Source organism: Paenibacillus sp. GL_099_B (assembly GCF_057835695.1).
Genome location: NZ_CM174430.1, coordinates 4,033,469 through 4,091,139, shown reverse-complemented (window position 1 = coordinate 4,091,139; position 57,671 = coordinate 4,033,469). Strand labels below are relative to the sequence as shown.

Here is a 57,671-nt window from a genome sequence, read left to right as displayed (position 1 = left end):
TCAGCCACCGAATTTGCTAAATTATTCAAAGTATCCAAAAGAACGATTCTACGTGATATGGAAACACTCGGATTATCTAACATTCCCATTTATTCTATAAATGGAGTGAACGGTGGATACGGGATTATGGATGAATACAAAATAGACAAACGACTTTTAAGTAGCAAAGACTTAGAAAATATACTAACTGCACTGGGCGGATTAGGGAAAATTCTCTTTAGTGACGAAGTAGAATCAACGCTTAAAAAGATTGAATCGATGATAGGTTCAACGACTTCAGGAGGTACAATTCAACTGTCTTTTTATAATTGGGATGGTCGTCCTGAAATTGTCCAAATCTTAAAGACTTGTCAGGAAGCAATAGAGCAAGGAAGGTTACTTACATTCGATTATATAGATCAAAGTGGAGTCAAGTCGCAAAGACGGGTTGAGCCATACCAGCTTCATTTTAGTGAAATGAGTTGGTATTTGAAGGGGTTTTGTTTAGATCGAATGGAATATCGAACTTTTAAACTGTCCAGAACGGATAATCTGAACATCGATATTAAAACATTTGTTGCTAGAGATTATCTGACTGAACAGAAAACAGAGCAATATTATCAACCGAAACTAATTACAATTAAAGCATTGATCTCACATCGAATAAAAGATCAATTTATTGAAAGATACGGTCAAAAAAGGATTGTAGCCTACAATTCTGAACTCCTTATAGCCGAAATAGATATGCCGCAAAACCACTTTGGATTTCGGTTCTTAGCTAGTTTCGGAACGGATTTGGAAATCGTAGAACCTAAAGCATATGTTGAAGAGTTTCGAGAGTTTCTAAATGCCATGATAAATAAATATGTCTAAGAACCCATTTCTTAAGGAGGTATTTAGTTATGGAAAAAGTGATCTACTTAATTACAGGCGTAATGGCTTCTGGTAAGTCAACAGTGTCGGAGTTGCTGGCTTCCAAGCTGGGAAAAGCCGTGCATCTGCGTGGCGATATATTCCGTCGCATGATTGTATCCGGACGCGAAGACATGTCCGCTGAACCGTCGGAAGAAGCAGTCCATCAATTATATTTGCGTTATCGGTTAGCCGCAAATGCCGCAAAAACCTATTATGAGAATGGTTTTTCTGTTGTTTTGCAGGATAATTACTACGGTGCGGAATTAGTCTATATGATGGAGCAGTTAAAGGATTACCCGGTTCAGTTAGTTGTACTGTGTCCTAAGGTAGAGGTGGTAAAAGAGCGTGAAAAATCAAGAGGGAAAGTTGGGTACACTGGCTTCACGGTAGAGAATTTGTATTCAGACTTCTTGAAGGTAACGCCTCAAATCGGATTTTGGCTCGATAGTTCGGATCAGTCCCCTGAGCAATCAGTAAATGATATTTTACAGCACTATAGATGAAAACCAATGACTAATTTCAAGTCGCAAAAAGTCACAGAATGCTCCGAATATGTAGTTTTTCAAACTTTGTACAATGCGTAATGATCATTAAAATATGCAATAATAAAGTCCCGGAAATTTCTGGCCGAAGAAGATAAATGTCTATCCTTCACCCAAGATAGTCCTACTGGATAGGTGGGATTAATATCCGCGATTCTGACGTAATTCAAATCCAATTTTCTACAGACCGAAATAGGGAGCAACGCGATACCCTGATTGACCTTAATAATTTCCGCCAGTAAATGAGAATCTACCTCGAAAATATTCTTGGGAGTGAATCCTGCTTTTTTGCAAAGCTCGGTTGTAAAAAAGCTATATTCCTCATTATTAGCAAGGGAAATAAAAGATTCATCGGCCACTTTACTTAACGAAATTTCAGATTTTGTCGCAAACTTGTGAGTGGATGGTAAAACTAGCACGATATCTTCATTAATAAGGACACAACTTTCAATCTCATCGTCCGCTATAGGTGGACCTGCGATCCCCAAATCAATATCCCCTTTTTTTAAGCTTGCAAGGATGTCATTTCTAGCTCCGAGTCCCTGTTGTATATTGGTATCCGGCCACTGGGTAATGTACCTGCTGATCAATCCAGATAGGAACCTCGGATTTGAAATCGATATTTTGATGGTATGGTCAATTGCCATATCCTTCGTCTGTATTTCCATTCTTGCATTTTCAATTTCGGTGAAGATCCTGTTGACATGGTTCAAGAGGATTTTTCCGGATGCATTCAATTGTATATTTCTCCCTTTCCGATCAAATAAGGTTGTACCCAACTCATCCTCAAGTCTCTTTATCGTCAGGCTTAAAGAAGGCTGAGCAATATTTAATTGTTCGGCAGCCTTAGAAATATGTTCTGTATAAGCGACTGTCTGAAAGTATTTCAATTGAAGCAGCTCCACTATAGTGCACCCCTTATATTTATTAGAATAAATAAGTTTATATATTATCATGTATTAGATTAAATGTAAATTGAGATGTAAAATGGGTTTTGTAATCATCATTTCGATAGAGAAATCAGACAACAGAATGAAGAAATTAGAGATCGGAAGGTGTCGTTCAGATGAGAAAGGAAGAAGTGGTTAAGCAATTTACAACTCCGCTGGATGCAGGGGCATTTCCTTTGGGACCATATCGTTTTTATAATCGCGAATACTTGAACATTTTATATAGAACTGATCTGGAACGCTTAAGAAAAATCGTTCCGGAGCCATTGGAGGTTACCTCTCCGCTTGTAAAGTTTGAGATTATGAAAATGCCGGATGTAACAGGCCTTGGTTCCTATACAGAATGTGGTCAGGTGATACCTGTGAGCTTTGAAGGGGAGGAAGGAGACTATCTCCACGCAATGTACGTAGACAGTTTTCCTGCAATCGCATCAGGCAGGGAAATAGGTGCCTATCCTAAAAAAATGGGCAAACCCAGTTTGTATGTAGATTCCGACACATTGGTTGGGCTTATGGATTATGGCTCTTTGAGAGTGGCTACCGCGACCATGGGATATAAGCATTTTCCACTTGATCATTCGGAGGCGCTACAAGAGATTGTTAAACCAAATTATATGCTGAAAAAGATGCCTGGTTATGACGGATATCCAAGAATCTGTGAATTGGTCCGGAGCCAAATTACGGATATTAAAATACAAGGTGCCTGGTCAGGCCCTGCAAGACTGGAGCTATTCGCTCATGCTCTTGCGCCGATGGCAGATTTGCCTGTAATTGAGGTTGTTTCGGCTTCCCATATCATCACAGAGCTTTCACTGCCTTCTCCAACAGTTATATATGATTATTTAGCTGATGAAAAATAAACGTCATTAAAAGCAATCAAAAAGAAAAGGTAGGGGAATTCATATGAGAATTGCAATTTTAGGAGCAGGTTCCTTAGGAACCATTGCTGGTGCATATATTGCTGCCGGCGGACAAGATGTAGAGTTGATCGATGTCTATCAAGCACATGTGGACGCATTAAACCAGACAGGGGCCCAAATTACTGGCACTACGGATTTTCAGGCAAAGGTGAAGGCCATTACTCCTGACGACATGTCAGGAACTTATGATCTAGTCTTGCTTCTAACTAAACAGCTATATAACGAGTCCGTTCTAAAAGACCTGTTGCCGTATTTAGATGACCAAAGTGTTGTGCTTTCCTTGCAAAACGGTATCCCTGAAGAAAAGGTGGCTTCCATTGTTGGCCGAGAACGGGTCATTGCCGGATCTGTTGAATTTGGTGCTACGTTTATTGAACCGGGAGTATCGAGACTTACAACAGAGTTCAATCGCTTTAAGCAGTACGCTTTTCAAATTGGCGAATTAAATGGTGAAACAACCGAAAGAATTCAACAGATCAAATCTATACTAGACCTTGTGGGTGGAACACATATTTCCGATAACCTGGTGGGCACGAAGTGGTCTAAATTGCTTATTAACAATGCATTTAGCGGTCTATCTGCAGCACTAAACGTGGAGTATGGCGTTGTGCTTGATCATGATATTAGTATTGTAAGTGCCGTCCGTATTGCCGATGAAACAATCAAAGTTGGACACGCAAATGGTGTGAAATTTGCCACGATGGGTGGCTTTAATATTGAATCTTTGGAAATACAAAGTGATAAGGACATCCCGGAACGAATGGAAACACTTCGGGTTCTCATGGAGTCCTCCAGACTGTTAAAAGCAAGCATGCTACAGGATCTCGAAAAGCAACGGCAGACCGAAATTGATTATATCAATGGAGTAGTTCCACGGTCAGCTTCAGGCAAACAAATCTCAACACCTTATAATGATATGGTTGTAAGATTAGTTAAACAAGCTGAAGAATCTCAAACTGTGCCTGATTTCGAGACTAATATTAAGTGCTTTGAAGAGCTTAACAATAACAGATGATATAAGCGATTTGTAGATCGCCAGAAAACGTGTTGAGGAGATAATTCCTCAATGCGTTTTTTTAATTGCTAAACGTTTCCTTAAAGCTTAGGGAATTGGGGTAATGTCCCATAGTAGATCTCAGTAGAAACAGCAGATAATAAAAAGCACGATTAAGTTCAAAGTCTGGTTTTAACTATCCGCTACTTAAGGGCAATATAAGCTTAATCTCTCTTGTACACCTGCTAAAATTTCTTCTGGCATCTCCTTAACTTTGATATCTCCACCTAAGAAAAGCAACCAATTGGTTATTTCGGTTAATTCTTCTGCATGATGAACGTTAATAAACGTCTTTATCACGGCTGTAGTTTGGTAAGGGTTCGTATAAGAAAGTGAAAGCTTTAAAGGATGGTATTTCTTGAACTGTGCAATCGCCTTTGGAGCAAGTTCAAGGACAAGGTTGATCATTTCTTCCTGCTTACTTAATCTTTCTAAAATCTTTTTCTTACTTACCTTTTTCTTCGTAGGAAAGGGTTCAATATGGGTGAGATTGTCGACAGATAAAATCCGTCTCTTTTCTTCCTCTAAGTCGAAGCCTTCAATGATCCATAAGCTTTTTTCGCGATAAAGGTGTAGAAGATAAATGGGATACGACTTTATTTCCCTTTCTTCTTGGACGGTAACCAACAAAGAGCTTTCTATTAGAAGAAGCTGAATGAGTTTTTCCAACATAGGGTGGGGCAGGTCTGACAGATCAAGCAAGTCGGGATTATGGGGGTTGGTCCCTTCAAAAAGCAATATTTGATTTAAAAGAACAAGGTCATCTTGCTGATTTTCGGAGATGAGGCCCAGTAACTTTTCGGTTAAAGACTGACGGCTCTTTAGATAAGGGAGTTGTTGATTTCGGGTTGCCATAAAGGCGAGAAAAAGAGCTTTAATTTCATTATCCGTAAAGCGGACCGTGGGCAAGACAGAGTTGTTCATGACAAAATAACCCCCATCCCTTCCAACTTCAGCGACAAGTGGCATACCCATAGCTTCAATTTCTCGGATATCTCGAATAGCAGTCGAACGAGAGATGTTAAATTCCCGCATGATTTCAGAAATGGTAAAGTGAGCGCGGTTGTTAATATACCTCATGATGATATTAATCCGTTCAACTTTTTTCATCGGGGCCTCCTAAACAGTATCATAATTTGACATGATTTAAGGTTATTATAAACCCATCAAGTGAAAAGACAAATGCATTGATAAATTTAAAAGAGGATGGTGTTACGAATGAGTAATTATAATTTTGAAGAAAAAGACAGCTTTATCGTTTTGGGTATTGGAACTGAGTTGAAGAGTAACTACACAGACTATGCTGGTATTAACAAAGAAAAGGCTGATTTTTGGTCGGCTGTGAAAGAAGATGGAAGTCTGGACTCTTTAAAAGCAATAGCGACAAATGACTATATTTTTGCCGTGAACGAAGCGGTGAATAACAAGATGATGCATTATGCTGGCGTCATGACAGAAGAAACACTGCCAGAAGCAACCAGAGTGATCCAATTTCCTAAAGGTGAATACCTGATCGTTAAGGGGGAAGGGGCAACATCTGATGAGTTAAGTAATAACCTTACTGGGGTTGCTTTTGGTCAAGTCCTTCCAACGGAAACGGATTATGCTTATGTCGGTGGGCCAAATACTACGGTTGAGATGGGACAACGAAACGGCTTGTTATTTGGTGAAATATGGATCCCTGTTGTTAAGAAATAAACTTGAAGGAGAGATCGGAATGTCGTATATCGTTGATTTTAAAAATGTGTCTACGGTCGGATTAGAGTCTTCACCAGTAGCAGCAGCACTTGCAGGTTTACGTGCAAATGAAGCCCGTTATTTTATGAACAAATATAAGCATGAATTTACGGTTGTTCCTGCTAGCGAAAGTCAGGACACCCTTGACTATGTAACACGAATTTTGAAGGAAGAACGTGATATTGAGTTTGCAGCCAAGCCTTTGGAAACATCCGCTTTTCAAGTAGAAAACATTCGATTTTCCTACGTCTTTTATGAAGATGGTCTTGGACTCAATGTCATGTATACGGTGGATGACCCTAAGAAGCGGGCCGTGGGTTTTAAGCTTTCTGAGGGGATGGAAGTTCCAGCGGAGTTGGAAGGCAAGTTTAAGTTTGCCAGACAGAAATCTAAGTTAGCTGGAACCATCCGGGGCTCATTTTTTGTTATCAAGAGAGAGTATTGAAGTGGACAAAAGCGCATGTTTGGTGCCATTGGGAAGCTGCTGATCTTAACGATCAGCGGCTTTTTAGCATTTGAGAAAAGATGAAAGTTTGTAAAATACTTATTGCAGATTCCATAGGTTGAATTCATCAAGAATCTGTTCGATGTAGATACCAGCTGCCAACACATTTTTATCATCTTCGCTGCAACCTGTTATCTGTAAACCGATTGGCATACCCTCCTTAGACAAACCGATCGGCAGGGATAACGCGGGAAGTCCCCACAGATTGGCTGATGGTGTAAATTCTCCATTGGTTGGCCTGTCAGGACTGGAATAATGAATGGGTCCAGCTGTGACGGGGCATGTAGGCGTGATGATTACATCCACATTTGTAAAAAGCTGTTTTGCTTTAAAAAATGAATCGCGCCAAGCTAAACAACGATTATATTCTTCCTTTGTGATCCCATGTCCGAACATTAAGTTGCTTCGTAAATGTTCACTGTAGCCTTCTGCCCAATCCGATAAGAGATTGTTATGAGTGTTGTATGCCTCATAATGAAGAATCGTCCATGTTTTGTCTTTGATTTCTTGAATGGGCAGATCGTTATGAAGCCAATGTATGGAAGCGCCTTGCATTTCAAGGATGCGAACGGTATCAAGTATTGCATTGCGGACTTCAGGGTCGGTTGGCGATTGCAGGTAGGCGAGGGGGACTCCAAATGTAGGAGGCGCAGTCAAAGATTGCGTGGGTACCTTGTCAGGATTTTGGTCCAACTCGCTGAATAGTAGTGCAGCGTCTTCGCATGTACGGGCGATAATACCTGCATGATCCAGCGAAGGAGCTAGCGGTGTAATTCCTGACAGGCTGAGGCGACCAGCAGTTGGCTTAAATCCTGCAACTCCACAGAAGCTGGCCGGAACCCGCACCGAACCTGCAGAATCGCTTCCAATTGATCCGAGAGCGAATTCGGCAGCAACACCAGCGGCAGAGCCGGAGCTTGAACCGCCTGGCAACCGATCCAAACGATATGGATTTCTCGTCGAACCATACGCGGGGTTGTGTTTGCCGTATGCGAATTCATGCAGATGGGATTTACCGATGATCACCGCGCCTGCTGAGAGAAGCTGGTCTACAATGTGAGCATGTGTAGACGGCAGGAAAGGGGGCGTACGTCCTGAACCATTCGTCATCGGGAAACCCGCATACGCTATCATATCTTTGATCGATATTGGAATACCGTGTAATGCACCGCGATCCAGCCCCCTATCCAGTTCTTGCTCGGCCTGAAGTGCTTGAGCTCGAGCCTCTTCCTCCATGACCACAATAAATGTGTGATAGAGTTCCTCGTCATGCCGAATGCGCTGCAGATGCAACTCCAGCAGTAATAATGGCGATAGACGCCCATCGCGAAACGCGCGCCCCGCACTGGCAATCGTCCATGGAATATAACGGTTCATTAAGAATCACTTCCTTCTGCTTTCAAGCATAATCGATCTGGGAGATAACGTGTTGAGCAAAAATTGAATGATGTTGCGAACATTGTCTTGCATTGTGATTAAATATAACCATATTGCTATGATTGGATATCCAACTTTACTTCTAGGATAACTCATACTATGCTAGTTGAAAAGTTACATCATCCCTTGCTGCTATGCATATTTTATCCCAACTTACAGGCGGGAATATGGATTCAATACAGTGTTTAGCGGCTCGATTTCGATCACAACGGAGTACAATTTTAATCATAGGTTTGTCGTAATTTGGAAGAAATTTAAAATGGTTCAGAAAGAGGGCGAAAGTATGAGAAGTGGCTCCCCCAATGCATTTATCGAAACGTTGTACAAGAGCAAGTTGAAACAGGCACCCGGATTACAGGATGTTCTTAATGATAACGAACAGCAGAGACGAAAAGAGCGGCTCGCCCAAATTCTTGGCGTCCCGTCAGCTTATGTTACTACACGAGACAATAAAGATCACAAGCGTAACGCACCACCTTCTTTCTGGAAAGAGTCCATTGATTGCGGGCACTTTATACGAGAGAAGATTGAGATTGAAACTCGTGATGGACTCCATATGCCTGCCTATGTACTGCTTCCAAAAGCTGCTTCTGCCGATCACCCTGTACCCGCGGTGCTGGCGCTGCACGGCCACGGATATGGAAGCCGTGAACTGGTCGGACTTACGCCGGAAGGGCATGACGAACCTGAAGGGACAGGCATTCACAAACATTTCGCGCTATCACTAGTAAAACGGGGCCTGGCTGTGATCGTGCCGGAACTACTCGGTTTCGGGGAAAGACGATTGGCAGAGGACATCCTGTTGGACAAACCCGCAAGAGATATTAGCAACTCCTCCTGTTTCAAGCTATCCTCTTATTTAATCCATTTGGGAGAAACACTTGCTGGCGTTCGTGCATTGGAAACGTTAATTGCAGCAGATTATGCACTGGCAAGGCCTGAGATCGCGGGAGATCGTTTGGGAGTGATGGGCTTATCGGGAGGTGCTTTCGTAGCTTATTTGGCGGGAGCGCTCGATGAGAGATTAACATCGGTCGTCTTGAGCGGATATCCGAACACGTATGAAGACAGTAACTTCTTCTCCCACCAAAATTGCATGTGTGACTACATCCCTGGCATTGTCGAACTAGGTGATATGTATGACTTAATCGGACTCATTGCTCCTCGCTCACTATTTCTGGAGGTTGGAAAAAAGGATCACCTTTTTCCGTTAGAAGGCGCGCTCAAAGCGGCAGAAGCGTTGAGGCAGTATTACGAAAGATTAGGCGTAGCGGATCGGTTCAAGCTGGATGTGTTTGAAGGTGGACATGAAATCAGCGGAGTGCACTCCTTTGATTGGCTACACAAGGAGCTGACGGGTATACATGAGTCGTCTAATTAATCCGGTTCCTCAGTTGGTCGAGCAAAACTTTCTTTTTTTTCATCGCCTTGAAACTCGAGAGGGTCACTTGGAAATTATTAATGCACACCAGGGCATTGAGGTTGTGTTAGTCCTTGAGGGGCATGGTCAGCTCATTTTGGAACAAAAGGTTCACACAATCGGTCCCGGTACACTTGTTGTCATTCAGCCCTATCAGCTTCACCACTTCAAGATGGATCCGCCTTATGTACGTACGCCAATGTTGTTTGATCCTTATTTATTTGACCGATATGCTGCATTATTTCCGGCATTGTATGCCTTTTTTCAACGAATATGGAAAGGCAGAATGGAGCACCAGTTGTTCTCGTTAACCCCAGAGGAGGCAAGTTCCCTGGACGGGCTGTATGGACAATTCAAACAGAGGTTGACGGAGGTTTCTTCGTATGAGCGACAGGAGGAACTGCTTCTGTTCCTGATGGATTTCATGCGAACTTTGCGCAAGATATACGAAAGATCCACTCAGGACAAACCGTTTGAGATTTCGGAAAAACGTGCAGGACGCCACATTGAACATATGATGAATTGGATTGAGGAGCATTATCATGAGGAGTTTTCGTTGGAAAAGCTGGCAGAAAGTCTGCATGTCTCTCCGTTCTATGCTTCGCATTTGTTCAGTGAAGAAACGGGCTGTACCCTTAGCCAATATATTATGGCTCGCAGGCTCCGTGAGTCCTGCCTGCTGCTCTCGGTAACTGATCTTCCTGTCATGCGGATCGGCAAGCAGACCGGATTCAACAGCAGTGCGTATTTTTGCAAAACATTTAAGAAGAAAATGGGGCTCTCGCCGCAAGCTTTTCGTAAACGTTCACAGCAGGTTTGAAAAGAGGTCACACATTCATACAGTGAAATATACGCCGGTGACTAGAGCCCACGATGCTGGGCACCGGTTAATTCGCTGTGCGCAAATGTAGTTAGAGGGAGGGAATGTTATAAAATATGCATTTAACACAGCATCCGCTCCGCATCTGATGTTGACGGAATTGCTGGCAGTGGCGAGCCATTACGGCTATAGTGGCCTAGAAATTCGCAGCGGTGCAGGTCATGCGCATGGTATTGAAGTGGGGGCTAATAAGGATTTGCGTGCAGCTCTTAAGCGTGAAGTAGCTAAAAGTGGCATTGCACTGACAGTCTTGGGAGTCTCCTCCCGGTTTACAACGGCTGCAGATTCCGAGAATCAAATAGCGGATGCAGTTCAGGCCATTATATTGGCGAAGGAAGTAGGCATTCCATTTGTGCGATTGTTTTGTGGACGAATTGCTACAGAAGATTCACTAGAGGTAGCAATGAATAGAGTTGTCTCTTCAATTGAGCGGCTGGCTTCAATTGCTGAAATTCATGGAGTCAGGCTGCTTCTGGAAACACATGATGATTGGTCGGCTCCGGATACGCTTCTGGATTTACTTCAAAGAGTAAATCATCCTCATGTGGGCGTATTGTGGGATGTATTACACACCCAGCATGAAGCAGGTGCTTCCCCTGCAGCAGTGGTTCATATGCTGGGAAAGTGGATTCAGCACGTACATGTGCATGATGGCATTGAAGGTCCGAAAAGGCAGGACGGGCATCCGCACTATTGTCCCATTGGCAGAGGGGACATTGCTCATACAGAAGTTATACGTGCTTTGTATGAAATTGGCTATTCAGGTTATCTAAGCGGGGAATGGTTTCAGTGGGAGCCCTATGATATTCACTTACCGAGGGAGCTAGAAGCGTTAAAGCATGCAGATAGAATGGCGAAGGAGCGGAAAGAGAATGGCGTTTAAAATTTGTGTGGTCGGATGTGGAGGTATTGCCTGGCGAGGACATGGGCCTGCTTACCGGCGTTATGCGGCAGAGCATCCGAATACAGAGCTTGTCGCTTGTGTCGATGCGGATCCAGTCAAAGCCGCTGCGTTCGCAGCAGAGTTTGGGTTTGCCCGGACATATGACAGTGTAGAGGAAGCGTTGGATCGAGAGTGCCCCGATGCAGTCTGCCTGTTGGTGCCAGCCTCTAACATTGCGACACTGGCGATCATAATTCTGAAGCGCGGATTTCCGCTATTGCTTGAAAAGCCCCCTGGGGTATCAAAGGAAGAGGCGCTGAGCATTGCTGCTGCCACAAAGCGTCCAGACGGGAGCGAGCTTCCCAATCGGGTCGCGTTCAACCGTCGTTACATGCCAATTGTCCAAGAGGCACGAAGCTGGATGGAGGAGTGGCATACTGCCGGCCGTCTTCATCATATTGCGTACAACATAAGCAGAGTTGGTCGAATCGATGATGAAGATGCATCGGTTACGATGATTCACGGTATAGACGTGCTGCGGGAGTTAGCGGGCTCCGATTACCGGGAAATTCGTCTAAAGTACAGGAAGCTGCCGCAGTTGGGAGCCACGGTAACCAATGTGGCGTTAGAAGGAGAATTTTACTCCGGGTTAACGTTCAGTCTGAACTATTATCCGGTATCCGGGGCTGTGTATGAGCGAGTGGTTGTATCAGGAGAAGGAGTCTCCATACAGCTTAAACTTCCTTTCTGGACATCACATGATTCGCCGGGGCAAGCCGAACTATGGGTCGACAACCAACGAAGGACCTGTTGGAGCGGTGTAACCGATGCCGAGAGCCAAGAACCTTATGTGTTTAACGGATTTTATGAGGAGAATGCGGGCTTCTTTAATGGCATTCGAGCTGGTCGGCAACCTACGGGCGGAATAAAAACGGCAATTCAATCCGTTGAAGTGGCAGAAGCGGTCTATCGGAGAGCATCCCGTTATACGGGAGTTACAACAGATAGGAATGGAGGAAAAGATGAAGAGTGAAATCATTTCATATGATGTGGTAGTCATAGGTGGGGGACTGGCTGGTCTTAGCGCTGCGATAGCCTCTGCACGGGAGGGTGCAATAACTGCACTGCTACATGATCGACCTGTGCTTGGAGGCAACAGTTCGTCGGAAATTCGCGTTACACCGCACGGTGCTGGCAGATTTCATGCGTATGCACGTGAAACAGGTATCCTTACCGAGCTTATTTGTGAGGATCGCGCCAACAATCATGAACAGTTTTACAATAATGGTTGGACGAACAGTGTGTGGGATATGACATTGTATGATTTGGCTGTGCAGACAGAGCATTTGACTGTTTATCTAAACACCACAGTACAACGGGTACATATGGGCGAGGAGAGGAAAATCGAGGCGATTACCGGACATATTCTGGGTGCAGAGACGGACTTGCGAATTGAAGGACGGATCTTTATCGACTGTACTGGTGATGGAACGATTGCCGCACTGGCCGGCAACGAATGGCGGATGGGTTCAGAAGGACGTGATGAATTCGGAGAAGAACATGCACCGGAAATGGCAAGCGATGATACGATGGGCAGCTCTATTCATTTTCGTGCACGAGATACAGGCAAACCTGCACCTTATCGGGCACCTTCATGGGCTGTGAACTATGATGACCCGACCTTCTTCTATGAGCATAATCGTAACCCACAAGACATTAGAGCCGGGTACTGGTGGTTTGAGCTGGGTACCCCGTGGGATACGATCCAAGATGCAGAGACGATTCGACATGAGCTTACACGTCATGTCCTGGGTGTATGGGATTGGATTAAAAATAAAGATCCCATGACACGAGACAAAGCGGTGAATTATGCGCTCGACTGGATTGGTCAAATACCGGGGAAAAGGGAAAGTCGGCGCATTATCGGACGTTACCTTATGACCGAACACGATGTTCAGCAAGGGACCAAATTCCCTGATGAAGTCGCCTTTGGAGGGTGGTACCTGGATTTGCACATCCCTGGTGGTCTGCTTGCACCAACGAGCGAGCTACCAGGCGGGAGAGAAATCATTAGTCCATATGGCATTCCACTGCGTATTCTGATTGCTAAGGACATTGACAACCTGATGATGGCAGGCCGTAACGTCAGTGTTACGCATGCCGCTCTGGGTACAGTTCGTGTCATGTCGACGACTGCTGTCATGGGACAAGCTGCCGGAACGGCAGCCGCCATAGCCTTATTACAAAACATTGCTATTCCGGATGTACCAGACTTGGCCATTGCCGAGGTGCAACAGAGGCTGTTACGTAGGGGCTGCTTCCTGCCAAATGTGACGAATACAGATCTGCAGGATCTTGCCCGTATTGCGGAAGTCACAGCCAGCAGTGAAGATGTTTTGGTTACTGTGGAGCCGGGAGATGGGGCGGAATCGCTCGACATTCGCCGCAGTCAATGGATTCCGGTTTTAGGTTCATTAGATTCAATCGGCATGTGGATCTCAAATGTATCAGACCATCCCCAAACGTTCTGCGCGGAATTGCATTGTACAGATCATATCTGGGATTACACTGTGAAGGAGAGTGAGCGCAGGATTGAAACCGGAGGCGAATCTGGGTTTGGCCTCGTTGCAGGGCAACTGGCTACTGCGCAGTTACATGTTCCAGCTGCCTATACGGGCTGGGTGCAGTGGCAGATCCAACTGGATGCACAATGCCAAGAAAGCTTTCCCGAAGACGGATATATTCGTCTTGATCTGTTCGGAAGTAAGGAGCTATCGTGGGTTCATGCTGCAGGTATTCAACAGGGACTACCTTCTGCAAGCGAAGTGGACAAAGGCCGGCTGCGCAGTCATCAGGACGGGCGAACATTGAGTTTTTACGTATCACCGCCACAAGCGGTGTTCGGACCAGCCAGAACGGTTAACGGGGTATCCAGGCCGCACCGCGCGATCAATTTGTGGCGTTCGAAACAAGGGCAGCAGCTTCCACAGTGGCTTGAGCTTCGTTGGAACGAAATGCAGCGGATTGAAACTGTGGAAATCACTTTTCCAGGTCACTTGCTTCAGGACGTTAATCAATATCCTGCCTTTTTCCGCGAACCCGATTGCCCCAGAGATTACAGCATTGAAGTGTGGACTAACCAAGGGTGGAGTTCCGTCGCCAAAATATATGATAACTATCAGAGGCATGTTTCGCATCAGCTTTCTGAACCTGTTCTGACTGAGCGGATTCGAGTTGTTGTTCATGCTACAAACGGTACTATGAGCGCTTCAATCTACGAAATTCGATGTTACTAGGTCTGACTGATTTCAGAGCGTCGCGAACGAAACGTATAACGATATATCCAACAAGGAGCGATTGATATGATAAAAAGTAAAAGCATATTTTGGATTGCAGCATTGATGCTGGTCTTCTTTGTGTCGGCATGCTCAAACAATAAAGCAAGTGAGTCCCAAGCTTCATCTCCTTCCAACCCACCAGCTGCTGAGCAAACTGCATTGGACAAGCTGAAGGAAAAGGGAGAGTTTGTCATCGCCACTACAGGAACTTATCCTCCTTATGCGTTTCACGAAGAAAGCAACGAGCGTCCGTTGACGGGATTTGATATTGAGCTTTTAACAGAGGTATGGAACCGGGTCGAAGGCGTAAAGCCGTCGTTCAAGGAAGCGGAATGGGACGGGATGTTAGCTGGTCTTGACGCGGGTCGCTTTGACTCCATCCACCAAATCGGTGTAACGGATGAACGCAAGCAGAAGTACGATTTTACCGATCCATATCTGATTGCGTATCCTACGTTGATCGTGCTGGACGAGACAAAGGACATTAATAGCTTTGAGGATCTAAATGGCAAAAAGGTGTACGGCTCTAATACAAGTATCTATGGTAAATTGGCTGAATCCTATGGAGCTGTGCTGGTACCGGAGGGCGAGAGCGTCGAGTTGCTCAAAACAAAGCGGGTGGATGCTATTATTTTTAATAATTTATATTTCCTTGAACTTCAGAAGAGTCGCACGGATTTGAAGTTGAGAGCAGCAGCTGAGGGGGATACGCAGGAGTTTGTGGCATTACCATTGGTCAAAGGAGGAGATGGAACTGTTATAGAAGCGTTTAACAAGGCGTTGAAGAGTGTCCAGGAGGACGGTTCATACGAGAAATTGTCGATGAAGTGGTTTGGAGAAAATGTGCTGAAATAGAGGGAAGAAAGAGGGATCGACATGAGTCAGGAGCGTTCGGAAAGATTGTGGGACATTTTTATCCACTCGTTGTGGCCGCTGCTGCAGGGCATGATTAACTACACCATACCGCTCGCGCTTATTTCTTTTGGGTTATCCCTGGTTTTTGCGCTTTTTATTGCGCTAGCGGGGTTATCTGACAAACCGTATCTCTGGATACCTTCGCGGTTTTATGTGTGGATAGTCAGAGGGACGCCGATACTCGTCCAACTGTTTATTATCTTTTATGGACTGCCAAGTTTCGGTATTGTGCTCCCTGCGTTTTCGACGATGATCATCGCACTTACGGTGTCTGAAACGGCCTACTGCTCGGAAATTATGCGCTCAACGATCAAGTCACTGCCTCAGGGACAGTGGAAAGCAGGTTACTCTCTGGGAATGTCCCCCTTTCAGGTTCTAAGACGGATCATATTGCCACAAGCTGCCCGGATCAGTATTCCTCCACTTAGCAGTCAGTTTATCAGTCTGTTTAAAACATCTTCACTTGCTGCACTGGTTACTTTACCGGATTTGTTTGGCGTAGCCAAGCAAATTGCGGCTTCCACTTTTGAACCGATGTTGCTCTATATTGTGGCGGCCGGGTACTACCTGGCCATTTGTTCTGTACTCACCGTTCTGCAGCACAGGTTGGAGAGGAAGTTTGGGCAATATTCCCTTTAAAGGAGGAGAAGGAAAATTCATGTTAACAATCTCGCAATTATGTAAAAGTTTCGGAACAACAGAAGTTCTTCGGGATATCGAGCTGAATGTAGGCAAAGGCGAAACAACGATTATCATCGGCCCTTCCGGATCAGGAAAATCGACCTTGCTTAATTGTCTGAATTTACTGGAAATGCCCGATGGCGGAACAATGGAGCTGGATGGCCTGCGGATGACCTTCGGAGAGGGGAGGGGAAAGCGAACTCGTGAAATAACTCGTTACCGGCAAAAAACGGGGATGGTGTTCCAAAGTCATCAATTGTTTCCCCATCGCACCGCGTTGGAAAATGTCATTGAGGGGCTAATCGTTGTCAAATGGTGGAATCGGATTGATGCAATGCGGCGAGGCAAAATGCTGTTGGATAAGGTTGGTTTGGCTCATTTTGCCGACCGTTACCCGGCACAGCTGTCGGGCGGACAGCAGCAACGCGTCGGTATTGCTCGAGCGCTTGCGATGGAGCCTGCAATTCTGTTATTCGATGAGCCAACGTCTGCACTTGATCCAGAACTGGTTGGAGAAGTACTGCTTGTCATGAAAGAGCTAACCCGTGAAGGGATGACACTTGTGGTAGCGACACATGAAATGAACTTTGCCAGAGAGGTTGGGGATCGTGTCATTTTCATGGAAAAGGGCGTCATTGGTGACGAGGGCACACCAGACCATTTTTTCGGAGAGAGTCGCAATGAGCGGGTAAGACAGTTCCTTAGCCGCTTCGATACAGATTATACTTAACAACAAGAAAGGTTGGTGGTTGATGATGACAACCAATCCCAGACAAATCAAACTGGGCGCAATGATACATGGTGTCGGATCAAGTGTAAGTGCATGGCGGCATCCAGAGGTTCGTTCGGATGCAAGTATTGCGTTCGACTTCTACCGTGAACAGGCATTGATCGCTGAGGCGGGCAAGCTAGATCTTGTATTTATCGCTGATACACTGTATATCAACGAGAAATCCACTCCGCACTATGCAAATCACCTGGAGCCTATGACGCTGCTGTCCGCGCTCAGCAACGCCACCTCACGTATCGGTTTGGTGGGGACATTATCCACGACATACAGCGATCCCTATACAACCGCTCGTCAACTGGCTTCAATCGATCATATTAGTGGTGGAAGAGCGGGCTGGAACGTTGTGACGACCGGCATACAAGCGGCAGCACTTAATTTTGGCAAATCCGAGGAGGATCATCCGGGACATGACACTCGTTATCGAATGGCAAGTGAGTACTTAACTGTTGCGCGTGGACTATGGGATTCATGGGAAGACGATGCATTTGTACGAGACAAGTCGAACGGGATCTTTTTTGATCCAAACAAGTTGCACACGCTAGATCATCGCGGAGAGTTTTTCTCTGTAAAAGGGCCGCTCAACATTGCTCGTTCAAGACAAGGCCATCCGGTCATTTTTCAAGCGGGCTCATCTACAGATGGACAGGATTTCTCTGCGGTTAACTCTGATGCGGTTATGACCGGTATTACCAACCTTGAAGCTGCGAGGCGCTATTACAAGGAGCTAAAGGAAAAGGTTGGCCAGGCTGGGCGGAATCCCGACGAGTTGATCATCATGCCAAGTGCCAATATTGTTGTTGGAAAATCTAGGGAGGAAGCCGAAGAAAAGTATGCCAAAACGGCTTCGTTCATTTCATTTGATCAGGCGCTCAGATACTTTGCCCAGTTCTTCAACTTTCATGATTTTACACAATATCCGTTAGATGAGCCATTCCCGGATGTAGGAAACCTGGGTCACAAAAGTTTTTTGAGCTTTACTGAACGTATTAAGCGGGAAGCACGGGACCGTGGATTAACGCTACGCCAAACGGTGCTGGCATTTGCTGAGCCCAAACCGGCTTTTTTCGGATCGCCGGATGAAGTAGCTGATCGGTTGCAGGAATGGTTTGAAACGGGTGCTGCCGACGGGTTTATTCTGCACAGTGAAGTGCCGGGTATGCTGGCCGATGTGACGCAACTTCTGGTACCGGTACTCCAGAAGCGAGGCTTATTCCGAATGGATTATGAAAGTGATACACTGAGGGGTCATCTTGGCTTGAAGATCCCACACAATAGATATGCGTCGAGTTACAAGGGATGAACTGAAGGTATACTTCCATCAACAACAAATAAAGCAATAGCATTGAGCTACTGCTTTATTTGTTGTTGATGCTTTTCCTATAACAGCTATCTAGCTTTGGAGAATTTCCTTCATGGTTTCATCTAAAAAAGCAGATAGTGCCGGTGTAATGAGGGTGTCTTTTCGTTTAACAAACATGGTCGTTACTGAAGAATACTTCTCCGGTAAGGAGTGGCAGGTTACCTTGTCACGTACTTCATAATCCGCAATGATGGAATAAGGCAGTAATGTAATGCCCATACCTGCGCTAACACAAGCAATTATCGTTTCCAGGGTTCCAAATTCCATTAATTTCACAGGCAATAATCCTTCTTCTTGTAAGAGAGTGTTAAGCTTAGCTCGGTATGAACATCCTTTGGGAAAAACGAGCATCGTATGATTTTGTAAATCATGAATCGATTGTATCCGGGGATGGTTGGGTGAAGTAACAAGAACAAGCCTCTCTTCAATGACTTTGTCCTGCGTGAGATCTGGGTGTTCTATCGGACCGGAAACAAAAGCTCCATGCAGTTCATAATGCAGGACTCCATGAAGCAGCTTTTCTGTTGGCCCTGTAACTAATGAGAAATCTACATTTGGATATTTCAAATGATATTGCGCGAAAACGGAAGGCAGCCGGACTGCTGCAGTTGTTTCCATAGAACCGATAATGAGAGGACCTGAAGGAGTGGAGCTGCTTCCTACGGCGGCTTTAGCTTCGTTAATGGTATTTAGAATCTTTTCGGCGTAACCTACTAAAACTTGTCCAGAAGGAGTAAGCGTAACTCCCTTTTTGTGACGGTAAAATAAGACGGTCTGAAGATCGGCCTCTAACTGTTGAATTTTGTGTGTAACATTGGATTGAGCATAATTTAGGCTTTTAGCTGTTTTGGAAATACTTCCTTCATGAGCGGTTTGGATGAAAATCTCCAGCAAGTGAATATCCAAGTTGACCCTCCTTTAGAAAACAATCTATCTGAAATCATGATATGTAACATCTGATTTACGGATTATACAAGATGGATAAACTCGATGTAAACTATAAAGAATGGAATCCGAATTGATGAGGAGGGAACCTCGATGTCTATTCAATTAAACAGTAAGTTCTGTGAAAGCTTCAATATTCGTTATCCAATCGTTCTTGCAGGGATGGCCGGTATTGCAAACATGGCACCCCTAGTCGCTGCGGTTTCTAATGCAGGTGGGTTAGGGACGTTAGGCGCTGCCTATATGAGTCCTGAGGAACTAAGAGGCGCTATACACGAGATTAAAAAACGGACGCAAGCACCGTTTTCCGTAAATATTTTTGCTCATATTGGACCGGATCATTATACGAATTTTGAGGCGGTAAACGGAGAGTTGACACCGATTCGAGAATCCTTGGGTGTGAAGCAGCGTGTTCAAGATGAAATACGTACACCCAATCATTTTGAAGAACAGTTTGCCATCTTGCTGGACGAAAAAGTTCCGATTATTAGTACAACGTTTGGATTATTTTCCGAGCATCATATGCAGAAGGCAAAATCGTTAGGCATCAAAATTATGAGTAAGGTCACCACGGTAGAGGAAGCTATTCAAGCGGAGATGCGCGGATGTGATGTCATTGTTGCTCAAGGTAGTGAAGCAGGAGGGCATCGAGGAACTTTTGATGTATCATCTCAGCTCAGTGGAGCAAATATCGGAACCATGGCACTTGTCCCACAAATTGTAGATCATGTCCATATTCCAGTCCTTGCGGCAGGCGGAATTATGGATGGTAGAGGGCTGGTGGCTTCACTTGCTTTGGGAGCACAAGGGGTGCAAATGGGGACTCGTTTCTTGACATCAGTTGAGTCTGGTGTACATGAGGTATATAAACGTGCGTTGCTTGATAGCACAGAGGAAAGCACTGTAATTACAAATGCCTTTTCTGGACGGCCAGCGCGTGGCATCAAGAACGACTTTATACAGCATTGGGAAGCATCCAGTATTAAGCCGCTAACCTTTCCTACCCAAAATACATTAACTCGCGAGATCAGGAATGCTTCTGCTAAGCAAAATAATCCCGAGTATATGGCCCTTTGGGCAGGTCAGGGAACGAGAATGTTAACAGATAACCAATCTGCAAGCGATATCATTAATCAAATGGTAGAAGAAGCCAGAGCTATCATTTAGTAGTGATTATAATTTCACATCCAGCGAATAGCGATCGCGAAGTACTGACAAATGGTGGAGCTCATGTCCAGCCATAACAAATGCGATCGATCGAGCTGAAGCAGGATTATCACTGACGATCCCTCTACAGAGCCAAGCTTCCGGCGTGAGGCGACGGAGCATAAGAATGGTTGAGCGGCGTGTGACGGCATATTCTTCGTTCAGATCGGCTGCGGTATACGCATTGAAAGGATGGCTCTGCATAAGCACGTCCTGATCGTAGCCGGGATGATTCGCTTTGTCGCCTCTGGCGATGCGAAGCAGTCGGCCGCTCATGATACGTTCGTTATCCAAAAGGTGGCCAATGACCTCCTTCACGCTCCATTTGCCTTCGGCGTAACGATAATTTGCTTGCTCCTCTGTTAATGAAGAAAGCAAAGTTTGTACGATGTTGGCCTGCTGCTCTAACCTTTCGATGATATTTCCTTCAGGAATAAGCCGGATGTAACCTTCATAAAAAGCTGCATATTCCGCTGTAGTAGGTCTTTCAACCATGTAAATGCCTCCTTTGGGATTCATAGCTCTGGAATATATTGTAGCATATATCTTACTTCCAGCATTGAAATTGGCCCCTCCGCTTTATGGGCGGAAGGGCCGATTTCATGTGATTTGCACAGTTTTATGGTTGGACTGTTCCACTTTCAATCCGTACGTCGTATCCCTTTTTGTTGAACAAATTTCTCCAAAATCGAAAAATCCTCAGTCACTTCTTTGAATGGTAGCGTGTCCAGCACCTGTTCCCGGTAATTCTTTTTTGCCGCTGCGCTGAGACGGGAGTCTAGTATGCTGAGTATGCCAAGATCCGTTTCACTGCGAATCAAGCGTCCCGTTCCTTGCCTTAACCGGAGAAGCATATCCGGTACAAACACCTCCATGAACGAATTCTTCGTTACAGATGCCTTATATTCATAAATAGGGTCCGAAGGAACAGGGAAGGGCAGCCGGAAAATAATGACCTGTGACAGGTCAGAACCCTCGATATTCACGCCTTCCCAGAATACACCTGTACCCAGGAGCACACCTTTGCTTTTCCTGAATTCAGTGATAACACTGTCCTGGGAAGATCCTTCTTTCTGAATATGAACTGCCCATGTATATTCATCAGGCCTTGAAATCAGCTTCTTATGAATGTATTTCATGTCTTCCTTTGCTGAAAAAAGGACGATCGTTCTTCCTTGTGTTAAATCACAGAGTTGAACCAATTCGTTGTAGGCTGCTTCAAGATAGTTTTCGCGCTGGTCATGGTGGTAATATGGGACTACGTTCGAGATGTACATCATGGTATGGTTGGTGTAATCAAAAGGGGAGGATTTTCGATCCATAAAATCACCCTTATAACCGAGGGACTGCGTCAAATAAGAGTATTGTTCCTCCAGCGTATCCCCGCCTTGGCACAGCGTTGCCGACGTTAGGATAACAGGCGCTTTGCCATTAAATAAAGCATACTTCAGAAATTGGCTTATATCTTTGGGACAGATGCTGATCGTGGCTACTCCCAGGGGACTGCTTGCCCATATGAGATAGTTATCCTCTATTTCAGCCAAAACATGGATGAGGGTAATTAGCCCGTTTATAGCTTCAAAAGCGTCATCAATCTCCCGTTCGTGACGGGAGGTCAAAATGGAAAGGCGAAGACTGAGATCTTTCAAATCGTTCGAGACTTGATATAACGGTATTCCTTTGATCTCCGACACTTTTATACGGTCGCTATCCTGCTTGGCATGGTGGAGCAGATCCGCATTTATCTGTTGGAAGATGCGTTCAATACATTTTTTTATAAACTTGGATTGTGAGAAGAGACTTTTATCCCCGGACTGCTTCGTGAGAAGCTGCACAGTGTTATCCAGTATGCGGCAGATTCCCCGATAAGTGAACTCGAGCGTTCTGGCATCTCGAACTTTTGCTTCCAGATTATGCGCTTCATCAATGACGATCAGAGCAGGCTGTTCTGAGATGATACTCTTGGTGCCTTCTTTTTTCTTCATCAAATCCCGTATGAGCAGGTCCTGGTTCACAATAATAAAATCAATCTCATGGGCCTTTGCATTTAATTTAGCTCTCATATCGTAAAACAAGCACGCATTTTTATGATGGCAACGTTCAAATTTGCAATCATTTACGGAAAAGTTGGACCATTCGGCATCACTAATTCCAGCTTTAATATCCGCTCTTTCATCAATTTCAAAATCTAAAATGCGCTGGGCAAGGGTAGACAGTGAGGAGTTCGGATCATCAGACCTGTTCCATTCCGCGGCCCTACTTCGGCAGGCATACTGACCCATACCTTTCCCAACGACGGAGCGAACCGTTGTGAAGCCCAACCGGCTACCAATGACCCTTAAATCTTTATGTATCTGTTCCGAAAGCTGAATGGAAGATGTAGCTATAATGACCGGTTTCTGCGACATTTGATTCATGAGCAGGCTCGGTATCAGGTAGCCAAAAGACTTGCCGATTCCGACACCAGCTTCAATCATGGCGTTATGCCCGTGGATATAAGCATCGGCTATATCGAGAGACATTTCTTGCTGCCCGATTCGCTCTCTAAGACCAATTCGAGGGAACCGATCATAGATTCGGAAGATGGCGTTAACCAAAGAACGTTCGATTTCCCTTTTCGATTCCCGCTTATTTATCGTATAGAGTTCATTTAACCAATTCATAACGATCGCCCCTCTTCCAAATGAATGATCTTCTTGCAAGGAATTTTTTAGTCAAACTGTAATTATCTTAGATACTGAGATAACAGTCAAGTGTTCATAAGGAAGCGGTGGAAGGTAAGCAACCAGCCAATTGGTCAGATACGAAAAAACATTGGGCCGAATAAGACGAAGACAGTAATATGAAGACAAGGAGAAGAGCGAACAGGGCACACCAGTGCTTTGTTCGCTCTTCTTAATCAACGGTTGGAATTGATTAATTGAAATTCTTATAATAAACCAAATGATCTGTCCACTCATCGTTTTCGTGTATGAAACCTTTGCGAACACATTCAAATTCCATGCCTACACTTTCCGCAAGTTTCATAGAAGGTATATTATCCATATTAATATGGGCTTCTATACGGTGGAATTTCAGTTGTTCAAATGCAATAAGAAGAGCTTCATTCACGGCTTCTTTGCCGTAGCCTTTTCTCCAATACTGATTATGGATGGTATATCCGAAGCTTGCCCATTGAAAATCCGCTCTTGCTAAAGTCGCAATATCAATCATACCCAGATGTGTACCATCTTCCTTTCTAAATACACCAAATACATAAACGGCATCTGTACGCGCTAACTCTTGATGTCGATCTACAAGATGATGAAACCAATCCGGTGTACATTCAGTCATATCCATTTTCCCTTTATCGTGGCGGTGTTGGGAGGGAAAACGGTTTTCAAATGCATTTAACCAATTTTCATAGTCGTCTTTCTTTAAAGGTCTTATTATTAATCGTTCTGTCTCTGAAATACATCTGTTGAGAACAAGAACGAAAGGGACATCCATTTGATTAGAAATCACAATTAATAGGGCGGCTAGACATCTTTGCAATAAACGGTTTAATGGTAAAATAGTGAAAATGGTTCATGTTGGAGGATGCTCATGTATAAACTGATGATCGTAGAGGATGAACTGCTCATGCGGGTTGGAATTCGTTCCATGCTAAACTGGGAAGACTACAATTTCTATGTTGCGGGAGAAGCGGGGAACGGGAAGGAAGCGTTGGAACTCGCGCTAGAAGTGACCCCTGATCTAATTATTACCGATATCAAGATGCCGATCATGGATGGGTTAGAGCTCATACAAGAGGCATCTTGTTTATTGAAAACCTGCAAATATGTCATCCTGAGCAATTTTGACGAATTCCATTATGTAAAAGAGGCACTGAAGCTTGGGGCTGTAGACTACTTGATTAAAAGTGAGATTACAGAAACCTCTCTAGTTGATCTTCTTATCACCATTGAAGAGAAATTAAAAAGTGAACGTGACACTAAGACCAACGTACCATTTATGACACACGACTATTTCAAGAGCCTGAGACATCTAAAAGATAGCTTCTTCCAAGATGTTGTAAGCGGATTCATAAATGAAAAGGATATGGTTCCCAAAGCTGAAGAAATGCATTTCCGTATACGATCAGACAAGTTGGTCGTCATCCAGTTTATTGTGGACTATTACGAGGAAGCGAAGAGGAAATATGTCGAGAAGGGGGAAAAACTACTTCGATTCTCTATTCTGAATATTATGGAAGAGATCATTCCATCCAAATGGGAGAAAGAGATTTTCGTGGAAAGCTCCTCTGAATATTGGGTTATTGTCAATGTTCTTCCTGGGAGTGAGTCTGTGCAAGCTGATCTAAACAAACTATGTAATAAGCTTCTGTCTTCAATCAAAGATTTTATGAATCTGTCACTCTCAGCGGGTGTAAGTACAATCGTTTCCGATTTCCATGGCATAAGACAGGCATGTCGAGAAGCGGAATTCGCCCTAAAACAAAGTTTCTTTAAAGGCAGTAACCAGATACTGTATTACGCGGACGTGATTCAAGCTCCATCTCGGAGAGAAGTGAATGGAGTGCTCAGTCCGGAGCAGGAACGAGATTTTCTCAAATTATGGGTGAGTAAAGATAACAAAAAAGCGGAGGAATTCCTTGAAGAAATTCGCTCTGATCTGGAGGTGCAACTAGCAGATGAGAGCAGTATTCGCAAGCAATATATCATGGTGATGGAAACCATACACTCCCATCTCTCACGAGCTATTGAAAGAGGCAAACCTTCATTTACTGAGAGATCGCCTTACGAAATCGTTTTGAGTGGAGATTATTGGGAGGATATTCACCAAGATATGCTGGCTCATATTGCGTATTACTTTAAAACCGATTCCCAGATCATGCAGGAACGTTCCTACACAGACCTCGCCATTGAGTTAATGGACAAGTATTATGCCGAGGATATTTCGTTGCATAGTATTGCTAGCCAGATCAGTGTCAATCCTTCGTATCTTAGCCGATTGTTTAAGCAGGAAAAAGGAGAGAACTTCATCGCATACCTGACACGAGTTCGGATTGAACATGCCAAGGCTTACCTATTGAGCAGGGAACTGAGAGTATATGAAATCGCTGACAAGGTGGGCTACCATAATTACACGTACTTCAGTAAGATTTTCAAAAAATCGGTAGGATTCACTCCTGAGGAATATCGAGATCAACAGCAGGGACTCATGTAATCGGTGAATAGAGGTGCAGCATATGAAGCATGCCCGGCTCTTACCAATCAAGTACAAAATTATGGTGATATGCATTACAGTCATCATTCTTCCAGTACTTGTGATGACGATCAGTTCGTATTACTCCTCTGAGCGATTACTGGCACAGAATTATACAAATCTGCTCAACGATCTGGCCAAGCAGACGAATATTCGCATTGACGAGTTCCTAAAGGAGATTGAGAAGATCACACTGCTTGCCAGTAATGGACTTAGCGATAATTTATCTGCAACCCATGAAGGAAGCTTTCCGATCCAGGATTTCCTGCGAGAGGGTGATGAACAAAATGAGATTGCCGCATACAATATTTTGATGAATTATATCATGATGAAGGATCGCGTATTTTCCATCTACCTCTATAATTTGAACGGGGGACAAGATCTCTTCGTCAGTCCTAACCAGCCTATTGACCCGGACTTCAAAGTGGCGAACGAATTGTGGTTTAAAAAGTTCATGCATGATAATGATCGAACCATCACGTTGACAACCCGAATCGATGAGCAATTGGAGAATAAAATTCTGGCAGTGTCACACGCTCGTAAAATTCATGATGTGGCTAGCGGGGAACTGCTTGGCGTGATTGTCGTCAGCATTGATATAAAGTTCATCGAAATCGTTAATCTTAACTTGCAGGAAGGGCTACGTTCCAGGTTCATGATTGTCGATGAGAATGACAAAATTGTTTATAACGTAGATGACCGCTTAATCGGTACATTGTTCCGGGACAACGTTCGTCCTCCCGAATCATTAAATGTTGTGGTGACCAGTCCACTTAGTCAGCAGAAATGGACTACTTACTTATACATGCCTTTGGATGAGCTGACTGCCGACGGCAAAATATTAGGGCATAATCTGGTGACACTGTCCATTGTCCTGGTTCTTTTTGCTGCCATTATTTCGATTTTTCTATCTCATGTCATCACCACCCCCATCAAGAAGCTGCTGCGCAATATCTCGTTGGTCGAGAAGGGGCAGTTTGAACAAGTTGAACATATTCGATCTCGCGATGAGATTGGGCATTTATCGGTTCGATTTAACAAGATGTCACATGAATTGAAGCGTATGGTTGAGCGGATGCAACAGGAAGAGATAGAGAAGGCAAAGGCCGAGATGCGTGCGCTTCACGACCAGATCAAGCCTCATTTTCTGTATAATGCTCTGGGTTCAGTGAAATGGATCGCCTCCATGCAGCAGGCTGACAAAATCGTGGAAATGACAGATGCATTAATCTCGATGCTTCGTTATGCAACAAGATCCGATGGAACCCTCGTAACGATGCGTGAGGAAATCGATAATATAGCGAATTACGTGACGATCCAGAATGTCAGGTACTACGACTGTATTCAGATGAAATATGAGATTGAGGATAGACTGCTCGATTATCATATGCCCAAAATGATTCTGCAGCCCATTGTGGAGAATGCGATCTTTCACGGTCTGGCCGAACTTGAAGAAGACGGAGTCATTACCATTCGGATTCAACCACGGGGCAGAGATATTGTGATCGAAGTCTGCGATAATGGCATTGGTATGGATCAACATACGATCCAGAACTTTATGGAAGATAAGCTCGAAGCAGACAAAGGATCAGGAATCGGCCTGCATAATGTGCAGCGGCGTATTCAACTTCATTTTGGCAAGCCTTATGGAATACAGGTGGCTAGTCAGATTGGAGAAGGTACGACTTTTACCATTCTGCTACCTGCCATCATAGAAATAACGTAGTCATACATGGATTCATGCATACGTTTACATAGTAGAACGATTCCAACTATGTTTCGTAGGGTGAACACACCAAAAGAGCTTGCAGGATTAACTGCAAGCTCTTTTAATTATCCTTTGACGCTACCGAGTACCAAACCCTTTGTAAAGTATTTCTGCAAGAACGGATAAACGAGCAAAATCGGAATGGCACCCAAGAACATTTGAGCAGCGCGTCCAGTTCTGGCGTTCATCATAGATAACAGTTGAGTATAGTCTGATCCAGATTTTAGCATGATTTGCTCAAAGCTCTGCAGCAGGGTCTGCAGGTAGCTTTGTAATGGATAATTGGCTGGATTGTTCATATAGATAATGCCATCGAACCATGAATTCCAATGGCCGACGATACTGAACAAACCGACCGTAGCGAGAGCGGGCTTGAGGAGCGGCAGTAGAATACGAAGCAATACCTGCACAGGCCCTGCACCGTCGATGATCGCTGATTCTTCAATCTCCTCTGGCAAACCTCTAATGAAATTCATAAGAATAATCATACTAAATACGGGCAGAGCTCCGGGCAGAATCAGAGACCAAATCGAATCAATCAAGCCCATTTTGACGACCACCAGATAGGTAGGAATTAATCCTCCGCTAAATAACATGGTCACAATGAAAAATCCCATATAGATATTACGGCCCATCAATTTTTGTTTGGATTTGGATAGTGGATAGGCCGTGAGCACGATCAGAACCAGATTCACAAACGTTCCGAGAACGGTTCGTTGGATCGCCACCCAGAGAGAGGAGAAAAATGACCCTCCAGTTAATGCAAATTCATAAGCCTTAGTCGTGAATTCGACTGGCCAGAAGGTAACACTGCCCGCGGATACAGCGGAACTGCTACTGAATGAAACAGCCAACAGGTTGATAAATGGGAGGATACAGAGTAGGGAGATTAGAAGCAATATCGTGTAGTTTAGGATATGGAACAAACGCCTGCTCATACTTTTATCATAGATCATAATGATAGTTCCTCCTTAGAAGATACGATAGCCGGCTACCCTGTAAGCCAGGAAGTACGATACGGCAACGAGAACACTGGAAATGATGGATTTAAATAATCCGACAGCGGTACCAATCGAATACTGTGCCTGCTGAATTCCCAGACGGTATACATAGGTATCAATAATATCTCCCGTCTGATACACGACAGGGGAATACAGGTTATAGATTTGGTCAAATCCGGCATTGAGGACGTTACCAAGTGACAATACAGTCATTAAGACAATCGTTGGCATGAGAAGAGGTAAAGTGATGTAGATGGTCTGCTTCCATCGCTTGGCTCCATCAATTACCGCGGCCTCATATAGACCAGGGTCAATACTGGTTAGGGCTGCTAGATATACAACCGTGCCGAATCCGAAGCCTTTCCAGATATCACTCACGATCATGGTCCAAGGGAATATGGACGGTGTGCCCAGAAAAGAGATAGGTGCAATCCCGAATAAGCCTAGAAATGTGTTAATGATGCCATCGGAGCTAAGTATATCCAGCATGATGCCAGCCATAATGACCCAAGACAGAAAGTTCGGAATATAAACCAGGGTTTGAAATGTACGTTTGACACCACTGTTCAGCACTTCGTTAAGCAGTAATGCGAAAATAACAGGCACGATAATACCCCCGATAATCTTAAAGACGGACATATACAGTGTATTCCAGATAGTTCTTACGAAGTTAGGCTGACTAAATACATGCGAGAAATTGTCCCATCCAACCCATGGAGAGTTAAAGCCAAGACCCGGATTGTATTTCTGAAATGCAATAATAAGCCCGTAAAAAGGGATGTAGCTAAAGATGAAGACCAAGACTAGGCTTGGGATCAACATGAGATGGTAGGGACTCTGCTGCTTCCATTTTCTCAGCATTCATATTCCTCCGTTCTTGGCAACCGCATTATTATTTTCCGTAGGCATCATTAACTGCTTCGGTTGCTTCATCGCCTCCGGCCGCTCGCCAATTCTGGACGACAACATCGAAATAATCGATACGTTCACTACCCATGATGATCTTGGTGAAGCCTTCTGTCAGAATATCATCCAGCGTTGTACCGTAACTTGACAGCACCTCCGGTGAAACACCCCATAGCGCCGTCTTTGTGTAGTTCTCGCTATCGAGTACTTTCTTAGCCAGACCATACGCATTCTTTGGAGCACCCTGTTGCAGATAATCACCAACTGCTCCCGGTGTTGCATTCTTCATAAACTCAACACTGTTGTTATATTTCTGCCACATTCCCGAAGTTGTGAGTCCACTGGTATCCTCAGATTGGAGGGCTGCTGATACAGCCTCGAACTGCTCGTAATCTGAATTCGGATTAAGTACACGGAACGCCCCGACCACATGGGCAATATCATTGTCGAGCAAAGCGGATAGTGTTTCTTTGGATTCCTTACCATTGCCTTCATCAACGATATAAGCATAGTCATTCAAAATCTTAATCACCTCTTGAGGGCTCTTAAATCCCTTTTTCATGACAATATAATTGTTGTTGGCGAAGAAGATGGATTGTTTCGCTTCCTTTCCATCGATGGTAGGGATAATATACGGATAAAAGATCGCTTCCTTACCCAGATTGGCTACTGTATCAACACCAGGATTATAACCCCACCACTGGTAATAAGGCTGTACGCCCACTTTGCCGGCTACGATATCCGCGTTCATCGCATTAAAGTCTTTGATTGCAAATTCTGGGTCAATGATACCTTGCTTGTACCATTCCGACCACTCAGCCAGTGCATTCTTCATCTCAGACTGGACTGAGCCATACACTAATTTCCCACTGTTATCCTCCATCCACATATCTGGATGCGCATTCCATGCAATGGCGAGAAGGTTGAGGTAATCGAGCGATTGATCTACTGCTATACCATACCCGCCATGCTTTTCCATAAATTTCAGTGCAATGTTCTTGATGTCTTCAACAGATTTTGGATCCTGGAGACCCAGTTCTTCTTTCCAATCGTTCCGAATCCAGATGAAGTCTGGTTGTTCAATTAATCCCCAGTGCATCTGCGGTATCCCGTACAGCTTGCCGTCCTTCTTACCAGACTCATAACTGTCCGCATCCGTTTCCATGTAGCCTTTGAGACGTTCTGAAGCGTGTTGTTCAAAGACATCGGTAAGGTCCATTACCATATCTGCTTCGACCAACTGCCTTAATTGTGATGGATTAACCCTAAATACGTCGGGGAGATCATTCGATGCTATAGCCAAATTCAATTTGGTATCATACTCATCGCTGACCCAGTCTGTTTTGACATCGATATTAAACTGCTCTTTGTATCGCTTAATCCACACATTGTTTGTGATATCATCGCCCTTTGGATATTTGGCAGAAGTATATTCTGACGTTACGGTGTGGATGGTTGTTATTCCGCCCTCGTTGGCATCCGAATCGGTATTGGATGTACTTTTCTCGGTGCTGCTTCCATTCGTACAGGCGGCGACCAATAAGGTCGACAGGCATAAAGACAACATCAAAGTTTTGGTTTTCTTGTTCATTTCCTTTCCCCCTTAAGCGTCATATTTGAATACGTTTTCTTGAAAATAGTCTAAACGAGAAAGGGAGAACGGGATATAAAGGTTATTGACGAGAACCCGCATATTTTTTTACTTTTGGGTTAAAGCGGAGAAATGATAAAAGTGGGTTGTGCACTTTTTTTACTTTTCACCAAATCTTTTTTTACTCATGGCCCAATGACAACGACCCAGATATTTTGATTCGATATTATTACGTGGCAGCAGTATTAACAAAAACAATAGAATAATCTGGAATTTTAGGTTAAGATATATACATCTGAACAAAAAGGAGCGAATTTCAAATGACTAACAAGGTGATTGTGCTTTAGGTTCACAGAAGGATATTTGCGTAACAAGGATTCCTTTTGTGGACATTGCAGTGCGGGAAACCGTCCCATCAATGTTTACTGGAGGAGATTATTATTAATTTTAACGAAGCTGTTATCATCAGCAATACGCACGTACTGGCATTGGTATCCGAGTTATTCGATTTGGAGGGTTATAACATTCAGCTTATTCCACCTCATGAGGGTGGGCGGAATGTCGTTTACACCTGTGAGCAAGAGGGATGTGAATCGCTAATTCTCCGAGTGTCTTTTTTGCCTGACAGAAAGCGGGAAGATTACATTGCCGAACTGGAATATGTCCAGTATCTGTTTGATCATGGAGCTAGCGTTTCGAATGTGGTGAGTTCCAAGAAGGGCAATCTGCTGGAAGAGATCACTTATGATCATCATACGTTTTTTGTCAGCCTGTTTAACAAGGCTAAGGGAAAATTGCTAGTAGAGAACAATTATCAGTACCGGGAAGGCGTTCCAATTACCGAGCATTATTATAATTGCGGTAAAGTCCTGGGGAAAATGCACCAAGTATCGAAAGAATATAGTCCCGTCCATCGCCGGCATCATTTTTTTGATAATTACAAAGGTGAATATATCAATAACTTGATACCTGAATCATTCTCTCTGCTTAAGGAGAAGATGGTTGAGCTCCTGAATACCTTAAAAGGTTTGGATACAAACCAGGAAATATTCGGGATGATCCATTTCGATTATAACGACGGGAATTACTCGATCGATTTTGATACGGGTCAAATCACGGTGTATGATTTCGATAATTCATGCTTCGGTTGGTATATGTATGATCTGGCAGATCTATGGACACACGGTGTGGGCTGGATACAATTTGAACCTGACGCTGATAAACGCAAAGCGTTCATGCATGATTATTTTGAAACCGTCCTCGCTGGTTATACTTCTGAAACCAAGATCGAAGATTCGATGTTGGAGAAGCTGCCTTTATTTATTCAAGTCACCCTCTTGGAGAATATACTAGGTCAATTTGAGGAAATGCAGCATACTGGCGAAGAACTGGAAGATAACGAAGAAGTGTTGTATCTCATTAAATGTTTGGAAGAGGATATACCGTACAGGGGATTTTTCCATGACATGTATTCGAGTGAAGCACCCTTTACGTTATGAGGACCGCTGAAGTAACATTCACATGAAGCATGAATAACCAGTGACTAAACAAAGAGGCAGCCGGCATAGACCGGTTGCCTCTTTGTTTAGCTATGGCACTCTATTCAAATTTGGAAGGAGGCACGTTGTAAAATTTTTTAAATGCTTTGGAGAAGGTGAAGGGATCTGGATAGCCCAGAAATCCGGCAATTTGCTGGACCGTATATTTTTTCTCATACAGATAGTCCCGTGCCCGGTTCATCTTGATTTGATTGATGTACTGTCCTGGCGTAATACCCAGAATTTTCTTGAACAAAGAAATGAAATATTTCTCAGAGACACCTGCAATGGCTGCAAGCTCGTTAACTCGGATGACACGATGCAGATTCGCATCCACGTATGGGAATACGTTCTGCAGAACCTCCAGACTTCCTTCCGTTTTCCTCTGTTTTCGGTCTTTTAGAAATTCACCATTATACAGACCTTGCCCGTGAAGCTCCAAAATTTTTGCAATAACCAGAAGCAGAGAAGCCTTCAAGTAGAGTGGACTTCCGGAAGCGCCGCTGTCCTGCTGCTTGAACCTTCGATAGGACGAGGTGAACAGCGTAGATTCCTCCCGAACCAGGTTGCCAGGTACGATGCCGGGCAGTTGAAACTCACCCAGTATTCGCTTTTGCTCAGCGATGCTGAAATCAAAGTGCATGTATATGAATCGGCATAGCTCTCCGGTTGTGGAAGCAATATAGGGCATGTCCGGATAAAAAAACACGACGTCACCCGGGTCCGCCATATGTTCGATCCCGTCGATTGTAATCTTGACGGAGCCTGCTGTAATAAACCACAGATCATAATCGGAATGAGACTTGTGCTCCATCCAATTGCTGTCGTGTGTTTGTTCCAAATAAGAGCTCATGCGAAGTGTGATATATTCCGAAAGTTCGTCCATTATACTCATATTTACAATCCCTGTATGCGTCTGATCCAACTCATCATCCCTCCACTTTATGACATCCTTCATTTTTTACTAATGTGAAAAAGGGTTTATCCCTTGTTAATCATCGTACCATATGACATGTTTTGAAAACTATCACACATTCCGATTCCAGCCCACTCACCTATAATGAACTTATATCGTTACGAGGAGGGGTTATTGATGAATGCTACAAACACACAGCATCCAAAGGTAGTTGTTATTGGGGCGGGCAGCCTGTTTTTCGGTCGTCAGTCCATCTGGCAGATGGTTCACTCACCATACTTGAACCAGGGAACTTTGGCTTTAGTGGATACGGACGAGGAGCGGCTCTCGAAAATGGTAACACTTGCAGAGAGGGTCGCCCGGGAAAACAATGTATCCTTAAAGATTGAAGGTTCGGTGGATCGAAGACAAGTGCTGCCGGGAGCGGACTTCGTTGTGCTTAGCTTTGCAGAGCAATCAGTCAAATACCGGGGAATTGACTGCCAAGTCTCTCTAAAATACGGCATTCGCATGTGTTCCGGCGATACGATTGGCCCGGGTGGAATCTTTAGGGCAATGAGAGAGCTTCCGGTTATTATGGAATGCGCCAGAGACATTGAAGAGCTATGCCCTGATGCCTGGGTAATTAATTATATTAACCCGTCTACCGTACATGGCATCGCGTTACATCGCTATGCGCCGAAGCTTAAATCATTTGCCCTGTGCGATAGTCATCATATGCCGCACAAGAAAGCATATTACGCTGTAAGAGCTGGAATCATCGAAAAGACAGACGAGTTCACCAATGAGATCGACCGGAAATTCGATTTCCGCATCGCTGGCGTCAATCATTTCACTTGGCTGCTTAAAGCGGAATTCGAAGGTAAAAATGTGATGCCCCTAATCGCGGAAGCCATGCGCAAAATGGCAGGTGATGAGAACAACGGCGGTGATCGCGGCGCAAAAGCTATTTTTAACGATGCTATTACCTACGAACTGTATGATATTTTCGGAATCATTCCCACTTGCACCGCGCATACGAAGGAATACGTTCGGTATTGGCAAGGTCTGGGCAAGACTACAGACGCAATTCCGCCATTATCCATCTGGGAGACAGAGGACAGGTATCAGCGTCACGATGAAATGTGGCGTCAGGTGGATGACTTTCTTGCGGGAAATATCCCGATTGCCGATTACATGAGCACCTTTGGCCCGGATCATGCGACTGATATCATTGAGAACATGGTAGGAAATTTGGGGAAGAAGTTTTTCATCAATACGCTTAATCAAGGCGCGGTAACCAATATGAATGCAGATTCGTTCCTGGAAGTGCTGTGCGACGTGGGCATGGATGGAGTGAAGCCAGTTCTTGTAGGCGAGATGCCGCGCGGTGTAAGAGGTATGCAAGAACTTGTACTGGATACGCATGAGCTTACGGTCGAAGCTGTTCTGGAACAGAGCTACGAGAAGCTGAGAAGGGCGATGCTCACCGATCCACTCGTGAATTCCATCAGTGACGCGGACAAGATCATTCATGAATTGTTGGAACTGGAGCGTGATATGATTCCCGACGTCTGGTACAAGGACAGACTGCAGTATAGCTAAGATATAGATAACGATAAAAGACCACGTAGTTTCCTTCAGAAGGGTTAACGTGGTCTTTGGTTTTATTAAGAAATCCTAGTGTCGAGCAATCCCGCTTCGTGGAAGTCGTTGCCAAGGAAGCCTACGAACGCGGATTGGGATCTCGCACGACGGCGAAGGGGTCTTATAATGACGCATATACGTACAAATTATTCAGATTGCTGAAGATGGCTGACCTCAATTTCGTTTCCAATCCTCTGGTCAACATTCACCTGCAAGGACGCTTCGACACGTATCCAAAAAGAAGAGGTCTGACACGTGTCAAAGAGCTGCAGGAAACTGGTCTTAACGTGTGCTTCGGTCATGATGACATTTTCGATCCATGGTATCCGATAGGAACGGGCAACATGCTCCAAGTACTGCACATGGGTATTCATGCTTCGCAGTTGCTGGGTTATGATCAAATCGTAAATTCGGTCGATCTCATTACGAAAAACAGCGCAAGAACGTTGCATATCGAGGATGTATACGGCATTTAAATGGGAAAACCTGCCAACTTCATTGTTCTTGAAGCAGAGAACGAATACGAGGCTGTTCGCAAACAGGCTGGTGTACTCTACTCGTATAGAGGTGGCCGCAAAATCGCAGAAACAAAACCGCGGGACACGTCGATCATTCTTGAAGGTGGTTCGGAGAAGGATACTTTCAATAAATAATCAAATGAAAAGTGCGATGCATCAACCAGAGTACTCGCATTAGCCAAAAAATCCCCTCAGGGTGGACAGGTCAATAGATATTCCATGATTGTGGACTCTCACTGTACAAAAGAGGGGATTTTTGGTGTTCCGTTTTGAAAGTCGAGATAGAGACGAGAGAAAGTCCTCACAATGAAGCTGTGACGGCATTTTTTAATTTGGATACGCCTTCCTGTAGTTGAACATCTGACAAATGTGCAAATGACAAATAGATACCATACTTCGTACCGTCAGGCGTTGAACTGCTGACTTCTGAGTATACAACCCCTTCTGACCTAGCCGATGTCCGAAAGACTTCATAAGTGGACGCATCACCTCGCCACCAGCCAAACACGTGCAGACCTGCTTCATTTTCCACCCAATCAAACCAGATGGAGAGTTGCTGGTTCAAAAGTTTGAGTAACAGATGAAATTTGCGACTGTATAAACGATTCATCCTACGCAGATGACGCTCATATTGGCCGCTTGTCATAAATGCTGCTAATGCCCGCTGCTCGATCAGATTGACGGGTCTTGGCTCGTATAATGCCTGTGCTTTTCTAAAGGTGTCTGCCAAAGTGGGGGGGAGAACCACATAACCAAGCCGTACTTCTAAAGGCAAGGTTTTCGTGAAGCTGCCCAGGTAGATTACGCGTCCCGCTTTATCAAGTGTTTTCAGCGGTTCAACATGCATTCCGCGATATCGGAATTCACTATCATAATCATCCTCCACAATCATAGCATCATGACGATGTGCCCAGTCCAGCAATGTTTGTCTGCGTTCAAGGCTGAGCATTTCGCCAGTAGGAAATTGTCGTGATGGTGTGACAAACAACATACGTGCATCCCAGTTTTGGGGAACAACGCCTTGACCATCGAGATTGGCTTCAATCAACTTTGCACCTGCAGCCAAAATGGCTTGTGAAATTCCGATATAACAAGGACTTTCCGTCACTACATGATCCCCAGGATCTGCAAGTAATTGAGTGAGTAGAGCTATAGCTTGCATAGAACCTGCAGTCACTGCAATGTGATCTGCATCGACTTGAATCCCCCGCATCCGCCGTAGGTAGGCAGCAATGGCTTCTCGCAATTTCGGCTCCCCTGTTGAACTAACAAGAGCAGAGGTTGTTTCTATGTGATGCTCTCGATTTCGTATCTCAGCATACAATCGATTGTTCCATTCATCGTAAGGGAATTTGGAGAAATCAGGCTGGTATTTGCTAAAGTCAATAACTTCGTCGCCCTCTAGTCTGGAATCACTTTTTTGTGCAATTGTTTGTGAATTCCTTTGAGTTGTGTGCTGTTCAAACTGCTGAATACGATTCCCCCAGGCTGATAAGTGATGAGCGCAAGCTTTCACGGTGGACGCATCATTGCTTAAATCCAACTGATAAGCAACAAAGGTTCCTCTTCCATGCTCTGAATGAATGTAACCTTGAGCAGTCAACGTATCGTATACCTGATTCACTGTTCCTCGGGAAATGTGATACGTGGCAGCTAACTCTCTCGTAGATGGTAACTTCTCGCCATGCACCAGATTACCTTCATGAATAGCATCACGAATGGCATGGTAGAGAGCCTTCATCTTGGTATATTTTCGGTTCAAATATGAACTGTAAGCTACATGGAATTGCATATGCCCTCCAGAGGTTATTTTAGAAGTGGTACAATAAAAACCAAAAATATTGGATCTTTTTAGTTGTCCATTCTCATTTTATACTAAATCATAGGTTGAAGTGAAACAATAAAGTTAAATAGGAGGAATACAATCATGCAAACAGGTACAGATCGTGTAAAAAGAGGAATGGCTGAGATGCAAAAAGGCGGCGTCATCATGGACGTCATGAATGCAGAGCAAGCTAAAATCGCTGAAGCGGCAGGGGCAACAGCTGTTATGGCTCTTGAACGGGTACCCTCCGATATTCGCGCAGCTGGCGGTGTAGCTCGCATGGCAGATCCAACCATCGTGGAAGAGGTTATGAAGGTTGTATCTATTCCGGTTATGGCCAAGGCGCGTATCGGTCATTACATAGAAGCCAAAGTGCTTGAATCTCTAGGTGTGGACTATCTCGATGAAAGTGAAGTTCTTACGCCTGCAGACGAAGTGTTCCATATCGATAAACATGAGTTCACTGTACCATTTGTATGTGGAGCCAAAGATTTGGGAGAAGCTTTGCGTCGTATTGGCGAAGGCGCATCGATGATTCGTACAAAAGGTGAGCCTGGAACGGGCAACATTGTTGAGGCAGTTCGTCATATGCGTCTGATTAACAGCCAGATCCGCAAAGTGAAAAACATGTCCAAGGACGAGTTATACGCTGAAGCAAAAAATCTGGGCGTAGCTTATGAATTACTGCGCGATGTTCATGAAAATGGAAAACTTCCTGTCGTTAACTTTGCAGCAGGCGGTGTAGCCACTCCGGCAGACGCTGCACTAATGATGCATCTGGGAGCAGACGGTGTGTTTGTAGGATCCGGTATTTTCAAATCAGATAACCCTGAGAAATTCGCTCGTGCAATCGTTGAAGCTACAACACATTACACGGATTACAAACTGATTGCCGAAGTATCCAAAAACTTGGGTGCCCCTATGAAAGGCATTGAAATTTCTAAATTGGCTCCAGAAGAGCGCATGTCCAACCGCGGTTGGTAAGCGTAAATAGAACAGAGGTTTTAAAGTAGTGTTATGATTCTACACAACGCTGTATATGAGTATTGAGCCTGAATGAAGTAGGAATGGATATCAAGAAAAGCCGATCAATGGATAAAATTGATCGGCTTTGTTGTGCTTTAGGGTCTGAATCATGCGTTTCATCTTAATTTCGCCCTTAAACCTGTGATAAAATAGTATATTTGAGAGTGAAATTCAGCATCGATGTCGATGAAAGGCGGATGTTCAAACATGTTCAATGTAGCAATCTGTGATGACGAGGAGAAACAAAGAGAACTTGTAAAAACGATGCTTATCTCCTTATCTCTAAAAACGAATATTGATTTTCAAATTACATTATTTGCATCCGGTGAGCAGCTCGTCTCACATTATAAAAACGTTGGAGACGCGTTTCATATCCTCATCATGGATGTGGAAATGAGCGGAATGAACGGAATCCAGACAGCCCAAGAAATCAGGAATATGAAGTATCTGGATGTGCAAATCATGTTTCTGACAAGCTATCCAGAGTATATGGTGGAGAGCTTTGATGTGGTTACTTTTCAATATCTGATCAAACCAATCCTGCCGGATATCTTCGAGGAGAAGATGATTAAGCTGTGCAAATATTTTCAAGCGCTGGACAAAAAGTATGTACTGATTAAGTCAGATTATGAAGAACTTCTATTGAAATACGATGATATTCTCTGGATTGAGGTCATGAAGAGTTTGACGATCAAGAACAAATTGAAATTTGTGACTCAGGAAAATTCGCATGAGAGCAAAGGCATCTTATCCGGTTATGCCACCGCCTTGAAAGATCATGGTTTCTTGCAAATTCATCGCTCGATTATCATCAACCTGATGCATGTTCAGAAGTTTGCGGGTACTCAAGTCGTCATGTTAAATGGTACGGAATTGCCTATAGGCCGCTCTAAAGTCAAGGAAGTCAAGGATGCTTATACCAAATATATGATCATGAGGATTCAGTGAAATGGATATGTATGTAATCTTGTCCATCTTCGTCGTCCCTTTACTTATGGCATTCCAGGTGAATTTTTATTTCAATTCCGTGCTGGGCAAGTCCAAACGAAAGCCATACAGAGTAATCTATTTCATTGTATTTATCGTACTAGGGTATTTCTATTTGGTATCTTCATTTTCACCTGTCGTTTCGTCCGCTTTTGCATTGTTATTCATCTTCAGCCTGGCACAATCCTATGAGGTGGAATTCATCAAAAAAATTGCATTTACCATCCTCTATGCAGTACTGCTCACAACGGTAAATTACATTGCCGTATATATTATGAGTGCGATCGATTCCACGGATTACAGCATATGGGATCATTTCAACGTGGATTATCACTGGGTGTTCTCCAAAGTGATGCTGCTTGGTTGCGGTATCATGTTCATTGTTATCCAGATTGTGCGTTTGATTGCCAAACGAAGAAGTTTCGCTATGCATTATCGTTATTATTTCTTGTTTCTGATCGTACCTACCATTACGATCTATCAGATCAATGTGGCCTCAACTTATAGTGAAAAAAACATATATTATGTCGTTTCCGTATTAGGCTCCCTTTTTCTTAATGTGTTCATTGTTTATCTATTCGATAATATGGTAGAAAAGGTTCAGCTCGCACATGAAAATGTTCAACTACAGCGTCAGATGGACTATCAGGATGCCAACTATGAGAAGACAGTGCACAGTTTCAAAAACGTGAAAAGCATCATCCATGATACCAATCAGCAGTTCCTGTACATTGAAGAGTGTATCAAGCAAAACAAGCTTGATGCCGCAGGTGAGCATATTAAACTCACATTGAATAAGATTGAAGGAGCGTACCAGCGGGTGAACTCCGGCAATCTTGTTATCGATGCCCTTGTTACAAATACCATCGCCGTGGGGCAGGCAAATGGGATCAAAGTCGACACCCGTATTCAACTCCATTCACAACATCTCCATATCGATCGTTATGATCTGTGCGTTGTGCTCGGTAATATGTTGGATAATGCCATCGAAGCTTCCAAGAAAGTTAGACATGCCGAAGACAGGTATATCCTGGTTGCAATTCACTCCACAGCGTCTGCACTTGTAATCCAGATTCTAAATCATGTGGAGCAAAAATTGACTCACTTCAAGAGTGAGAAGCCCAATCCCGAGTTCCATGGGATCGGCTTAACCAATATATCGAGAATGTGCGACAAGTATGGCGGACATATGAGTATCGAGAATCATCATCGGACATTTAATAACATGGTCGTTCTTCCTTTTGACATGAACAGTCTCTGAACATACCGTTCGGGGATTGTTTTTTTCCATTCAGGGTTCGTTATCGTTCTATATACTTCTTCCCCGATATGATGAATGTAATTATATGAGCAGTATCATAAGGGAGGAAGTTATTATAATGAAGAAACTAATCAGTATGCTATGTACGGCTGTACTTGTAGTCATTCCGATGACAGATGTCAGTGCAGAGACGAACAAGATGGGAGCGATTGAAGATCAGGCTGGGCGACTCGCCACAGAGATGGTGCAGAATTATGGTGTCACAGGTTTACAATATGCGATCATGGATGAAGGGAAGATCATTTTGTCCGACAGTGTTGGATTCCAGGACAAAGCATCCAAAACACCAGTCGACAAGGATACCATGTTTGGAATAGGTTCCGTTAGCAAAATGGTTGTCACGGCTGCCACCATGATGCTGGTGGATTCCGGTAAAGTGGATCTGGATCAGCCCCTCACTTCCTATATTAAAGATTTTGAAATGGCAGATGCCCGGTATACCCAAATAACTCCGCGAATGCTCATGAACCATTCCTCCGGGCTTTATGGTACCCATTATGGAAACAGTATGTTATTTGACGATACCGATACCCGCAATCATGATGAATTACTACTCAAACTAAAGTCAGAGAAATTGAAATCAAACCCGGGAGCCTATTCCGTCTATAGCAATGATGGCTTTCAATTGCTTGAGATATTGGTTGAACGTGTGAGTGGATTGAGCTACAGCGAATTTATTGCCAAGTTCATTAGTGAGCCGTTACAGCTGCAAGCAACCAAGACACCGCTTGATTCTTTTGATAGAAAACAATTATCCGAAACATATTGGCCTTCGTTTGAAACAAAACTGCCTGTTGAAAATGCCAATATCATCGGTGCAGGTGGAGTCTACTCGACTGCAGAAGAATTAAGCAAGTTCGCTGAAGTACTGATAGGAAACAAACCGGATATTCTATCCAAATCAGCAGCAGAGTCCATGCAAAATCATGAATATCGTCGGGGAATATGGGTGTCCGAAGAGAGAAATACCTTCAATTATGGTCTCGGATGGGATGCTGTAGCACTAGCACCGTTCAGCGATTATGGCATCACCGCACTTGCCAAAGGTGGAGACACCATGATGTATCATGCCTCATTAATCACTATACCGGAACATGATATATCAATAGTGGTCCTATCTTCGGGCGGGTCTTCTATCTATAATCAGATGTTTGCCACTAAAGTTCTGCTGGAGGTTCTTCAGGATCAAGGAATCATCGACGAAATAGAGCCTGAACAAACATTCTCACCACCTGTCAAAACAACGATGCCATCGGAATTAACGGCGTATTCCGGCCTCTATGGTACGGTAGGTTCAACCCTTGATATAGAGGTTAAGAATGGAGAACTCGCACTTCCGGCTATGCAAGGAGGACTTATCCCGGAGCAGAATTACGTGTACACGGGTGAAGGGGAATTTACGAGTGACGATGGAAGTGTGAAGGTCAGCTTCGAGAAAGAAAGCAACGACAAGGTATATTTTAAAGTTCAGGCGAATATCACGCTGCCTGGACTAGGCCAAACGGTGATGAACACATATGATTATCAAAAATTGGAAAATAATTCGCTAGATACAGCATCGAAAAAGAAATGGAAGGCCAGAAACGGCTCGAAATATTACGCGCTGGATGAAAAGATAACGTCGATCTTCTATCTGGTTCCATCGATGCTGATCAAAAACCTGTCCGTAGATGTGGAGAACGGATATGCGAATGGTACCCGTGTTGTTGATCCGGATAATGCAGAGAATGTTGCCCAGATTCCTGTGATGAACGGAAGAGATGCTTTCGATCTGCATTTCCGCACGAAGAACGAAGCGGAGTACTTAACTCAGGATGGACAGGAGTATATTGCGGAGGAAGCCATTACACCAATCTTCGGTGGGAAAACAGGCATCACCACCATCCCGTCAAATGGTCAAGCTCGGTGGTATGCCATCAACTCCCGCTCGGCGAACAAAACGTTAACCGTGGATTCTCCAGAGAGCGGAGGTTATGCGGTTTATAACGATAAAGGTGAAGTGGTACAATTTTCGAAAGCAACCAATCAACAATCAACGCTGCTTCCCAAAGGTGGTTTTATCGTCTTTGGTGGTGAAGCGGGAGATGTCTTCAAGATTCAACTAAAGTGATTGCATAAGGAAAAATGATTTCACTCGAAAATATCGGATCTGAGCGTAGGTTGCTCGTGATCCGATATTTTTCTTTTTTATAAGCCCAAACACAACATGATTCTCCTTCATAGGTTATATGGAATCAGCCTAATTTGTTAATGAAAATTATGTGTTTTCATAACTAAGGAGTTGGATAGATACGTGATTTCAAAAGTTAAGCTTACAGGGCGAGTGGTGTTTAAAGGTGACCCTGGATATGAAGTGGCTCGGAAGAACTGGGATCCGCATACGGACAGATTCCCTAAAGTTTTTGTGTTCGCTCAAAAAACACAGGATGTAGCCAATGCGATAAGATGGGCGCGCCAAAATAAGGTACCTATTCGGCCGAGAAGTGGGAGGCATGCCTTAGAGCCCAACCTTTCACAAGTCAATGGTGGCATTATCATCGACGTTAGCGAAATGAAGAGAATCAAGTTAAACAAAAAAAGCGGAACGGCCGTTGTTGAGACAGGTAATCGGGTAGGAAGAGTCGTGGATACGTTGGCTCGACAAGGTTTTATGGCCCCATTTGGTGACAGTCCAACGGTTGGGATTGGTGGAATAACACCTGGTGGAGGAATTGGTCCACTGCAAAGGACAACGGGTCTCATCAGTGATAATCTAATCGAGCTCGAAATGGTTGACGCTAAAGGGCGGATTATTCGGGCGAACAAAAAGCAAAATTCCGATCTTTTGTGGGCTACACGTGGCGGCGGAGGCGGTAACTTCGGTGTATACACTAAATATAAATTCAAAGTGCGGCGCTCTCCAGCCAAAGCTACTGTATTTAGTATCACATGGCCATGGGAACAGTTCGAAAAAGTCGTGAAGAAATGGCAAGTATGGGCGCCTAAGGCCAGTAACAAGCTGGGAAGTGAATTAAGTGTTGGTCCCAAAAAAGGCGGAAATGTTAGCATGCTAGGGGTATACCTCGGTTCGAAGAGTGAAGCCCTCCGTCAGTTGGAACCCATTCTTAGCGTAGGAACGCCTACTAAAAAAAGCATTCTGTACCTGCCATACAGGGCAGCCACGAAGTTTTTGCTAGCCCCAGATCCTGTGCTCACTCAAAGGTACAGCAACCAGTTTTCCAGTGGCTTTGGTAAACAGCCATTCCCGGATAAAGCCTTCAAAGTCATGCGTGAGTTTCTGGAAAATGCAGAGGGAGGTACACCAGCAGGTTTCTATTTCCTTAACTGGGGCGGAGCTATAAGTCGAGTCGCTCCTCAAGCAACTGCGTTTTATTGGCGAAAAGCTGAATTTTATGTGGAATGGAACAGCTCATGGGTGAAGCCATCGCGTGCAGCTAAAAATATTGCTTTGACTCGGAACACAAGAAAGAAATTGCAACCTTATATTGTAGGGTCCTACATTAACGTACCAGACCAAGGTATTAAAAATCCAGGGCCGACCTATTATGGCAAGAACTATGCCAGATTGAGAAAAGTAAAAGCGAAATATGATCCGAAAAATGTGTTTAATAACCCGCAAAGTATTCCACCTGCTAAATTAAAATAGGGTACGATTTCAAGCCGTTAATTCTGAGAAGAGTTAACGGTTTTTTGACCTTTCTAATCGTTGTATTTACTATTTATTGTAGAGTAAGATGAAAAAAATAATATTCATACTGCAACGGGGTTCAGCCTATTTATTTTAAGGAGGTAAAACATGGATTACACTTCGCCGATTGAAGCGGCGTTAAAGGTGAAGCGCCCTAAATATACCGCCATAGCGGCGGGGCGACGTCATACTATTGGTCTTAGATCGGACAGAACGGTGACGGCAGTGGGTGATAATAAAGTTGGCCAATGTGATGTAAGCGGCTGGCGCGATATTGTGGCGATAGCGGCTGGTAATGTTCATATGGCGACGAACACGGGTAATGCGCATACCATTGGCCTAACGTCTCAGGGCACTGTAGTGGCTGTGGGTTGGAATAAGCATGATCAATGCAATGTAGAGTACTGGCGCGATATTGTAGCAATTGCCGCAGGGTGGCGTCGTACCGTAGGGCTTAAATCGGATGGCACAGTGATTGCTGTGGGACGAAATAATGAAGGTGAATGCGATGTAAGCAGCTGGCGTGATATGGTGGCGGTAGCGGCGGGTGACTGGCATACCGTCGGACTTAAATCAGACGGAACGGTGACGATTGTAGGCAATAATCAGTATGGCCAGTGCGATGTAAGCGACTGGAGCGACATTGTGGAAGTAGCGGCAGGGTATCTTCATACCGTGGGGCTTACATCGGACGGTAAGGCGGTTGCCGTGGGTAGGAATAAACATGGCCAATGCGATATAAGCGACTGGCGTGATATTACGGCGATAGCGGTAGGAAGTAAACATACCATTGGCCTTAAATCGGACGGTACGGTGGTTGCCGTGGGTTGGAATAAGCACGATCAATGCAATGTAGGTGACTGGAGTGATATTGTGGCGATTGCTGCGGGTTGTGCTCATACTCTTGGCATTAAATCAGACGGTACGGTGGTGGCTGTGGGGGATAATGAATATGGTCAATGTGATGTAAGCAGTTGGTGTAGCTAATCTATTGTTGGTATTCATTTATATCCATAACAATATAGCATGCTCCTTCTTTTTTTGATAACATAGATTAGGCTCTGTTCAACCGAGTCTATAGTCGGTTGAACAGAGCCATCTTTTAATGAGTATGAGTAGACGGGGGAATTGAATTGAGACGGATTGCGGTATATTGTGGTGCAAGTAAAGGTAACAATGCCATTTACGAGAAAGCTGCCGTTCAGATAGGTAACTGGATTGTTGACCAGGAACATGAACTAGTCTATGGTGGCGGAAAAGCAGGATTAATGGGAGTGCTCGCTGATACTGTGATTCAACGTAGTGGTATTGTTTCTGGGGTTATTCCTACCTTTTTGCAAGCGAGAGAACTGGCCCATGAGCAGCTTAACAAAATCATTATTGTGTCCAATATGCATGAGAGTAAAGCTAAAATGATTGAACTTGCAGATTGCTATATTGCAATTCCAGGTGGACCGGGAACACTTGAAGAAATTACAGAGGTCATTTCGTGGGGGAGAATTGGGCAGCACGTCAATCCATGCATCTTCTACAATGTGAACGGTTATTATGATCTGATCGGCCAATTTTATGACAAGATGGTCGAAGAAGGTTTTTTAACGAAAACAGATAGACAAAAGATACTTGTTACAGATTCTTTAGACGAAATTAACACTTTTATAAGTACTTATGTACCGCCTGATATCCGTCAATATAATTAATGTTAATATCAGCGGCAACGAATGAGTAGAAGGTTCGAAGACGGCACGTTCCGGTTGGGACAAGCGGTTAGGGCTCCACTGAAAGTCGCTATTGTAGCGGCTTTTTTTGTTTTATCGGGATTTGTTACTAGAACCGGACGGCCTCGAGGGAATGGATAGTTGATCGGTATTGGAAATTTCACCAATGGAATGTGATTCTTTTATAAGTCGCAACTCCTTTAATATGATAATAGTTATCATTCTCATTTACGCGGTTCGACATTTGCTGTATACTGACAATGACTATGATACATAATGGCCAAAAGAAAAAGAAAAAGGAGAGATTTTGAATGTTTTTACCAGTAAAAAAAGGAGCAATCCTTTGTTTAATTACTGCACTTGTTTTTGTGCTTGCAGCTTGCTCCAGTAGTAATGGCAGCAGCAAAGATGCAAACATTAGCTCACAGGAAGCAGTGATGGATAGCGCTACGAATGCTTCAACAGATGAGCAAAAAACGGATACAGATGTTACAGGCGCAGCTCAAACAACGTACCCATTCGTTGTTTCAAACTATACAACTGAAAACGGCACCTGGGTGGCAAAGGAACAAACCTTTGATAAAGCACCTGAACGAGTGGTTGCCAATACACAAGGTGCAGCTGAGTTATTGATTCGTCTTGGTTTGACTGACAAGATTGTTGGAGTAGCAGCGCTGTTTGGCAATGTACCTGATGATATTGCTGAAGATTTCAAAAAAATTCCTGTGTTATCTGAAGGTTATGTAGGAAAAGAAGTAACCATAGGTGCTTCACCTGACCTGGTTATGGGGCGCGGGGGATTGTTTGAAGATGCTGATTGGGGCGTTGGCACTGTAAACAGTCTGAATGAGATGAGTATCAAAACATTTGTACAAAGTACCAGTGTTACTGATGCAAAATTAGATAATTTATATCAGGATATCACTGAGCTAGGTGAAATATTTAACGTACAAGCGAATGCAGCGGCATATATCGAACAGCTCAAAGCACGTGAGAAAGCGTTATCGGCTCGAGCAAGCGCTGAAACGATCAACTATGCATCTTTTTTTGATAATGGTGATGGAACCATTGGAGTGTACAACGGAAATGGAGACACATTTATTGAAAGTGCAATGTCATTAATCAATATGCATAATATGCTCATTAACGAAGAAGGCACGCTCAGTTTGGAGAAGCTAATCGAGATAAATCCAGATGCCATGATTATTTCGAAATATGCTGGCGGTATTGATCCAGAACAAACGATTGAAAAGCTGCTAGCCAACAAGCAATTGCAAAGTATTAACGCGATTAAAAACAAGAAAATTTATGTTATTGATTTCAACAACTTCTGGGGTTATGGGGATTCTATCTTCACAGGAGTTGAAGCACTCGCAGATGATCTGAATTTATAAGAGCAGATGCGCTCGCTTGATCACCAAGTATCTAATAAATATCATGTTTATTTTAACGGCAGAACAGTAAATTACTGGGCTGTCGTTTTCATTTGAGCTGCGACTCATTATAGGCTGTTGCATGTCCTTTCACGTTTAACCATGTTAAAATGGAGGGATAATTGGACATTAGGCATGGAAAGAAGGCAGGGAGCAATCAATGAAACCTAAACTTAATGATGTTGCAGATTTAGCAGGAGTTTCACCAACGACGGTTTCTCGTGTGCTCAATAATCGAGGCTATATTAGTGAGGAAACGAAGAATCGAGTCCATGACGCGATGCAGCAGCTGAATTATTTTCCAAATGATGTAGCTCGGTCATTATTTAGTAAACGAACCAATCTCATTGGATTAATCATACCAACAACAAGCAACCCCTTTTTTGGAGAGTTGACTTTTCATATTGAGAATATTTGTGCCTCATCAGGCTTCAAACTACTGATTTGTAATAGCTTGAATCAGCTGGATAAAGAAGAATCATATGTGGATATGCTTATGCGCAATCAAGTTGACGGCATTATCGTAGGGACACATAACCGAGGAATTGTGAATTATGATCAGAAAAATATTGCGGTCGTTGCGATTGATCGCTTCTTATCGGATACGATTCCTGTCGTAGGATCGGATAATTATATGGGCGGAAAAATGGCTTCTGAACTGCTTATTGAGAAGGGATGTAAGCACATCCTGCATATTAATGGACCAGTCGAATTGGAAACTCCGGCAAGCCTAAGAAGAAAAGCATACGAAGATGTTATGGAACAGCATGGTCGCGAGGCGATCACTTATGAAGTATATGATCCATTCCATCAACAGAATCACGATGAACCGATTGGGCGTTTGCTTGATGAACATCCCGAAGTAGATGGATTGTTTGCGAGTAATGACTTGGTGGCAGCGTCATTCATTGCTAAAGCAAAACAACGTGGCAAACGTGTTCCTGAAGATATTCGTGTAATTGGTTATGACGGAACAGAAACGACTCGTAACTTGCTTCCTGAATTAACAACGATTCAGCAACCTATACAGGAAATTGCGAGGTCTGCTGTAGAGCTAGTTATTAAAGAAATTGAAGGTGAATTCAGTAAGGTGCCGCGAGAAACTTATCTGCCTGTTAAACTTATTGAAGCTGGTACAGTGTAATATAATTTTCATAGCTACAATTACTTTGAATACAAGACGGATGGAGCTAACCTTAGGATGCTGGGACTAAGGGAAGCTCCTTTTTCTTTCGAAAATATGTCAAGCGGTTGACATATGAAACCGGTTGACATATAATCGATTTTGCAAGCGCATTAAAGTGCTTACATTCACATTAAATGTTCAACTTAGAGGAGCGTTCGATATGAGATATTCAAAGAGCATGTACTGGAAACTAAGCGCCTATTTCTTCTTTTTCTTCTTTACATGGTCAGCAAGTTATTCATTGTTCTCCATCTGGCTGGGGCAAGAAATCAGTCTGAATGGTGCTGAGACTGGTATTATCTTTACTGTAAACGCTATCTTTGCATTATGTATGCAACCGCTTTATGGCTATATCTCCGATAAGATCGGATTGAAAAAGCATATTTTATTTTTAATCAGCGGTTTGCTCTTACTCGTTGGTCCGTTCTACATCTTTATCTACGGACCTTTACTTCAGTACAATGTATTTCTTGGCGCAGTTGTAGGTGGACTATACTTGGGTGTTTCGTTCTTGGCCGGAATTGGGGCTATTGAATCTTATGTCGAGAAAGTCAGCCGTAAATATGACTTTGAATATGGTAAATCTCGTATGTGGGGCTCGCTAGGTTGGGCGGCAGCAACATTCTTTGCCGGTCAGTTCTTTAATATCAACCCGAACATTAACTTCTGGATTGCATCCGTATCTGCTATCGTTCTGTTTATTATCATGATGACAATCAAGGTCGAGATGACAGAGTCGGAAATGGAACGGGCTGAATCTATTAATTTTAAGCAAGTCGGTAATTTGTTTGCAGATAAGCATTTTTGGTTCTTCATTTTATATGTGCTCGGTGTTACGTGTATATACAATGTGTATGACCAGCAATTCCCGATTTACTTCTCATCGACATTCTCAAGCACTGCATTAGGCAATCAAGTGTACGGTTACTTAAATTCGTTCCAAGTGTTCCTGGAAGCAGGCATGATGTTCTTAGCACCGTTTATCGTAAACAAAACTGGAGCTAAGAAGGGTCTCATATTGGCAGGGTTCTTAATGGCATTCCGTATCATGGGCTCCGGCCTGGTTATTGGACCTTACGGTATTTCGGCTATGAAGTTGATTCATGCATTGGAACTGCCCATTATGCTAATCTCTGTATTCAAATATCTGGCTGCTAATTTCGACACGCGTCTGTCATCGATCTTGTATCTGGTAGGCTTCCAGTTTACGAGTCAGGTAGGAGCTTCGATCTTCTCACCAATCGCCGGTACGCTTTATGACATCAGAGGCTTCTCGAATACTTACGTGTTTATGGGTATATTCGTATTTGCCTTTACGACAATCTCAATCTTTACCTTAAAGAGAGATCCAAAAAATTTGAATAAGTTGGATCCTAAACCTAACTCGCATATTGAAACAGCATAGGAGGAAAATATATGAACACTTATCACAACAATACGAAGCAAGCTGAGGAAGTTTTGAAACAGGCAGAAGGAAAAATGAACAAGCGTTACCGCTTGGGGTATCATATTATGGCACCCGCAAACTGGATTAACGATCCAAATGGATTAATTCAGTATAAAGGCGAATACCACGCCTTCTATCAACATCATCCGTATGATGAGAACTGGGGACCCATGCACTGGGGGCACGTAAAAAGTAAAGATCTTGTGCATTGGGAGCATAGTCCGATTGCATTAGCTCCTGGAGATGCATGTGATCTGGATGGCTGCTTCTCAGGCAGCGCAGTAGATAATAACGGTGAACTGACATTGATCTATACTGGACATCACTACATTGATCAACCGAACAATATTTTCTTCCAAAATCAAAATGTTGCAGTAAGCACAGATGGTATTCATTTCACAAAATTACAACAGAATCCCGTGATTGCTGAGCCTCCGGCTGATAGCTCCCAGCATTTCCGTGATCCGAAGGTATGGAAGCATGAGGATACATGGTACATGATCCTGGGTAACAGCACCAAAGAAGATATACCGCGTGTTATTCTGTATTCATCTCCCGATCTTAGAGCTTGGAGCTATCAAGGTGTGCTTCTGCAGGGAGACAAAGATATGGGCTTCATGTGGGAGTGCCCGGATTTCTTTGAACTAGGCGGCAAGTATGTATTTATGTTCTCTCCTCAAGGCATTGATGCGGAAGGAGATCAGTACAATAATTTATTCCAGACCGGGTACTATGTTGGGGAATATGATTATGAAAAAAATGAATACAAGCATGGGGAGTTCATTGAGCTTGATAATGGTCATGACTTCTACGCGGTTCAAACTTTCTTAGATGATCAAGGTCGCCGGATTGCGATTGGCTGGATGGATATGTGGGAAGCAGATATGCCAACAAAAGCAGACGGTTGGTGCGGTGCGCTCACGATTCCACGTGTGCTTACATTGGGTGAGAATGACAAGGTACTGATGAATCCAGTAGACGAAATGAAGCTGCTTCGTCAAAGTGAACATGTTGTGTATCATGATCACGTGATTTCTGGAAGTTCCTTGACGGAGGTTGAAGCGGATCTGCTAGAAGTGAAGGTTGTGTTCGACCTGACGAAGACAAGTGCGGAACGGGTAGGCTTGAAGCTTCGCGGTACAGGTCATGAGGAAACGGTGATCACTTTTTCCATTCCGGATCAGAAGCTTGTGCTTGATTGTTCCAAAACGGGGAAGAAGACGGATGGCGTTCGTCGTGCAGCCTTAAAAGCTGAGGGACAGCTGACATTACATGTATTTCTGGATCGTTCATCCATTGAAATGTTTGCAAATGAAGGGCAAGCTACGATGACAAGTCGTATCTACCCAAGTGAGAAGCTCTTAGGTATTGAGCTCATCACTGAGGGCGGAGAGGCTCAAGTGAAAGAGTTGTCATATTGGAAGCTGAACGATATCTGGCAAGCTAAATAAAGAGGAAAAAGACTGTTTTCTGAGCAATTACATTGACTCGGAAATAGTCTTTTTTTGTTGAGTAGATACGGATACGGAAAGAATTCGCTTCGTATTCGGGAAGGGGAGGGCTTGGCTGCATTAATGCTTATAAAGAATGTTTTTATTGGCAGATGACCCGGATCATTGCGTTGCATCTTTCATATCGGCCACTTTTATCACGGGATATGTTTTAACTGCACGGTCCAGTGTCTGCTTCTCCATCAGTTTTCCATCCAAGACAACGGCGGAGTTGCTTGTCGTATTTCGGATATCCTCTAACGGGTTCTTGTCCAGCAGTACGAGATCGGCCAGTTTTCCTTTTTCTACGGTACCCAGTTCCTGCTCTCTTTCCAAATATCGTGCCGGATTCAACGTTGCTGTCTGCAAGGCCTGGAGTGGGGGGAGGCCGCTTTTAACTAACATTTCAAGTTCATCATGTAAGGAAACGCCGTATATAAAGTTGGTCATTTCGAAACTGGAATCGGTACCTGCAAGCATAGGCACGCCAGCATCATTCAACTTTTTGACCATGCCTGGCGTGGTGGAATTAATGGCCGTCATCAATTCCGTTTGTTCGGGAGGCGTGGCGCGAATCACTTCAGCCCATTGCTTCTGCACGGCAGTCGGGACATATTTGGAACGCGAATCGATTTCGGTTTTGGCCATATTCAAATAGGTAACCATTGTCGGTACAGGCCAGACACCTTTTTCTTTGAACTTGCGGAATAGTTTGCTGGCCTTGACGGAATCGTAGGATTCAGAGGCCTCGATTTCTGCCAGTGAATAACCGAGCAAATCGCTCATGTCGGCATTTTTAAAAAGTTCATCCTCGATGCTCGAAGTGGCAATAAACAACCCGTGTAGGTGTTCTATGCTCTTAAATCCCAGTTGAATGGCTTCGCTGGCTCGTACCTCTACCGGTAAATGTCCGACCACTGGCAAACCGTACTTTTGGGCTTCATCCAAGACCGCCAAGAACAGAGGACGTGGCAACCAAGAGTATACCTTGATATGATCCGCGCCTTTTGCCACATTGAGACGTACGGCATCTCGTGCCTGTTCCTCTGTACTCAAGTAGAACATGTGGGGAGCCTCGTCAGCGGGACCTCCATTCAGGGTCGAACCCGCATAGACAAGACGTGGGGCAGGCATACCGGCTTGAATGCTCGTTTTCCATATATCGAGGTTTGTCAGTGCCGCGCCCATCTCCCTTACTCCGGTTACACCATTAGCCAGAAAGAGCGGGAAGGCGTCTTTATAGTTATCTTCCAGATGGACGTGCATGTCCCACAAACCGGGTATAACGTATTGGCCCTTAGCATCCCGTACTTACGCGTAATCGGGGATGGCCGTTTGACTGCTGTTTCCAATATAACTGATCTTATTATCCTTAATGATAATCGTCTGATCGCTAGTTAACTTTCCGGACTTTACATCCACAATCGTCGCATGCTCAAGCACCAACGTTTGCCTCGCCGCAGGCTCGATACTCGCATAACCGGTACCTGTACCGCCTGCTAATGCAATCCATAATGCCATGAACCCTACTATGTACTTCCTGAAGCTGCGAATTTCCATCGTTAAACTCATTGTTGTCCTCCTCATAGAAATGAATGATATCAACCGATATATCTTCATTCTAGAGTGTAAATCCTGATTTTCTATTAATTAATTCTTACAAAAAGCTTACAGTTGAAAGGGAGGAGGAAGCAGTAGCCTTTTTTATTTTTAGCCTTGTCAAATTAACAAATCCTGAATAATCTAACACATACCACAAAAGAGGGGGAAGAAACATGAGCGAAGTTGGATATGGAAATGTAGGCGGACTTGGTGGAGGATATGGTGGCTTCACGTCCATTGGTGCAATTCTGGTATTGTTTATTCTGTTGGTTATCATCTCCAAAGCTTTCTTGGTTTAATACTAGCTTTTGAATTTCCGCTAGCTTTCGCTGGCGGTTTTTTTTTGTTATATAAAGATCAATAAAAAACAATTTTAATAGGGAACTTTGTGTCATGATTAACTGACATAAAGTTCCCTACTATGATCCTACATTTCTCGCTTATACTACGGTGATCGTTCCATAATACATGTACATGCCACAATTAAAGTTGTACGTTCCAGGTTTCAGATCTTTTAGGGTAATGAAGTTATCTCCTTTTTCAAGATACACATCTATTCCTAAATCTTTAGACTGAACGCTTCTTATACATGTATAACCTGTATGTTTTATAAAATTTATTTTTGTTGGAACGCCAGCTTTTACTTCAATATTTTCTTGACTGAAACCATCTGATTTTACATCGACAGAAACAATCTGATATCCCGAATTTTCTTGAATAGAATTGGCTTGCTCACTCTGAGATTCTTGTGATTTAATTGCCGATGTATCATTCGGTTGATATTGGTAAAATAACGTTGCACCCACAGCTATAATTCCAAAAGCTACAGTAAGTATACCTCCAATAAACGGCATACCAATCCCACTTTTATTTGTTTTATCGCTAGTATCCGTTTCTTGATTCGACAATTGAAGAGCTACGCTCAAAATAAAAATGAATAGGATGTCAACAAATATCATCATGATATAGGAAGGACCAATCATTACCCCGAGCATTGCTCCCATCATGCCACCCATAATTCCTGCCAACATTCCATCCAAAGCTGCCAATATACTGATAGGTTTGCCTGTGAAATATCCAGCTCCTAAGCCGAACAATATAGCGGCAATTGATGGGACTGTTAAATCACGTGGAAACACAATGCCTAATTGTACACCAAGTACAAGGCTGGACATCATGCCAATGGTCATAGCGATCATCATGCCAGGCATACCTGTAAGTTTTTCTTTTCGCTTATACGTTTTAAGAACAATGAATGCTGTAAACAGAACGACCATAACTATACTTAATATCGCTAATAACACAATCTTATTCCTCCTAATATCCTTACAGTAATGATGGTAGGTATCTACTCATTAACATTACGATCAAGATCATTCATCGTTTAGTTCTTAGTTCGAGCATGGTCTAACCTAAATATAAGTTTCAATCTATATCAAAAAAATCAAGTGTCATTTTGGCCATTTCTTCTTTTGACTCCGTACAACCGCGTATTATCCACTTTTTCAATATACTCCATAACCCCGCAGCCACCATCGTTCTCATATAATCTTTTTCTATTTCGCTCTGGTACTCACGCTTAGTACCTATGATATGCTCCATCGCTTCCAAGTAAAGAACGTATTGGTCGTTAAGAAGTCCAAATAATTGATTTTCGATTAAAATGTGAAGAAAAACTTTATGTTTCTCCCAAAATGTGAAATAGGCAAGGGGCATTTCATGAGGCCCTAAGTTTTGATCACTAATATATTCAAAAAAATCCTGAAACATTAAATCAATGATTTCGACGAGTACAGATTCCTTGGATGTGAAGTTGCGGTAAAAGGTTTTTCTAACTAGTCCGGCTTTATCACACATCTCTGTAATCGTGATTGCGCTATAGGGTTTTTCCTGTAAAAGTTCAATTAAAGCATCACATAACCATCTCTTTGATCGTTGAGCAATAGGATTAACGCGAGTAGACATGTCACAAATCACCTCTAATGTGTAACCTCTGTCACACGTATTGACTGCTTTATAGACATCCAATTATAATCGAACCCAACAAGTTACACAAGTGTGACACTAATGGGATGCGGAGGAATTTAGGATGAACAAGTTAGTGACTTTAGCACATACCAATGAAGATTACAAAAGATTAGGGATTACGAAAGAACCTGCCAATTGGGAAGATGGTATGAGAACAGATGGTCAAGCAGGTAGTTATGAGTGGTGGTATTTTGACGCCGAATTTACAGATGGAACTAAGATTGTTGTCGTGTTTTACACGAAGTATGAGTTCGACCTCAAAGGTGAAGCATGCCCAACAATAAGGTTTGATCTGACGATGCCGGATGGTAGAAACATTTCGAAAAAACTATCCGAAGAGAAAGGTAGTACGATCCGCGCTTCCAAAGAAACATGTGATGTGAAAATTGATAGAAGTAGTATCCAATACTCCAATGGGGATTATATAATCCATTTCGTTGACGATGACATTGAATATCGCTGTACCATGAGATCTATCGTGCCCATGTGGAGACCTAAAACAGGACATATATTTTTTGGAGAAAAACAAAAGGACTTCTTCGCATGGTTCGTTGCCCAGCCTTCTGCCGATCTGGAGGCCGTACTTACTGTAAATGGACAACGTCGTGAATTAGTTGGTAATGGATATCACGATCATAATTGGGGAAACGCAGAAATGAACAAACTCATCAACCATTGGTACTGGTGCCGTGCAAATATTGGACCTTATACCGTGATATCTTGCGATATCATTGCGGAGAAAAAGTATGGTTATACACGCATGCCTATCATCATGATTGCTAGAGACGGTGTGATTCTGGAAGATCGTGAGGAGAACACGAGGATAGAACGAATGGATACGATTAAGCATCCCTTTACGAAGAAATTCATGGATAACCAATTGAAGTTTATTCAGTCCTCTGGCAATAACACTTCTTATCAAATTGAGTACCATCGGGAAGCGGATATCGTTGCAAGTTCTTTATTGGAGGGCATGAAGCTTTCTTTACCGATGCGTGTGGCTGTAAAAGTCTTGAAAATAAATCCAACGTACGTTCGTAGTATAGGGACAGTTAAGTTGACCGTCAATGAGAATGGGAAGCAAGAGGTACATCAGCAGGAAGGTCTCTGGGAACAGATGTTCTTTAGTAACATCAAAGACGCTATTATTTGTGAATAACAGGAGGAAAAGAGTTCTATGAAAGTGCTTATTATATTTGACCATCCTTACACAGCTAATTCTTCTGAGAATGTTCCTCATCATAGAAGCTATTCAGCAGCATTATTGGCTTCAGTTATCAAAGGTCTACAATCCAGTGGACACAACGTAGATCTCATTGACTTGCACGCAGATGGATTTAATCCTGTGATGTCAGGGGAAGAACTTTCGGCGTGGAGACAAAAGAAAACCCTCGATCCTCTGGTAAAAGATTATCAAAAAAGATTGCTTGCAGCGGATCACATAATCTTTATTTTCCCAATATGGTGGGAATCGATGCCTGCATCAACGAAAGGCTTTTTGGATAAAGTGTTTGCCAAAGGAATCATTTATGAGGAACCTAAAAAAGGTAGGCCCTTTGTTAGCCAGTTAAAAAAGCTTAAGGGAGTATCGCTATTAACAGTAATGGCCACTCCAGGGTTCTTATATAGATGGATATTTGGTAATCCCATAACTAAAATACTATTTCGTGGTACATTTCGGAAAATGGGGTTTCACAAGTTGAAATGGTATAACTATGCTGGTATGGATGGTCGTACACTAGAAGTTAGAACGAAAGCATTAGAAAAAACAGAGAAGCGCTTTGCATCATTCTAGTCGATAACTCAAAATTTATTTGCAAATTGCAAGTAATTCGGTTATAATGATGACCAAGAGGTGATCATGTTGTCAGATATTCAAATTCAAAATCCCAGGGAGCCACTACAAATCATGGTCCGTCGTTTTGGTTTACTGGATAAAAATTGTTGCACGGTTGGAGAGCATGAAATATCGCTGGTTCAGAGCCATATCCTATACGAAATTGAGCATCAACATGAGCCGTCCATGCAACAAATTGCCGAAACGCTCGCCATGGATATCACAACCTTCAGTCGTCAAGTGCAGACACTGATTAAGAAAAATTTGGTTCAAAAAACACCGCTGCCTGAGGATCGGAGAGTATACATTCTCAGTTTGACAGACGAAGGAGAATTTGTAACAACGGCTATAGATCATCGGATGAATACTCATCTGGATGAGGTTTTTTCTTTCATGACGGATACGGAAAAGGAGACCGTCATTCAATCCATTAAACTGCTCAATGAGAGCATGCTAAAATCGAAAATGTGTTGTACGCCGCTGGGGTAATGGGCTTCATTACCCCGTTACATTGC

The 57,671-nt window shown here is 43.6% G+C and carries 51 protein-coding genes and 1 pseudogene (1 of these 52 cut by a window edge); 36 read left to right on the top strand and 16 right to left on the bottom strand.

From position 1 onward, the window contains the following. A protein-coding gene (locus tag AC3ITG_RS18500; RefSeq protein WP_489250957.1) for a helix-turn-helix transcriptional regulator crosses the window boundary here: on the top strand, positions 1-852 show its 3' portion. It extends 60 nt beyond the left edge of the window; 852 of the gene's 912 nt are visible here — the last part of the coding sequence; its start codon lies off the left edge, out of view; its stop codon occupies positions 850-852. 29 nt (positions 853-881) lie between these two features. Next, a complete protein-coding gene (locus AC3ITG_RS18495; protein WP_489250956.1) occupies positions 882-1,397 on the top strand; it encodes a P-loop nucleotide/nucleoside kinase family protein in 516 nt (171 codons plus the stop codon). A 59-nt stretch (positions 1,398-1,456) separates the two neighbouring features. Here the strand turns inward: AC3ITG_RS18495 and AC3ITG_RS18490 are convergent, their stop codons facing one another. Further along, the gene (locus tag AC3ITG_RS18490; protein WP_489250955.1) at positions 1,457-2,341 is read right to left on the bottom strand and encodes a LysR family transcriptional regulator; all 885 of its coding nucleotides are present in this window, start codon (positions 2,339-2,341) and stop codon (positions 1,457-1,459) included. A 161-nt stretch (positions 2,342-2,502) separates the two neighbouring features. Here AC3ITG_RS18490 and AC3ITG_RS18485 point away from each other — a divergent pair, with 161 nt between their 5' ends. Further along, on the top strand, positions 2,503-3,246 hold the full coding sequence (locus AC3ITG_RS18485; RefSeq protein ID WP_489250954.1) for an acetoacetate decarboxylase: 744 nt from the start codon (positions 2,503-2,505) through the stop codon (positions 3,244-3,246). Between the two features lie 43 nt (positions 3,247-3,289). Further along, entirely contained in the window at positions 3,290-4,321 is a 1,032-nt protein-coding gene (locus AC3ITG_RS18480; RefSeq protein WP_489250953.1) for a ketopantoate reductase family protein, read from the top strand. 186 nt (positions 4,322-4,507) lie between these two features. On the opposite strand, the gene AC3ITG_RS18475 is transcribed toward AC3ITG_RS18480, so the two are convergent. After that, positions 4,508-5,470 carry a helix-turn-helix transcriptional regulator gene (locus AC3ITG_RS18475; RefSeq protein ID WP_489250952.1) on the bottom strand — a complete coding sequence of 321 codons (963 nt, stop codon included), beginning with the start codon at positions 5,468-5,470 and terminating at the stop codon, positions 4,508-4,510. Positions 5,471-5,578: 108 nt separating this feature from the next. Here AC3ITG_RS18475 and AC3ITG_RS18470 point away from each other — a divergent pair, with 108 nt between their 5' ends. Continuing rightward, positions 5,579-6,058: a GyrI-like domain-containing protein gene (locus AC3ITG_RS18470; protein WP_489250951.1), complete on the top strand. Its 480-nt coding sequence runs from the start codon at positions 5,579-5,581 to the stop codon at positions 6,056-6,058. Positions 6,059-6,077: 19 nt separating this feature from the next. Beyond that, entirely contained in the window at positions 6,078-6,542 is a 465-nt protein-coding gene (locus AC3ITG_RS18465) for a DUF8821 family protein (protein ID WP_064637420.1), read from the top strand. 99 nt (positions 6,543-6,641) lie between these two features. On the opposite strand, the gene AC3ITG_RS18460 is transcribed toward AC3ITG_RS18465, so the two are convergent. Continuing rightward, the gene (locus AC3ITG_RS18460) at positions 6,642-7,979 is read right to left on the bottom strand and encodes an amidase (RefSeq protein ID WP_489250950.1); all 1,338 of its coding nucleotides are present in this window, start codon (positions 7,977-7,979) and stop codon (positions 6,642-6,644) included. A 343-nt stretch (positions 7,980-8,322) separates the two neighbouring features. On the opposite strand from AC3ITG_RS18460, the gene AC3ITG_RS18455 reads away from it, so the two are divergent. The 9 genes from AC3ITG_RS18455 (at position 8,323) to AC3ITG_RS18415 (ending at position 18,246) form a co-directional block, all read left to right on the top strand. Then, positions 8,323-9,420, top strand: coding sequence for a dienelactone hydrolase family protein (locus AC3ITG_RS18455; RefSeq protein ID WP_489250949.1), 1,098 nt, complete (start codon positions 8,323-8,325; stop codon positions 9,418-9,420). After that, positions 9,404-10,279, top strand: a complete 876-nt coding sequence (locus AC3ITG_RS18450) for a helix-turn-helix transcriptional regulator (protein ID WP_489250948.1) — start codon at positions 9,404-9,406, stop codon at positions 10,277-10,279. The genes AC3ITG_RS18455 and AC3ITG_RS18450 overlap by 17 nt, the downstream gene beginning before the upstream one ends. 148 nt (positions 10,280-10,427) lie before the next feature. Continuing rightward, positions 10,428-11,222 carry a sugar phosphate isomerase/epimerase family protein gene (locus AC3ITG_RS18445; RefSeq protein WP_489250947.1) on the top strand — a complete coding sequence of 265 codons (795 nt, stop codon included), beginning with the start codon at positions 10,428-10,430 and terminating at the stop codon, positions 11,220-11,222. Beyond that, positions 11,212-12,255, top strand: coding sequence for a Gfo/Idh/MocA family protein (locus tag AC3ITG_RS18440; protein ID WP_489250946.1), 1,044 nt, complete (start codon positions 11,212-11,214; stop codon positions 12,253-12,255). Before AC3ITG_RS18445 ends, AC3ITG_RS18440 begins: the two co-directional genes overlap by 11 nt. Then, on the top strand, positions 12,245-14,518 hold the full coding sequence (locus AC3ITG_RS18435) for an FAD-dependent oxidoreductase (protein ID WP_489250945.1): 2,274 nt from the start codon (positions 12,245-12,247) through the stop codon (positions 14,516-14,518). Before AC3ITG_RS18440 ends, AC3ITG_RS18435 begins: the two co-directional genes overlap by 11 nt. Positions 14,519-14,584: 66 nt before the next feature. Further along, positions 14,585-15,415 (top strand): transporter substrate-binding domain-containing protein, encoded by an 831-nt coding sequence (locus AC3ITG_RS18430; protein WP_489250944.1) that lies wholly within the window; start codon positions 14,585-14,587, stop codon positions 15,413-15,415. Between the two features lie 21 nt (positions 15,416-15,436). Then, positions 15,437-16,114 carry an amino acid ABC transporter permease gene (locus AC3ITG_RS18425; protein WP_489250943.1) on the top strand — a complete coding sequence of 226 codons (678 nt, stop codon included), beginning with the start codon at positions 15,437-15,439 and terminating at the stop codon, positions 16,112-16,114. Positions 16,115-16,133: 19 nt separating this feature from the next. Beyond that, the gene (locus tag AC3ITG_RS18420) at positions 16,134-16,886 is read left to right on the top strand and encodes an amino acid ABC transporter ATP-binding protein (RefSeq protein ID WP_489250942.1); all 753 of its coding nucleotides are present in this window, start codon (positions 16,134-16,136) and stop codon (positions 16,884-16,886) included. A gap of 22 nt (positions 16,887-16,908) precedes the next feature. After that, positions 16,909-18,246, top strand: coding sequence for an LLM class flavin-dependent oxidoreductase (locus AC3ITG_RS18415; RefSeq protein ID WP_489250941.1), 1,338 nt, complete (start codon positions 16,909-16,911; stop codon positions 18,244-18,246). Positions 18,247-18,336: 90 nt separating this feature from the next. Here AC3ITG_RS18415 and AC3ITG_RS18410 read toward each other — a convergent pair whose 3' ends face one another. Continuing rightward, a complete protein-coding gene (locus AC3ITG_RS18410; protein WP_489250940.1) occupies positions 18,337-19,212 on the bottom strand; it encodes a LysR family transcriptional regulator in 876 nt (291 codons plus the stop codon). Positions 19,213-19,344: 132 nt separating this feature from the next. Between AC3ITG_RS18410 and AC3ITG_RS18405 the strand changes: the two genes are divergently transcribed. Then, positions 19,345-20,418, top strand: coding sequence for an NAD(P)H-dependent flavin oxidoreductase (locus tag AC3ITG_RS18405; protein ID WP_489250939.1), 1,074 nt, complete (start codon positions 19,345-19,347; stop codon positions 20,416-20,418). 6 nt (positions 20,419-20,424) lie between these two features. On the opposite strand, the gene AC3ITG_RS18400 is transcribed toward AC3ITG_RS18405, so the two are convergent. From AC3ITG_RS18400 to AC3ITG_RS18390, 3 genes are all read right to left on the bottom strand, one after another. After that, on the bottom strand, positions 20,425-20,952 hold the full coding sequence (locus tag AC3ITG_RS18400) for a DinB family protein (protein WP_489250938.1): 528 nt from the start codon (positions 20,950-20,952) through the stop codon (positions 20,425-20,427). Between the two features lie 146 nt (positions 20,953-21,098). Then, the gene (locus tag AC3ITG_RS18395; protein ID WP_489250937.1) at positions 21,099-23,120 is read right to left on the bottom strand and encodes an ATP-dependent DNA helicase; all 2,022 of its coding nucleotides are present in this window, start codon (positions 23,118-23,120) and stop codon (positions 21,099-21,101) included. Positions 23,121-23,373: 253 nt separating this feature from the next. Beyond that, a complete protein-coding gene (locus AC3ITG_RS18390; RefSeq protein ID WP_489254494.1) occupies positions 23,374-23,946 on the bottom strand; it encodes a GNAT family N-acetyltransferase in 573 nt (190 codons plus the stop codon). A gap of 96 nt (positions 23,947-24,042) precedes the next feature. Here AC3ITG_RS18390 and AC3ITG_RS18385 point away from each other — a divergent pair, with 96 nt between their 5' ends. Both AC3ITG_RS18385 and AC3ITG_RS18380 read left to right on the top strand, forming a co-directional pair. Continuing rightward, positions 24,043-25,665: a helix-turn-helix domain-containing protein gene (locus tag AC3ITG_RS18385; protein WP_489250936.1), complete on the top strand. Its 1,623-nt coding sequence runs from the start codon at positions 24,043-24,045 to the stop codon at positions 25,663-25,665. A gap of 22 nt (positions 25,666-25,687) precedes the next feature. Next, complete coding sequence (locus AC3ITG_RS18380; RefSeq protein WP_489250935.1) at positions 25,688-27,430, top strand: cache domain-containing sensor histidine kinase; 1,743 nt, start codon at positions 25,688-25,690, stop codon at positions 27,428-27,430. 107 nt (positions 27,431-27,537) lie between these two features. On the opposite strand, the gene AC3ITG_RS18375 is transcribed toward AC3ITG_RS18380, so the two are convergent. The 3 genes from AC3ITG_RS18375 to AC3ITG_RS18365 are packed head-to-tail and all read right to left on the bottom strand — an operon-like array spanning position 27,538 to position 30,970. Next, the gene (locus AC3ITG_RS18375; RefSeq protein WP_379441767.1) at positions 27,538-28,428 is read right to left on the bottom strand and encodes a carbohydrate ABC transporter permease; all 891 of its coding nucleotides are present in this window, start codon (positions 28,426-28,428) and stop codon (positions 27,538-27,540) included. A 15-nt stretch (positions 28,429-28,443) separates the two neighbouring features. Next, the gene (locus AC3ITG_RS18370; RefSeq protein WP_489250934.1) at positions 28,444-29,334 is read right to left on the bottom strand and encodes an ABC transporter permease; all 891 of its coding nucleotides are present in this window, start codon (positions 29,332-29,334) and stop codon (positions 28,444-28,446) included. Positions 29,335-29,365: 31 nt separating this feature from the next. Next, on the bottom strand, positions 29,366-30,970 hold the full coding sequence (locus tag AC3ITG_RS18365) for a type 2 periplasmic-binding domain-containing protein (RefSeq protein WP_489250933.1): 1,605 nt from the start codon (positions 30,968-30,970) through the stop codon (positions 29,366-29,368). A 383-nt stretch (positions 30,971-31,353) separates the two neighbouring features. Here AC3ITG_RS18365 and AC3ITG_RS18360 point away from each other — a divergent pair, with 383 nt between their 5' ends. Further along, positions 31,354-32,469, top strand: coding sequence for a phosphotransferase enzyme family protein (locus AC3ITG_RS18360; RefSeq protein ID WP_489250932.1), 1,116 nt, complete (start codon positions 31,354-31,356; stop codon positions 32,467-32,469). A 100-nt stretch (positions 32,470-32,569) separates the two neighbouring features. Here the strand turns inward: AC3ITG_RS18360 and AC3ITG_RS18355 are convergent, their stop codons facing one another. Further along, positions 32,570-33,403, bottom strand: a complete 834-nt coding sequence (locus AC3ITG_RS18355) for an AraC family transcriptional regulator (RefSeq protein WP_489254493.1) — start codon at positions 33,401-33,403, stop codon at positions 32,570-32,572. A gap of 198 nt (positions 33,404-33,601) precedes the next feature. Here AC3ITG_RS18355 and AC3ITG_RS18350 point away from each other — a divergent pair, with 198 nt between their 5' ends. Next, positions 33,602-35,008, top strand: a complete 1,407-nt coding sequence (locus AC3ITG_RS18350) for a family 4 glycosyl hydrolase (RefSeq protein WP_489250931.1) — start codon at positions 33,602-33,604, stop codon at positions 35,006-35,008. A 56-nt stretch (positions 35,009-35,064) separates the two neighbouring features. Continuing rightward, positions 35,065-35,703 (top strand): annotated as a pseudogene (locus AC3ITG_RS18345) (amidohydrolase family protein). A gap of 166 nt (positions 35,704-35,869) precedes the next feature. On the opposite strand, the gene pdxR reads toward AC3ITG_RS18345, so the two are convergent. Further along, positions 35,870-37,360: a MocR-like pyridoxine biosynthesis transcription factor PdxR gene (gene pdxR / locus AC3ITG_RS18340; protein WP_413371928.1), complete on the bottom strand. Its 1,491-nt coding sequence runs from the start codon at positions 37,358-37,360 to the stop codon at positions 35,870-35,872. Positions 37,361-37,495: 135 nt separating this feature from the next. Here pdxR and pdxS point away from each other — a divergent pair, with 135 nt between their 5' ends. The 11 genes from pdxS (at position 37,496) to AC3ITG_RS18285 (ending at position 51,650) form a co-directional block, all read left to right on the top strand. Continuing rightward, positions 37,496-38,377, top strand: coding sequence for a pyridoxal 5'-phosphate synthase lyase subunit PdxS (gene pdxS, locus AC3ITG_RS18335; RefSeq protein ID WP_064637446.1), 882 nt, complete (start codon positions 37,496-37,498; stop codon positions 38,375-38,377). Positions 38,378-38,626: 249 nt separating this feature from the next. Then, positions 38,627-39,367: a LytR/AlgR family response regulator transcription factor gene (locus AC3ITG_RS18330; RefSeq protein WP_489250930.1), complete on the top strand. Its 741-nt coding sequence runs from the start codon at positions 38,627-38,629 to the stop codon at positions 39,365-39,367. A gap of 1 nt (position 39,368) precedes the next feature. Then, a complete protein-coding gene (locus tag AC3ITG_RS18325; protein ID WP_413371926.1) occupies positions 39,369-40,667 on the top strand; it encodes a GHKL domain-containing protein in 1,299 nt (432 codons plus the stop codon). A gap of 118 nt (positions 40,668-40,785) precedes the next feature. Further along, positions 40,786-42,837 carry a serine hydrolase domain-containing protein gene (locus tag AC3ITG_RS18320; RefSeq protein WP_489250929.1) on the top strand — a complete coding sequence of 684 codons (2,052 nt, stop codon included), beginning with the start codon at positions 40,786-40,788 and terminating at the stop codon, positions 42,835-42,837. Between the two features lie 186 nt (positions 42,838-43,023). Further along, positions 43,024-44,373 carry an FAD-binding oxidoreductase gene (locus AC3ITG_RS18315; protein ID WP_489254492.1) on the top strand — a complete coding sequence of 450 codons (1,350 nt, stop codon included), beginning with the start codon at positions 43,024-43,026 and terminating at the stop codon, positions 44,371-44,373. A gap of 150 nt (positions 44,374-44,523) precedes the next feature. After that, the gene (locus AC3ITG_RS18310; protein ID WP_489250928.1) at positions 44,524-45,402 is read left to right on the top strand and encodes an RCC1 domain-containing protein; all 879 of its coding nucleotides are present in this window, start codon (positions 44,524-44,526) and stop codon (positions 45,400-45,402) included. Positions 45,403-45,548: 146 nt separating this feature from the next. Next, a complete protein-coding gene (locus tag AC3ITG_RS18305; protein WP_489250927.1) occupies positions 45,549-46,115 on the top strand; it encodes an LOG family protein in 567 nt (188 codons plus the stop codon). Positions 46,116-46,444: 329 nt separating this feature from the next. Continuing rightward, complete coding sequence (locus AC3ITG_RS18300; RefSeq protein WP_489250926.1) at positions 46,445-47,527, top strand: ABC transporter substrate-binding protein; 1,083 nt, start codon at positions 46,445-46,447, stop codon at positions 47,525-47,527. Between the two features lie 199 nt (positions 47,528-47,726). Next, positions 47,727-48,710: a LacI family DNA-binding transcriptional regulator gene (locus tag AC3ITG_RS18295; protein ID WP_413371921.1), complete on the top strand. Its 984-nt coding sequence runs from the start codon at positions 47,727-47,729 to the stop codon at positions 48,708-48,710. 202 nt (positions 48,711-48,912) lie between these two features. Continuing rightward, positions 48,913-50,157: an MFS transporter gene (locus AC3ITG_RS18290; RefSeq protein ID WP_489250925.1), complete on the top strand. Its 1,245-nt coding sequence runs from the start codon at positions 48,913-48,915 to the stop codon at positions 50,155-50,157. Positions 50,158-50,168: 11 nt separating this feature from the next. After that, a complete protein-coding gene (locus AC3ITG_RS18285) occupies positions 50,169-51,650 on the top strand; it encodes a glycoside hydrolase family 32 protein (protein ID WP_489250924.1) in 1,482 nt (493 codons plus the stop codon). Positions 51,651-51,812: 162 nt separating this feature from the next. Here AC3ITG_RS18285 and AC3ITG_RS18280 read toward each other — a convergent pair whose 3' ends face one another. Together AC3ITG_RS18280 and AC3ITG_RS18275 are read right to left on the bottom strand one after the other, a co-directional pair. After that, positions 51,813-52,973: an amidohydrolase family protein gene (locus AC3ITG_RS18280; protein ID WP_489254491.1), complete on the bottom strand. Its 1,161-nt coding sequence runs from the start codon at positions 52,971-52,973 to the stop codon at positions 51,813-51,815. A 27-nt stretch (positions 52,974-53,000) separates the two neighbouring features. Beyond that, positions 53,001-53,261 (bottom strand): hypothetical protein, encoded by a 261-nt coding sequence (locus AC3ITG_RS18275; RefSeq protein ID WP_489250923.1) that lies wholly within the window; start codon positions 53,259-53,261, stop codon positions 53,001-53,003. Positions 53,262-53,464: 203 nt separating this feature from the next. Between AC3ITG_RS18275 and AC3ITG_RS18270 the strand changes: the two genes are divergently transcribed. Next, a complete protein-coding gene (locus AC3ITG_RS18270) occupies positions 53,465-53,590 on the top strand; it encodes a YjcZ family sporulation protein (protein WP_413371916.1) in 126 nt (41 codons plus the stop codon). A 141-nt stretch (positions 53,591-53,731) separates the two neighbouring features. Here the strand turns inward: AC3ITG_RS18270 and AC3ITG_RS18265 are convergent, their stop codons facing one another. Together AC3ITG_RS18265 and AC3ITG_RS18260 are read right to left on the bottom strand one after the other, a co-directional pair. Beyond that, positions 53,732-54,595, bottom strand: a complete 864-nt coding sequence (locus AC3ITG_RS18265) for a cupredoxin domain-containing protein (protein ID WP_489250922.1) — start codon at positions 54,593-54,595, stop codon at positions 53,732-53,734. A 121-nt stretch (positions 54,596-54,716) separates the two neighbouring features. Beyond that, entirely contained in the window at positions 54,717-55,256 is a 540-nt protein-coding gene (locus AC3ITG_RS18260) for a TetR/AcrR family transcriptional regulator (RefSeq protein ID WP_489250921.1), read from the bottom strand. 124 nt (positions 55,257-55,380) lie between these two features. On the opposite strand from AC3ITG_RS18260, the gene AC3ITG_RS18255 reads away from it, so the two are divergent. From AC3ITG_RS18255 to AC3ITG_RS18245, 3 genes are all read left to right on the top strand, one after another. Then, entirely contained in the window at positions 55,381-56,478 is a 1,098-nt protein-coding gene (locus AC3ITG_RS18255) for a hypothetical protein (RefSeq protein WP_413371912.1), read from the top strand. Positions 56,479-56,496: 18 nt separating this feature from the next. Further along, positions 56,497-57,114, top strand: coding sequence for an NAD(P)H-dependent oxidoreductase (locus AC3ITG_RS18250; protein ID WP_489250920.1), 618 nt, complete (start codon positions 56,497-56,499; stop codon positions 57,112-57,114). Between the two features lie 84 nt (positions 57,115-57,198). Next, the gene (locus tag AC3ITG_RS18245; protein ID WP_064640808.1) at positions 57,199-57,645 is read left to right on the top strand and encodes a MarR family winged helix-turn-helix transcriptional regulator; all 447 of its coding nucleotides are present in this window, start codon (positions 57,199-57,201) and stop codon (positions 57,643-57,645) included. The last annotated feature ends 26 nt before the right edge of the window (positions 57,646-57,671 follow it).

Excerpts from the sequence above, each read along its gene's own strand:
- AC3ITG_RS18495 (WP_489250956.1), top strand. The coding sequence starts at position 882 with ATGGAAAAAGTGATCTACTTAATTACAGGCGTAATGGCTTCTGGTAAG.
- AC3ITG_RS18485 (WP_489250954.1), top strand. The coding sequence starts at position 2,503 with ATGAGAAAGGAAGAAGTGGTTAAGCAATTTACAACTCCGCTGGATGCA.
- AC3ITG_RS18480 (WP_489250953.1), top strand. The coding sequence starts at position 3,290 with ATGAGAATTGCAATTTTAGGAGCAGGTTCCTTAGGAACCATTGCTGGT.
- AC3ITG_RS18475 (WP_489250952.1), bottom strand. The coding sequence starts at position 5,470 with ATGAAAAAAGTTGAACGGATTAATATCATCATGAGGTATATTAACAAC.
- AC3ITG_RS18470 (WP_489250951.1), top strand. The coding sequence starts at position 5,579 with ATGAGTAATTATAATTTTGAAGAAAAAGACAGCTTTATCGTTTTGGGT.
- AC3ITG_RS18465 (WP_064637420.1), top strand. The coding sequence starts at position 6,078 with ATGTCGTATATCGTTGATTTTAAAAATGTGTCTACGGTCGGATTAGAG.
- AC3ITG_RS18460 (WP_489250950.1), bottom strand. The coding sequence starts at position 7,979 with ATGAACCGTTATATTCCATGGACGATTGCCAGTGCGGGGCGCGCGTTT.
- AC3ITG_RS18455 (WP_489250949.1), top strand. The coding sequence starts at position 8,323 with ATGAGAAGTGGCTCCCCCAATGCATTTATCGAAACGTTGTACAAGAGC.
- AC3ITG_RS18450 (WP_489250948.1), top strand. The coding sequence starts at position 9,404 with ATGAGTCGTCTAATTAATCCGGTTCCTCAGTTGGTCGAGCAAAACTTT.
- AC3ITG_RS18445 (WP_489250947.1), top strand. The coding sequence starts at position 10,428 with ATGTTGACGGAATTGCTGGCAGTGGCGAGCCATTACGGCTATAGTGGC.
- AC3ITG_RS18440 (WP_489250946.1), top strand. The coding sequence starts at position 11,212 with ATGGCGTTTAAAATTTGTGTGGTCGGATGTGGAGGTATTGCCTGGCGA.
- AC3ITG_RS18435 (WP_489250945.1), top strand. The coding sequence starts at position 12,245 with ATGAAGAGTGAAATCATTTCATATGATGTGGTAGTCATAGGTGGGGGA.
- AC3ITG_RS18430 (WP_489250944.1), top strand. The coding sequence starts at position 14,585 with ATGATAAAAAGTAAAAGCATATTTTGGATTGCAGCATTGATGCTGGTC.
- AC3ITG_RS18425 (WP_489250943.1), top strand. The coding sequence starts at position 15,437 with ATGAGTCAGGAGCGTTCGGAAAGATTGTGGGACATTTTTATCCACTCG.
- AC3ITG_RS18420 (WP_489250942.1), top strand. The coding sequence starts at position 16,134 with ATGTTAACAATCTCGCAATTATGTAAAAGTTTCGGAACAACAGAAGTT.
- AC3ITG_RS18415 (WP_489250941.1), top strand. The coding sequence starts at position 16,909 with ATGATGACAACCAATCCCAGACAAATCAAACTGGGCGCAATGATACAT.
- AC3ITG_RS18405 (WP_489250939.1), top strand. The coding sequence starts at position 19,345 with ATGTCTATTCAATTAAACAGTAAGTTCTGTGAAAGCTTCAATATTCGT.
- AC3ITG_RS18400 (WP_489250938.1), bottom strand. The coding sequence starts at position 20,952 with ATGGTTGAAAGACCTACTACAGCGGAATATGCAGCTTTTTATGAAGGT.
- AC3ITG_RS18395 (WP_489250937.1), bottom strand. The coding sequence starts at position 23,120 with ATGAATTGGTTAAATGAACTCTATACGATAAATAAGCGGGAATCGAAA.
- AC3ITG_RS18390 (WP_489254494.1), bottom strand. The coding sequence starts at position 23,946 with ATGGATGTCCCTTTCGTTCTTGTTCTCAACAGATGTATTTCAGAGACA.
- AC3ITG_RS18385 (WP_489250936.1), top strand. The coding sequence starts at position 24,043 with ATGTATAAACTGATGATCGTAGAGGATGAACTGCTCATGCGGGTTGGA.
- AC3ITG_RS18380 (WP_489250935.1), top strand. The coding sequence starts at position 25,688 with ATGAAGCATGCCCGGCTCTTACCAATCAAGTACAAAATTATGGTGATA.
- AC3ITG_RS18375 (WP_379441767.1), bottom strand. The coding sequence starts at position 28,428 with ATGATCTATGATAAAAGTATGAGCAGGCGTTTGTTCCATATCCTAAAC.
- AC3ITG_RS18370 (WP_489250934.1), bottom strand. The coding sequence starts at position 29,334 with ATGCTGAGAAAATGGAAGCAGCAGAGTCCCTACCATCTCATGTTGATC.
- AC3ITG_RS18365 (WP_489250933.1), bottom strand. The coding sequence starts at position 30,970 with ATGAACAAGAAAACCAAAACTTTGATGTTGTCTTTATGCCTGTCGACC.
- AC3ITG_RS18355 (WP_489254493.1), bottom strand. The coding sequence starts at position 33,403 with ATGAGTATAATGGACGAACTTTCGGAATATATCACACTTCGCATGAGC.
- AC3ITG_RS18350 (WP_489250931.1), top strand. The coding sequence starts at position 33,602 with ATGAATGCTACAAACACACAGCATCCAAAGGTAGTTGTTATTGGGGCG.
- pdxR (WP_413371928.1), bottom strand. The coding sequence starts at position 37,360 with ATGCAATTCCATGTAGCTTACAGTTCATATTTGAACCGAAAATATACC.
- pdxS (WP_064637446.1), top strand. The coding sequence starts at position 37,496 with ATGCAAACAGGTACAGATCGTGTAAAAAGAGGAATGGCTGAGATGCAA.
- AC3ITG_RS18330 (WP_489250930.1), top strand. The coding sequence starts at position 38,627 with ATGTTCAATGTAGCAATCTGTGATGACGAGGAGAAACAAAGAGAACTT.
- AC3ITG_RS18325 (WP_413371926.1), top strand. The coding sequence starts at position 39,369 with ATGGATATGTATGTAATCTTGTCCATCTTCGTCGTCCCTTTACTTATG.
- AC3ITG_RS18320 (WP_489250929.1), top strand. The coding sequence starts at position 40,786 with ATGAAGAAACTAATCAGTATGCTATGTACGGCTGTACTTGTAGTCATT.
- AC3ITG_RS18310 (WP_489250928.1), top strand. The coding sequence starts at position 44,524 with ATGGATTACACTTCGCCGATTGAAGCGGCGTTAAAGGTGAAGCGCCCT.
- AC3ITG_RS18300 (WP_489250926.1), top strand. The coding sequence starts at position 46,445 with ATGTTTTTACCAGTAAAAAAAGGAGCAATCCTTTGTTTAATTACTGCA.
- AC3ITG_RS18295 (WP_413371921.1), top strand. The coding sequence starts at position 47,727 with ATGAAACCTAAACTTAATGATGTTGCAGATTTAGCAGGAGTTTCACCA.
- AC3ITG_RS18290 (WP_489250925.1), top strand. The coding sequence starts at position 48,913 with ATGAGATATTCAAAGAGCATGTACTGGAAACTAAGCGCCTATTTCTTC.
- AC3ITG_RS18285 (WP_489250924.1), top strand. The coding sequence starts at position 50,169 with ATGAACACTTATCACAACAATACGAAGCAAGCTGAGGAAGTTTTGAAA.
- AC3ITG_RS18275 (WP_489250923.1), bottom strand. The coding sequence starts at position 53,261 with ATGAGTTTAACGATGGAAATTCGCAGCTTCAGGAAGTACATAGTAGGG.
- AC3ITG_RS18270 (WP_413371916.1), top strand. The coding sequence starts at position 53,465 with ATGAGCGAAGTTGGATATGGAAATGTAGGCGGACTTGGTGGAGGATAT.
- AC3ITG_RS18260 (WP_489250921.1), bottom strand. The coding sequence starts at position 55,256 with ATGTCTACTCGCGTTAATCCTATTGCTCAACGATCAAAGAGATGGTTA.
- AC3ITG_RS18255 (WP_413371912.1), top strand. The coding sequence starts at position 55,381 with ATGAACAAGTTAGTGACTTTAGCACATACCAATGAAGATTACAAAAGA.
- AC3ITG_RS18250 (WP_489250920.1), top strand. The coding sequence starts at position 56,497 with ATGAAAGTGCTTATTATATTTGACCATCCTTACACAGCTAATTCTTCT.